Origin of the sequence: Bradyrhizobium sp. AUGA SZCCT0177 (assembly GCF_018130125.1) — a bacterium.
GTDB lineage: Bacteria > Pseudomonadota > Alphaproteobacteria > Rhizobiales > Xanthobacteraceae > Bradyrhizobium.
Map to the genome: position 1 here is coordinate 56138 of NZ_JAFCMA010000028.1, position 56778 is coordinate 112915.

The following is a 56778-nucleotide window of genomic DNA, read 5'->3' on the forward strand; positions in this document are numbered from 1 at the left end:
CTGGCGTTGGCCGCCGGACAATTGCGATGGCTTGCGGCCGAGCAATGGCTCGATCTGCAGCAGCCGCGCGACATTGGCCAGCGCCTTCTCCTGCTCCGCCTTCGGAACGTGGCGGCATTCCATGCCGAAGGTGATGTTCTGGCGCACCGTCATCGACGGATAGAGCGCATAGGACTGGAACACCATCGCGATGTCGCGGTCCTTTGGCGCGATGTCGTTGACGACCCGTCCGCCGATCTCCACGGTCCCCGCGCTCGGGCGATCGAGCCCGGCCACGATGTTGAGCAAGGTGGATTTTCCGCAGCCGGATGGTCCGACCAGCACGGTGAATTCGCCGCTCTCGATGTCGAGGTCGATCCCCTTCAACACTTCCAGATTGGCGTACCGCTTCGACAGGGCACGAATGCTCAACGCTGCCATGACTTCCCCTTCAATGACTTCCCCTTCATTTCACGGCGCCGGCGGTAAGGCCGCGTACGAAGTATTTGCCACCGATCAGGTAGATCAACAGGGTAGGCAGGGCCGCGATCATCACCGCGGCGCTTTGCACGCCATGATGCGGGATGTCGGCGACCGCGGCCGAGAGCGCGATCAGCGCAGCGGTGACCGGCTGCTGTTGGCCGGTCGTGAATGTCACGCCATAGAGGAACTCGTTCCAGATATGCGTGAACTGCCAGATCACGGTGACAACCAGGATGGGCGGCGAGAGTGGGAGAATGATGCGCCAGAAAATACGAAAGAACCCGGCGCCATCGATGCGCGCGGCCCTAATCAACTCCTGCGGGATGGCAACGTAGTAGTTTCGGCAGAACAAGACGGTAAAGGAGAGTCCCTGGATCGTGTGGATCAGCACCAGGCCCGTCAGCGTGTTCATCAGCCCGGTATCGCGCAGCACGATGGTCCACGGCAGCAAGCGCATCTGCTGCGGCAGGAAGATGCCCAGCGTGACGATGCCGTAGATCCAGTTGTCGCCGCGAAAGCGCCAGAGCGAAACGGCGTAACCGGCGACCGCACCAAGCAGGGTGGAAAAGATCGTCGCGGGAATCGTCACGAGCGCGGAGTTCAACATGTAGGGGCGGATGCCGACACAGGTCTGCGCGACGCAGAAGTCGGACCAGGCTGTGAGGTAGTTGCCAAAGGCCCACTGCCGCGGCCAGCCGATCATCGAGGTCTGGACGATTTCCTCGTTGCTGCGCAGCGAATTCAGCACGACGACGATTAGTGGTACGAGCCACGCCGCCGCGACCAGCGAAACGACGAGATAGATCAGCATGCGGCTCGGCGCGAAGGTTCGATCACGCATGGGGGGCCCGACGTCGCTGGAGATATTGCCACGCCGCGTAAGGCAGCAGCACCGAGAGAAGAATCAGCAACATCAGCACGGCCGCCGCCGCCCCCCGGCCGAGCAGGTTGCGTTGGAACATCAGGTCGTAGACGACAAGGGCCGGCAACTGGGTCGCGATTCCAGGGCCGCCGTTGGTCAGCGCGCGGACGAGGTCGAAGGTCGAAATGGCGAACTGCAGCTGGATCACGATGACAGTTATGGTGATCGGCCAGAGCGTCGGCAGGATGACGCGCCGGTACATCCGGACCGGTCCGGCGCCGTCGATCTGCGCCGCTTTGATCAGGTCGGCATCGACGGACCTGAGGCCGGCGAGGAAGAGCGCCATGGCGAAGCCCGAGGATTGCCAGATCGCAGCGATGACGATCGTCCAGATCGCCATGTCGCGGTCGATCAGCCAATCGAACCGGAAGGAAGTCCAGCCGAAATCGTGGACGAGCTTCTGGATCCCGATGCCGGGATTGAGCAGCCAGCTCCAGACCGTGCCGGTGACCACGAACGACACCGCCAGGGGGTAGAGGAAGATGGACCGCAGCACGTTCTCGCCGCGAATGCGCTGATCGAGCAGGATCGCGAGTATGAGACCTGTCACCAGGCTGAGCAGCACGAACGCACTGCCGAACAGCAGCAGATTGTCGAAGGCGATTTGCCAGTTCCGCGACGCCAAAACCGAGGTGTAGTTGCGCAAACCGACCCAGCCCGACACCGGGACCAGCGTGGACGGCGTGAACGAGATCCAGATGGTCCACAGCGAAAACGAAACGAGGTGCGCGGCCGACAACAGCAGCGGTACCCAGATCGTCAGATACTCGGGCAGCCGGCGCACCATTTCAGGTGTCGTCGGCCGCCCTGCTCGCGGTGCCGCGGCGTCTGTCAACGCGCGCTCTCGACGGCCTCGGCGAGGCGGGTGACTGCCTGCTCGGGCTTGATCGTCTTGTTCTTCACATACTCCGTGATCACGTCGATCAACGCAGCGGTCAGGCCGTTTTCCTGTGCCATGTTGTGCGCGACGCTGAGGACCGCCTGATTACTGGCGATCGCGTCTTTCAGAGCTGCTGCGGTTCGGCGTTGACCGTCCGACCAGCCTTCGCCGGAAAGATCAACATCGGTGCGCACGGGTATCGATCCCGTGATCTGCGAATACATGGTCTGGATGGCGGGATCCATGACGAGCTGGGCCATCAGCGCCTGGCCGGCTTGCAGGTCGGGCTCCTTGCGCTGCCAGAATATGAACGCGTCGGCATTCAACAGAAACACCGGCTTGCCGTTGTCGCTGGGGCCGGGAGCAATCATGAAGTCCTCGAACTTGAAACCGGCATTGCGCAACACGCCCTGCGCCCACCCGCCCATGATCATCATGCCCATGTCGCCGTCGACGAAGCGCTTCAGGTTGGTCGAAAAGTGCTGGGCGCCGACGTTGGGGTCCATCCAGTCGGCGATCTTGCGTACCTGCACGAACGCGGCTTTGACCTCGGGGCCCTCGAGGGCCTTCTTGTCGAGGTTCATGATGGCTGCGCGGTATGCGGCGGGACTGATGCCTGCCAGGGAGGCCTCGAACTTCTGCCCGTCATCGGGGCGGGTGCCGCCGTTGGCGATGGGATAGGCGACCCCGCCCGCTTTCATCTTTTCGGCCAGGTCGTTGAAGTCTGCCCATGTGACGGGGATCTTGTCGGCCTTGGCCTTGTCCATCGCGCGCTTGGACAGAAACAGCATGTTGGTGCTGTAGATCTGCAACGGCAGCGCAATCCACTTGCCGCCGGGCTTGTGCAGTTTCGCAAGGTCCGGGGCAACGACCTTTTCGTAGCCGGCGGCAGCGACTAGCTCATCGAGGCTCACGGTCGGGGCGATCTTCGACCAGGCCGCAATCTCGGGTCCCTTGAGCTGCGAACAGGCCGGCGGATCGCCGGCCATGATCTGGGCGCGCAGCTTGTTCATCATTTCGGTGGTGAACCCGGGAACCGGCGAATGTTGCCAGACGCCGCCCCTCTCCTCGAATTTCTTACCGAGCGCCGTGATGGCCGCGCCATCGCTTCCCGCGGACCATTGCGAGATCGCGGTCAGGCGCGGCTTGGCGCCTTGGGCGCGGGCAAACGCCGGCAGCGCGAGCGCGGCAGCGGATCCAGCGAGCAGACGACGCCTTGTGATCATTGGCATGGTACGTTCCTCCCGGTTTCAAACCTTGACGCGTTGGCCGCGTCGTTCATTGCTTGTCAAGCGGCCTCCGCCGATGAGACCGGCATGCCACCCCGGCAAGCCAGACAGCAGGCTGCAAAGGCCAGCGCGGCATTCGGATCATTGCCGCTCGAGGGCGGCACGAAAGCGAGTGATACCTGGGCGAACTTCCGCCCGCCCATCACGCAGGCATCGATCCCGTCGATCAACGCCTTTCGATCTGCTTCCGCGAGAACAGACGGCCAGCCGCTGATGGCCACGCCGGCACAAGGCTTGACGTTCAGCGTATTGCCGATCGCAAGGCCAAGCCGGAACAGTCGGCGCCTCAGTTCCTGTCGCACGCGGGCGGAGATCGAAATTGCATTCACCCACTCATCGCCGAGCTGCAGCAATTCCGGCTCGCCAACACCGAGAAGCCCGGCCAATGCCGGAAGCGACGTATAAGCCTCGACACAGCCATGGTGGCCGCAGCGGCAGGGCGGACCGCCATCGCCGAACACCATGTGGCCGAGTTCGACCGGCTGCAACGCATCGGCCTCGATCGGGTCGTCCATCCAGGCGCCTGCGACGCCCTGGCCGACAAAGACGAACAGGTGCGGGCCGGCAAACGGATAATCTTCCGTGTGGCAGCGATGAAACGTGGCATGCGCCACGACCGAATTGGTGATCGCGACCGGCACGTCCGCAAACATCTCGCCAAGCATGCCGCGAACGCGCTTGACGTCACACGGAATGATCGGATTGACGAGCTCGCTCAACCGGCCAAGCCCCGGGACCGAAACGCCGATCTGCGAGAGCTGAACCCGATGCTGCCGCGTCCAGTCCTGCAGCGATTGCAGCGTCTGGTGAAACAGCCGGCTGACGGATTTGACGGTCGGCGATTTCGGCAGAGGCAGACGTTCGGTATAATGCAGCTCGCCGGAAAGCCCGCCGACCCCAACGGTCAGCCGCTCGCCGGTCAGCTCGATGGCGGCCAGCCTTACCGAGCTGTCGAGAGATACCAAAGCGGTCGGGCCACCGAAGTAAGGCGCCGGCCGCCTCACTTCCTCGATCAGGCCCTCCGCCTTCAGATCAAACAGGATGCGCGACAGGCTCGCCTCGGAGAGGCGCACGGCCCTGGCCAAAGGCGGTCGAAACATGCCGCCCGACTGAAGCAGATGCCCCAGAATGGCCGCACGCGTCTGCCGCCGACTTCTCGGCTGCTCCGGCATTTCCGTCCCTGTCGTCATTCTTACTTAGTGTAAGAATGTGCGCGCGAAACATTTCAACTGTCAAGGCGCTTGCCGGCTCAAGGCATGTGTTGTGTGCGCGGCAGCAAAATCGAGGGCGCAGACGTTTGGTCCGAAGCTGGCGGCTCATTGATCTGCATCATGTGCGCCCTTCGCAAACCCGCATTGCCGCACAACTGATATGCCGCCGCTGCGAGCTGCGCCGAGATGACGAACGCGAATAGTTGTGGTCTATCTGTCGCCGTACAGCGGGCCTTGAAATCAAAATAAAATCCGGCATCGACGCCGCGTCCAATAACGGTGGATCACTTGATGGCTGCAATCTATCCAGATCTCGAGGGCAAGTCTGTCCTGGTCACGGGCGGTGGGTCGGGGATAGGCGCGTCGATCGTGCGTGCCTTCGCGCGGCAGAAGGCCAAAGTCGGTTTTCTGGACATCGCCAGAGATCCTTCAACGCGGTTGGTCGATGAACTCGCTGCACAGGGATTTGCAGTCCGATATGAATATTGCGATGTGACCAATATCGATCATTTACGCGCCGCGATCGGCCGGATCAGGGCCGGCATTGGGCCGATTCGCGTGCTGATCAACAACGCGGCGCATGATGACCGGCATTCGGTCGAGAGCGTCACGCCGGAATATTGGGATGACAGAATTGCCGTCAACCTGAAGCACCAGTTCTTTGCCGCTCAAGCCGTCCTGCCGGACATGCAAGCCGGGAAAGACGGCGCTATCGTTAACTTCGGATCGATCTCCTGGATGACCGCGCAGGGCGGGATGCCGGTGTACACCGCTTCGAAGTCGGCCGTGCTTGGATTGACGCGCGGGCTCGCGCGCGACTACGGCGCCTGGAATATCCGCGTCAACGCCGTCGTTCCCGGCTGGATCATGACAGAGCGTCAGATCGAAAAATGGGTGACGCCGCAAGGCGAGGCCGATCTGATGAAGGCGCAGTGCCTCAAGCGCAAACTCTACCCGGACGACATCTCCCGGGTCGTGGTGTTCCTGGCCTCGGAAGAAGCGAGCGCGTGCACCAGTCAGCACTATGTCGTCGACGGCGGGAGAGTGTGAAGGACGATTTTGAGCCAGGCGTATCTGCCTAGGCGCCAGCCAGTACGTCGCGCACGTCGAGGCGTTCCCCGTCCGGCTTGCTGACGTAAAGATGGTCAGCCAGTACCGATTGCATGTTCTCAAACATCGAATAGAGGTCGTCACAATAGACTGACGGATTGTCGTAGCCGTTCTTTTTGGAGAAGCGATGCGGAAGGTAGCCGCCGCCGCAGGCGTTCATGAATTTGCACTGCTGGCATTTCGCGGCAAGTTGGATGGAAGCATCGCGCGCGGCTTTCCAGCGCGGCTCGTTCCTGACGTCGTCGATGGCATGCTCGAAAATATTGAACTTGGTCTGCGTGAGGCCGTCGCCGGCAATCCGCAGCACATCGTGCGCCTCGACGGAACCGTCGGTCATGACCGTGCAGAGTTCGATAGGTTTGTAGCCGACGCCCTCGGTCGGCGAATTGTTGCCGAGCATGGCGGTGATCATGTCGCTGATGATCCGGATGTTGGCCGTGGGCTTGATCCGGTTGGCCTCCAGCCACAGGTCGAACAGGCCGTTGTAGAACGAACCAACGGATGCGGGGGTCTCGTCCACCGTCGCGTCGGGGATCATGATGTCGTAGCTGGAAATTCCGCATTCTGCGAAAAACTCGACATATTGTTCTGGCGGGTAGGCGGGATTGCAGACGGCGAGGGCGGTCATGCCGATGTCGCGCGATGCAAGCATGCGTGCGGCCCGTTCCGCCGCGGCGTGGGTGCCGGTGCCCTGAAACGTCTTGCGGTGAATGTCGTGAATGTGTTCGGGCCCATCCAGGCTGATCGCGACGGAAATGTTGCGCGCCTCGAAACAGTCCAGCCATTCATCGTCGATCAGCACGCCATTGGTGGTTACCGCGATCGGTATGTCGCAACCGGTCCGTGACGAAATGCCTTCGCAGGCCTCGGCAAAACGGTGGAAATTTTCAACTCCCCACAGCAGGGGTTCGCCGCCGTGCAGAATGATCGGGAAATCGATCAGGGAATACCTGGCGACGTGCTCTTCGATGCGCAGCAACAATTGCTGCAGCACGTCGTCACTCATCAGCTTCGGCTTGTCATAAACAGCCGCGTCGCGAAACCAGTAGCAATAGGAGCAGTCGATGTTGCATCGCGAGGCAACCTTGACAAGCAACTGCGAGATCGGCTGCTCCTGGAAGCCGACCGCATCTGCCAAAGCATCTGTTGCGTCAGCCGACATGCCGATACCGGATGGCCCCAAGGAAACCACGAAGCAAAGCTAGTACTGGAAAAGCCTAGTACCGGATAAATCCGCCCCGGCGGAATCCGCCACCGCCGTAGTATCCGCCGCCTCTACGAAAACCACCGTAGCCTCCGCCGCCGCGAACAAAACCGCGTCTGAAGTAAACCTCGGTCGGTGTGACACCATTTTGCCCACGCAGATCACTCAGCAACGCCTCGATGCCCTGATGATCGCTCTGGATCGTTGCGCCCGGCCCATGCAGTTGCAGGACAGTCGATAGAACCTTCAGCGTGGTAATCGGCATGCTGTGCTCCGTTTTCTTGCGACGCAGTAAAAGGGTCGAACGAAGGCTGGTGTATCAATCAGCTGAGCAGCAGGAGATTATACCAATTCCATTGTCGCGGCAATGTGGCGAACTATTCGTTCAAAGAAGGTTTGGGGTACTTCATCTTGAAGTTGATCGATGGGGTACGAGAGCGGCCGGCGGCCGTGCCGCTATCCTGTTGCTTTCCCTATCCTCTTCTTAAGTCCGAAAATGCTGCAGATGCGCAGATGCCTGGTCTGGGGGCGCAAACTTTAAACTGGGCCAACATCCGGCATGCCTTGGAGAGGGATTCTCCCGCGGGATCAAGCTGGGTCTGCTTCCAGCGGTATATGTGGGTGGATCAATGGCTGGTGAAACCGACCACGGGGATCGGGACCGTCAGCCGATGATCAGTCCGCCGTCCGCATTGAGCAGTTCGAGTCGTCGAGAATTCGCTCCCGCTTGAATTCGACCAGCTTGTCGCGGCTTGCCGATGATCGGCTGGGGAAAGCATCAGCGTGCCCTGCAGGAGGTGAGTTGATTTTGAGCGCCGACCCCGTCTTGAGTCTGCCCGACGGGCAAATCAGTTCGGTTTTACGGAAATCATGTCAAGCCCCGAAATAAAAAATATTTCTGTTTACCAGAACGCAAATCAGGGGCATATATTCGCCCATCCCGTCCCACTCAGAAGGGCGTCGGCCGTCGTCACGGACGTTGGACGGGTTGCGGTGGACGCTGGTTTACGCCTCGACGACGGCGTGGATGGGCGTACGGCAAAACCGTGTGGTCCTGGCGCCCGTTGCAGGCGTCAAGCTGTCGGGTAGGCGAGAGCTGAACGGCAGCGACGGAGTCAACCAAGAACTCGTCTCCGGGGAGAGCACGGCATAAGCCGTAAAGCCATTGCGCAGGGAAGGCCGGGTGTTCTCCGCTGCCCTGTATGCTCGTGTGCACTTTGTTTTGTGCAAACCGCACGCGAGACCGCGGGTGCAGCGCGCACCCGGTCTTCCCTGCGCCCTCTGTTTTCAGATGGCGAAAGGTCTCTTGCAAAACTTCGCGCGTAGCAGCGGCGAGATCGCGAAGTCATGTCTGCTCTTTGAAGACTGAATCGAAATGCGCATCAAGTTCCGGTGGTGGAACTCTGATCGCCGCACTCGCGGGCAAAGGCATTCGATGAAACTGAAATGCAATTGGATGTCGAGATGTTCACATGCCCTTCACTACGATCGATCTTAGATATCGCGCGTGGGGCCTGCCGCACGCGATCTTAAGCCGTCCTACTCCAATAGTACAGCCTGCCGGTACTGCGGACATCAGGTGTTTGAGCGCCACACCGGCGCGGTCAGCAGACAAAAGGCAACGCAATCGGGCCCAAACGAAAGCAGGCCCTAACGTCGCGCGGTTTCGCGCGTAAGGACAGATCAGGCACCGCAAATGATGGGTCCCACGCGCGGCAAAAATCGCCTTTTGCGGCTTGTAGCGCCCTTCGTGGCGGTTGTGATTTTTCAGGGGCTTCTGGCCGGCCTTAGTCTGGAGCTGCTCTCGTCGGTTCGCGCCTTTGTCGGCGGCGAGGGCATGTGGTCGAAGAGCCAAAAAGACGCCATCCACTTTCTCTCGGTTTATTCCCAGACCGCTGACGAAGAGTCCTTCGACCGGTTCAGGAAGGCGATCGCCGTTCCGCTCAGCGACCGGGTCGCGCGACGTGCGCTGGAGCAGCCGACCCCCGATCTGGATGCCGCCCGGGACGGCCTCCTGGGAGGCGGAAATCATCCCGCCGATATTCCAGGAATGATCCGGCTCTTCCGCTATTTCCAGCGCGGCCCATATGTCAAAACGGCGATCCGGCACTGGAGAGGGACAGATCCATTTCTGGATCAGCTGGTGTCGCTTGGCGACCTCCTGCATGAGGAGTTGTCCAGCGGTCCCGCGGTCGGCGGGCGTGCAGCCTTCCACAAGGAGCAAATCGATTTCATCGATCGGCGGCTCGCGCCCCATGCAAGCGCCTTCTCGGAGAATCTTGGAGAAGGCTCGCGGTTTCTCAAGTCCGTGCTGACGGTGGCAAACCTGCTGACGGCAATGTCGCTGGTTTCGCTGATTGTCTGGCATACGCGCAAAATGCTGAAGCAACGAATGCGCTTCGAGGCTGCCGAACAGGAGTTCCTCGCAAAGCTGTCCTGGGAGGCATCGCATGACGCCTTGACGGGCCTGGTCAATCGTCGCGAATTTGAAACCCGCCTTGGAGCGGCGCTCGACCGGCTGTCCGATCAGCCCAGCGAGCATTCCCTGATGTTCCTCGACCTCGACCAGTTCAAGGTCGTCAACGACACCTGTGGTCATGCCGCCGGGGATCAATTGCTAAAACATACGTCGGCTTTGCTGCAGGAGAATCTTCGCGGCGCCGGCCTGCTGGCGCGATTGGGCGGCGACGAGTTTGGCGTTCTGTTGCAGGACTGCGACGCCGGTTCGGCGGTCGCGATTGCGGAACGCCTCCGGCTTGCCGTGCAGGAGTTGAGGTTCGTCTGGAATGCATGCTCCTTCAATATCAGCGTCAGCGTCGGTCTCGTGCATGTCGCCGAGGCCAATGCCATGGAGGCAACGCTGCGGGCGGCCGATATGGCCTGCTACATGGCAAAGGAGAAGGGACGCAATCGCATTCAGGTCTACCATCCCAGCGATGCTGAACTGGTCGAACGCGTCGGTGAAATGGCCTGGGTGCAGAGGATCAGGAACGGGCTTGACGAACAACGGTTCTGTCTGTTCGCGCAGGAAATTCGCTCGCTCAACAAGGCTGAGCAGGATCGTTCCCATGTCGAGTTGCTGCTCAGGTTGCGCGACGAAGACGGAAAATTGGTCCAGCCCGGCAGCTTTATGCCGGCGGCGGAGCGCTACGGCCTGATGCCGCTGATCGATCGCTGGGTCATCCGAAACGCATTTGCCTTGATCGCCGAACGGTTGAGTTGCTCCGAACCGACTCAACTATCGAGCTGCGCCATCAATCTCTCCGGCGCGACGTTCGGCGACGATGATTTCGTTGAATATGTACGCCGGCAATTCGATATTTACCGGGTGCCGCCCGGAATGATCTGTTTCGAGATCACCGAAACCAGCGCGATCGCCGATATGCACAGCGCCAAACGGTTTATCGAGGCGTTGAAGAAATTGGGCTGCCGCTTCTCACTTGACGATTTCGGCACCGGTATGTCGTCCTTCTCGTACTTGAAGCACCTCCCGGTCGACTACATCAAGATCGATGGCAGCTTCGTCAGGGAAATGCTGAACAGCAAGATGGACCGGGCGATGGTCGAAATGATCGTTCACGTCGCCAAGGTGATGGGAAAGAGCACGGTTGCCGAATTCGTCGAGAACGACGAGATACTCCCAGCCCTGCGCGAAGTCGGTGTCGACTATGCGCAGGGGTATGCGATCGGGAAGCCGTCGCCGTTCAAGGACATGTATCCGCTGCCTGCGGATGCTCCTCATCGAGAAGTAGCCTGAAGGACCGAAGCCGCCGATCCCTGCCGGCAAATTACCGCGGCGCGCGCTTGGCCAGAATGCGCTGCAGGGTACGGCGGTGCATGTTCAGGCGCCGCGCGGTCTCCGAGACGTTGCGGTTGCACATTTCATAGATCCGCTGGATGTGTTCCCAGCGCACGCGGTCCGCCGACATCGGGTTCGCCGGCAGTTCGGATTTCTCGGTGCCGCTGGCGAGCAACGCGGCGACCACGTCATCGGCGTCGGCGGGCTTCGAGAGATAGTCGACCGCGCCCATCTTCACCGCCGTGACGGCGGTGGCGATGTTGCCGTAACCGGTCAGCACGATCGCACGCGCCTCGGGGCGCTTGCGCTTCAGCGCCGATACCACGTCGAGCCCGTTACCGTCGCCGAGCCGCAGATCCACCACGGCGAAAGCCGGCGCGGAACGGCCGATCTGGGCGAGACCGTCGGACACGGTATCGCACGACGTCACGGCGAAGCCGCGGCTTTCCATCGCGCGCGACAGGCGCTCCAGAAACGGCTTGTCGTCCTCGACGATCAAGAGCGAGCGGTCGGTGAGGTCGTTCAGTTCGGTGATGGCGTTCAAGGTCGGGTATCCCCCGGTTGCAGCAATACTATAGCGTTCTCAAGCGAAGTGGTTACCGGTTCGCATAGCAATCAAGTTTACGCAGATTGCGTAGACTTACCTGCGGCAGAAAACGCGTCAAACAGACAACTAGATATGGCGTGACGCGAAGGCGCTGCCAAGGCCCTCTAAAGTCGATCAGGCCGTCATTCCGTATCCCCGGAACCGTTCCAGGAGGCATTATCGGCCGCCGTGTCGTCCGCTTCGAAGCGTTCGCGCGGCCAGACGATTTGTACCACAGCGCCGTGATCGGGAAAGGTCCGGTTGGTAAACGAGACCTTGGCGCCGGTGCGCTCCAGCAGGGTACGGGCGATGAAGATGCCGAGCCCAAGGCCGGCCCGCGCGCTTTGGTCCTCATCGGTGCTGCGCCGCCGCGATAAATAGGGCTCGCCGATGCGTTTCAGCATGGCGGGGGCGATGCCCGGGCCGTCGTCGGAAATGATCATCTCGACCGTATCGGCGTTCCACCAGGCGTTGACCTCGACCGTGGTCCGGGCGAAATCGACCGCATTTTCCAGAATGTTGCCAACGCCATAGAGGACGGCGGGGTTACGGGCGCCGACCGGCTCACGCGTCGCTGCGACCGCTAGCCGCACCTTGATGGCGACGCCGAAATCGCGGTGCGGTGCAACCGTTTCCTCGATCAGCGTCGACAGCGGCATCCGATCGAACGGTGCGCCGGAGGAGGAGAGCTGGGTGATCTTGGCCAGAATTTCGCGGCAGCGTTGCGCCTGCTCGCGCAGGGTTTTGAGGTCGCCGGCGAGCTGTTCGTTGCCGTCAACCGTCTTTTCGAGTTCGCGCGAAATCAGGAAGATCGTCGACAGCGGCGTGCCGAGTTCGTGCGCGGCAGCGGCGGCAAGGCCGTCGATCTGGGTAAGGTGCTGCTCGCGGGTCAGCACCAGTTCGGTGGCGGCCAGTGCGTCAGACAGTTTCCGGGACTCCTCGGTGACCTGGAACGCATAGAGCGAGGTGACGCCGATCGCGACCAGGATCGAGAGCCAGACGCCGAACAGGTAGATCGGCGGCAGCACCAGCGGATCGTCGCTGTCCCACGGCAGCGGCAGATGGAAAAACACCAGTGCGGAGGCGCAGGCAACCGCGAGCACACCAAGTGCAATGGTCAGCCGGATCGGCAGCGCCGTCGCCGAGATCAGGACGGGGGCCAGGAACAGGAACGAGAACGGATTTTGCAGCCCGCCGGTGAGGAACAGCAGGGCCGCAAGTTCGACGATGTTGAGCGCAAGCAATGCGGCCGCATAGACCGGTTCCAGCCGCTGCATCGGATTGAACGCGATCTGCAGTGCGAGATTGACCAGCGCCGAGAGGCCGACAATGGCGACGCAAGGAATAATGGCAACGTCGAATTCCAGCCCGTGCGCCACGATGAAGATCGCGCTGAGCTGGCCGAGCGCCGCCAGCCAGCGCAGCCGCAATATCGTATCGAGACGGACGTGGCGGAGTGGATGGCGAAAATCGGAGCTGGAAATTTCAGTCATTCCGCAACTTTAGCCGCGTGGCGCCGCGATCACAAATTCGCGCCCGATTCCGTCGGTATTTCTCCGTCATGGCCGGGCGTAGCGGTCTGAAGGACGGCGTCGCTTTCGCTCGCCTATCCCCGGCCATCCGCGTCTTGGCTGCAAGAAAGAAAGTGGTGGATGCCCGGGACATAGGCGAGCGGAAGCGACGCCGTCCTTCGGACGGCTGTGTCCGGGCATGACGACCTTCTTGCACTAGCCGCTGCAATAGCCCAATGAACAGGGCCAAATGGTCAATAATGACGCCGCGCCAATGCCGCTGCCCGCAGTCGATCCGGCAGGATCCGCGATCGAGGTCGCGCATCTGATCAAACTCTACAAGACCACCCGCGCGGTGGATAATGTCTCGTTTCGCATCGCGCGTGGCAGTATCACCGGCCTGCTCGGCGGCAACGGCGCCGGCAAGACCACGACGATTGCGATGATCATGGGGCTGGTGCTGCCGACGTCGGGCCGCATCCAGGTGCTGGGACATCCGATGCCCGAGCAAAGCGCCGAGGTGCTGGGCCGGATGAATTTCGAAAGCCCCTATGTCGACATGCCGATGCGGCTCACGGTGCGGCAGAATCTCACCATCTTCGGCCGGCTCTATGCGGTGGAGAACCTGCGCGAGCGCATCGCTCAGCTTGCCGCCGATCTTGATCTCGAGGAATTCCTCGACCGCGCCAGCGGCAAACTTTCCGCTGGCCAGAAGACCCGCGTTGCGCTGGCCAAAGCGCTGATCAATCAGCCTCAACTGTTGCTGCTCGACGAGCCGACGGCCTCGCTCGATCCGGATACGGCCGATTGGGTGCGCCAGCATCTGCAGGATTATCGCAAGGCACATGACGCGACGATATTGCTGGCATCGCACAACATGCTGGAAGTGGAGCGGCTGTGCGACCGCGTCATCATCATGAAACGCGGCCGGATCGAGGATGACGACAGTCCCGATCAGATCATGGCGCGCTACAACCGTGCGACATTGGAAGAAGTCTTCCTCGACGTCGCACGCGGGCGGGTGAGGGAAGGCGCGCCATGAGCGGGGTTGCCGTTCATCACGGAATTTCGGTGCACCGCATCAACGCGATGGTGCTGCGCTATTGGTATTTGCTGATGTCGTCCTGGCCGCGGCTTCTGGAGCTGATCTACTGGCCGGTGCTGCAGATCATCACCTGGGGTTTCCTGCAGAACTACATTTCACAGACGTCGAGTTTTTTCGCTCAGGCCGGCGGCTCGCTGATCGGCGCCGTCATCCTGTGGGACATCCTGTTCCGCGGCCAGCTCGGCTTTTCGATCTCGTTCCTCGAGGAGATGTGGGCGCGCAACATCGGCAATCTGATGATGAGCCCGCTGAAGCCGATCGAGTTCCTGATCTCGCTGATGGTGATGAGCCTGATCCGGCTTGCGATCGGCGTGATCCCGATGACGCTGCTGGCGCTGTTCTGGTTCGACTTCAATTTTTTCGCCATCGGCCTGCCGCTGATCGCGTTCTTCTGCAATTTGATCTTCACCAGCTGGTCGATCGGGATCTTCGTGTCGGGTCTGGTGCTGCGCAATGGCCTCGGCGCCGAGAGCATCGTGTGGACCCTGATGTTCGGCCTGATGCCGCTCGCCTGCATCTATTACCCGGTGTCGGTGCTGCCGGTCTGGCTGCAATATCTCGCCTGGACGCTGCCGCCGACTTACGTGTTCGAGGGCATGCGCGCGCTGTTGATCGACCACGTGTTCCGGACCGACCTGATGGTGTGGTCGCTCGCGATCAACGCGGTGCTGTTTATCGCGTCATTTGCGATCTTTCTTGCCCTTTTGCGCAGCGCCAAACACCACGGTTCTTTGCTCGGGGGTGGCGAATAAGTCACAAATTCCCGTGTATTTCTGAGGTTTTTGGCCATTTCTCTACGTATATATACGGAGGTGTGCATTGACGCATTATTGCGCATTCGGCACTGTGTTGCGGCGCAAAAGAGGGATCAGAATTCAATGCCGATTGGTGAGTTTGGCGGAGCACCGCCACTGGTGGCCGAAGGCAGTCCGGCACTTACGACGCCGATGTACTGGATGTACGAAATGGGCCACGCGTCGCTCAATCCGGCCCGCGCCGTGACTGATGCCACGAAGATCCTGTTTCAGAACCCGCTTAACCCGTGGTCGCACACCGAATTCGGCAAATCGATCGCCGCGGCCTGCGAATTGTTCGAGCGCGCCACGCGCCGTTACGGCAAGCCCGACTGGGGCCTCGACACGACCGAAGTGAACGGCGTTCGCACCCCGGTCGAGGTTCGCTCGATCTGGGAAAAGCCGTTCTGCCGTTTGCTGTATTTCGATCGCAAGCTGACGCGGCCGCTGCGCAGTCCGCAGCCGCGGGTGCTGATCGTGGCGCCGATGTCCGGTCACTACGCAACGCTGCTGCGCGGTACCGTCGAAGCCTTCCTGCCGACGCATGAAGTCTACATCACCGACTGGTCCGACGCGCGAATGGTGCCGCTGGCGGAAGGCCGCTTCGATCTCGACGACTATGTCGACTACGTGATCGAGATGCTGCACGTGCTCGGCGGCAACATGCATGTCATCGCGGTGTGCCAGCCCTCGGTGCCGGTGTTGGCAGCCGTTTCCGTGATGGAAGGCGCCAACGATCCCTTCGTGCCGCTGTCGATGACGCTGATGGGCGGCCCGATCGACACCCGCCGTAATCCGACCTCCGTGAACAATCTCGCCGCCGAGCGCGGTATCGAATGGTTCCGCAACCACGTCATCACCAAGGTGCCGTTCCCGCACCCCGGCGTGATGCGCGACGTCTATCCTGGCTTCCTGCAGCTTTCGGGCTTCATCACGATGAATCTCGATCGTCACACCGACGCCCACAAGGCGCTGTTCAGCAATCTGGTGAAGGGCGACGGCGATCTGGTCGACAAGCACCGCGAATTCTATGACGAATATCTCGCGGTGATGGATTTGACCGCAGAATATTACCTGCAGACCGTCGACGTCGTGTTCGTCAAGCATGCGCTGCCCAAGGGCGAGATGATCCATCGCGGCAAGCTGGTCGATCCGTCCAAGATTCGTCGCGTCGCGTTGATGACGGTCGAAGGCGAGAACGACGACATCTCCGGTCTTGGACAAACCGAAGCGACGCACTCGCTGTGCACGTCGATTCCCGATCATCGCCGCGTGCATTACGTGCAAAAGGGCGTCGGGCACTACGGTGTGTTCAACGGTTCGCGGTTCCGCTCCGAAATCGTGCCGCGCATTTCCGATTTCATGCTGTCTTCGGCCAATACCAAGCCGAAATTGGTCGCTGCATCAGATAAATTGGTTGGGGCTGCTGAATAGTGTCGATTCCAGCATCGATTTTGCGGCTCAACTAAGTTGCTGAATCGATTAAAAGAATCTGGATTCGCGCAGTGCTGAAGGAATGAGTAACATTTCATTTTTTCAACGAGGAGTGAGGCTGGATTCAGCCGGAAATTTTTGGTTCCAGCCCCTGCCGGTAGGGGCGGAATAGAGTCCAGCCCCTGTATATTGGGCAAATGATTTGTTTTTGCGCCGAACGGTTTCAGTGGCGGCTTGAGTGGCAGCGGTTATGGCAGAATCCGGGCGAACTCTTGCCCCCCGGACTGTCAGACATGGCTACTCGCGCCCTCCTCTATCGGCGGCCCGCCGAACCCGCGACTCTTTTGGTCAAACACGGCTCGCAATTCTTTGCGATTCGGCTGCGTCGGCACCGCCGCGCGCGCCGTTACACGTTACGCATTCATCCGACCGATCGCGAGGCGATCCTGACCATGCCGCCGCGCGGCACGCTGGCGGAAGCAAAGGATTTTGCGCAGCTTCATGGCGGTTGGATCGCCGCACGTCTCGGTCGCCTGCCGAAGGCCGCACCGTTTCAAGCTGGCACAGTGGTACCGCTCCGCGGTGTTCCGCACCGCATCGTGCATCGTGCCGGCGAGCGCGGCACGGTGTGGACCGAAACCCGCGACAGCGGCGAGAAAGTTCTCTGCGTCGCCGGCGGCGCCGACCACATGGACCGCCGCGTCCATGATTATCTCAAGCGTGAAGCGCGCAAGGATCTGCACAAGGCATCATTGGCCTATGCGGAAGAACTCGGCGTCAGGGTCAAGCGGGTGTCGATCCGCGATCAATCGAGCCGCTGGGGTTCCTGCACTTCGGCCGGATCATTGTCGTTTTCCTGGCGGCTGATCCTCGCACCGCCCTATGTGCTGGACTACCTCGCCGCCCATGAGGTCGCGCATCTGGTCGAGATGAACCACTCGGCGCGGTTCTGGCGTGTCGTCGCGAAAGTCTGCGGCCATGTCGAGCGCGCGAAGTCCTGGCTCGACACCCACGGCAACGACCTGCACCGTTACGGGGTCGAGGACTAAGTCGGAGAACCGGGCCCCATTCTACTTTGCATGGGGTTGTTTTCGCGATTTTGTGTCTGCCGCCTGCGGTCTAGCGATTTCCGCCGAACACCCGGTCCATCAGCCATCCATCCAGTCCCGCGGCCGCCTCCGGGCGTGCCGATGGATTGGGCGGTGGCGCCGACGTGCGCGTCGGTGGCTGGCGATAGCCGCCGCCTGAGGGGATCGGTGCAAGCGGCACCGGCGCTTGCGCGGATGGCTGATACGATGGCTGTGGCGGCGCGTTGACTTGCGAGGCGGGGAACAGATTTGAGAGCAGGCCACCGCCGCCGGCCTGTGATTTCGGCAGGTTCGCAACCGGCACGCCCTGGTGGGCCGATCGCATGAAGCGGGTCCAGACCTCGACCGGCAAGCCGCCACCGGTGGCCTTCTTGGTCGGCGAGTTGTCGTCATTGCCAAGCCAGACGCCGGTAACGAGATTTGCGGTGTAGCCGATGAACCAGGCGTCGCGGAAATCCTGACTGGTGCCGGTCTTGCCGGCGGCCATCCAGCCCGGAAGCTCCGCCTTGCGCGCGGTGCCCGACAGCAGCGTCTCCTGCATCATGGTGTTCATCATCGCGACGTGCCGCGGCTCGATCACCTGGCTCAGCTGATCCGGCTGCCGCGCATACAGCACCTTGCCTTCATTGGTGCGGATTTTGGTCACGACATGCGGGGAAACCCCGAGCCCGCCGTTGGCGAACGGCGCAAAGGCGCCGACCAGCTCGATGACCGAGACTTCCGAGGTGCCGAGCGCAATCGAGGCGTTGGCGTCCAGCTTCGAGGAAATGCCGAGCCGGTGCGCGGTCCGCACCACGCTCTTGGCACCGACTTCGATGCCGAGCCGCACCGCCACCGTGTTGAGCGACATCGAAAGCGCCTGGGTCAGCGTCACCGATCCGAAATATTCATGGGTGTAGTTCTCAGGCCGCCAGCCCTTGATATCAACAGGCGAATCCTGCCGGATCGTTTCAGGCGTTAATCCCGCTTCGATCGCGGTGAGATAGACGAACGGCTTGAAGGCCGAGCCGGGTTGGCGCTTGGCGGTGACCGCGCGGTTGTACTGGCTCTCGGCATAGTTCCTCCCCCCGACCATGGCGCGCACCGCACCGTCCGGCGTCATCGCCACCAGCGCGCCCTGGGTGACGTTGAACTTCACGCTCTTGGCGGCGAGTTCGTCGATGATGGAGGCTTCCGCCACGCTCTGAAGTTTGGGATCGATCGTGGTCTCGACCACGATGCTCTGTTCGATCTGGCCGATCAGATCATCGAGCACTTCGCCGATCCAGTCGGCGACGTAATTGACGGTGCCGGCGCCGACCGGTTTCACATTGTAGGAGGGATGGCCGATCGAGGCTTGGGCCTGCGCGTCGGTGATGAATTTGGCATCGGCCATCGCCGCGAGCACGATCTGGGCGCGCGCTTCCGCACCTTCCGGGTTGCGGTTCGGCGCCAGCCGCGACGGCGACTTGACGAGGCCCGCCAGCATCGCCGCTTCCGCGATCGTGACGTTCTTGGCGGACTTGCCGAAATAGCGTTGCGCCGCGGCCTCGACGCCATAGGCGCCGGAGCCGAAATAGACGCGGTTGAGATAGAGCTCGAGGATTTCCGATTTGGAATGCTTGCGCTCCAGCCAGATCGCGAGTTCCACTTCCTGCAGCTTGCGCGCGATGGTGCGTTCCTGGGTCAGGAACAGGTTCTTCGCGAGCTGCTGCGTCAGTGTCGAGCCGCCCTGCGAGACGCCGCGATGCATGACGTTGGTGACCGCCGCCCGCGCGATGCCGATCGGATCGACGCCGTAATGCGAATAGAAGCGGCGGTCCTCGATCGCGATGAACGCTTTCGGCAGATAGGGCGGCAAATCCCTCAGCGAGACATTGGCGCCGGCCATTTCGCCGCGCGAGGCCAGCACGCTGCCGTCGAGGCCGACGATCTGGATGGTCGGCGGTCGTTTTGGAATTGCCAGCGACTGGATCGCCGGCAGGTGCGCGCCGACCCAGATGATGACGCCGACGATCGCGATCGCAGCCCACAGGCCGAGCACCGCGCCCCAATAGAACAGCCGGCCGATGCGGAATCCACCGCGTGATTTCGACCGGCGCTTGGCGCCGCTGCGGCCAGCGCGCGGCTTGCGCTCGCGCGGCGGCTCGTCGTCATCGTTTTCAGGTTTACGCTTGGCGGATGATTTTTTCGGCTTGTCGTCGCCGGACGGGACGCGGTCCTGCGGCGACAGCCGCAATTCGCTCAGCGCGGCGGCGAGCCCGAATTGCGGTTCCTTGCGGCCGCCGCTCTTTTTCCGTCCCCACGCCATACGCAAACGCTGCTCACATCCCGCCCGCCGCAAGCTAACGTTCGCAGTTTAAGGGGCGGTTACGGAGAGGTTAACGCGGGATTAGGAGGTGCGGCGGCGCGTGCTAAAGGAACAGCATATGTCAGCAAGGGAAGCCGTCATGGGCCACATCGATCCGACCAAGGAAGTGTTCGCGCAATTTCGGGCCAACGACCGGCCGGGCCCGATCCACATGCTCAATCTGGTCCGTCTGCGGGAACAAGCTGCCTATCCCGACGGCCGCAAGGCGTCAGGGGCTGAAGCCTATGCGGCGTATGGACGGGAAAGCGGGCCGGTGTTCGAGCGGCTCGGCGGGCGGATCGTCTGGCAGGGACGGTTCGAACTGATGCTGATCGGGCCGGCGGAAGAGCGCTGGGATCATTGCTTCATCGCCGAATATCCCAGTGTCGCCGCCTTCGCGGAAATGATCCGCGACCCTGTGTATCGCGAGGCGGTGAAGCACCGCCAGGCGGCGGTGGAGGATTCGCGGCTGGTCCGGCACGCGGTGCTGCCGGTCGGAAAGACGTTTGGGGAAATCCCGAAATAACAACGCACAAAAAATCGGCGGCCCCGAGGGACCGCCGATCATTCGTATCGATGGAAGTTGAGGCTAGCCCGCCGGGCCGGCGTCCTCGAGGATCGGGCCGAACAGTTCCCAACGCTCGCCGTTGAACTTCATCATCTGCAACTGCTTGTTGACGCGGTAGTCGTCGGGCCCGGTGTTGATCTTCATGCCCGGCAGGCCGAGGTCGAGTACGACGTCCTTCAACGAGGCCGCCTGCTTCATGACGTTTTCACGGGTCAGGTCATCGCCGCATTGTTTGAGTACCTGCACGAGCAGCTGAGCGGTCGAATAGCCGTAGGTATTCACCGTGTTCATCTTGTCGCCTTCCGGGAAGTATTTCGCCATGAAGTCGAGATACTTCTGCAGGCCCGGATCGCCCTTCCAGGTCGGATCGGCCGGATCCTTGCCATAGTTGACGCTGATCACGCCCTTCGACGCTTCGAGGCCTGCCGGCTGCAGCGTGGCGCTGACCGGGCTGGCGTTGATGTCGAGGATGTGGATCGGCTTCCAGGCGAGTTCGTGGATCTTCCGGATTGCCTGCGCCGCCTGCTTCGGCGTCGAGGCGCTGTAGAACAGGGTCGCGCCGGCGTCCTTGATCTTCAACACCTGCGAATCGATGGTCGGGTCGGAGACTTCGTAGGAAGACTCGGCCACGATCATCTTAGCCGCCTTGTCGCCCAGGCCCGCCTTCAGCCCGTTGACATAGTCCTTACCCAGATCGTCGTTCTGGTAGAGGATGCCGATCTTGGCATCCGGATGTTCTTTCAGAATGTACTTGCCGTAGATGCGACCCTCGACGAAGTAGTTCGGGTTGTAGCCCATGGTCCAGGGGAAGTTCTTGGGATCGGTGAACTTCGAGGCGCCGGTGGCGGCGAACAGCTGCGGCACCTTCTTGCCGTTGAGATATTTCTGCACGGCGGCGTTTGCCGCGGTTCCGATGACCTGGAAAGTGAGGAGGACTTCATCGCTCTCCACGAGCTTGCGGATCTGCTCGACCGTCTTCGGCGGGCTGTAAGCGTCGTCATACTGGATCAAATTGATCTTGCGGCCGTTGATGCCGCCCTGGTCGTTGATCATCTTCATGTAGGCGGCCTGCGTCTTGCCGATATTGGCATAGACGGAATAGGCGCCCGAGAACGGCACGGTCTGGCCGATCTTGATTTCGGTATCGGTCGCGCCGGTGTCGTATTTCTTCTGCGCGTAGGCCGACGAAGCCGACAGGGCGATCGCGAGCGCCGTGCCGGTGATCAAATGGAAAATACCATTCCTCATATTGCTCGTTTCCTCATGTGTTGATTGAGCCGATGATCTTGTCTTGGGACCTAATATGACCCGGTGGACGCCATCGCTGGTTGCAATAGTGGCGGAACGGATGCTGCAATGCAAGGCGATGCAAGCTGAAACGGTCCGGGATTTCTGGCTGGCGTGGGCAAGGTTAATTCGAGGGCAGCAATTGCTGTCTGCCCAAAAAGAATCCAATCGACATGTGCACGTTCCGAATGACACCACATTGGGCATTGGAGCCCGCACGGGATACCGAAAACGGACAACGATGCCGTGCGGAACACGGCATCGCCAGTTCCTCTCTGAACGAAGCGGCCCAGCCAGAACGGCCAGGCGTTTACGCCAACCAGAGCAGGATCAATGCGAGCGCCGCGGGCGCCGCCTGCACATACAAGATCCGACGGCTGACGGTCGCGGCGCCGTAGCTGCCTGCCACGATCACACAGAGCAGAAAGAATGCCTTGATCTGGAACGCGAAGCCCGGGTTTGGATGGACCAGGCCCCAGACCAGGCCGGCGGCGAGGAAGCCGTTATAGAGCCCTTGATTGGCGGCCAGCACCGCCGATTCCGTTGCCTTCTCGATCGTGTTGCGGAAGGTCTTCAGCCCCAGCGGCTTGGTCCAGAGAAACATCTCCAGCACCAGAAAATAGACATGCAGCGCGGCGACCACCGCGACCAGACAATTGGCGAAAAGCGTCATGTGGCGGCCCCCCAAAACCGACAGCGGAATTCGGGTGGACGCTAGCACGGTCAGCGTGAAAAGTGCGGCGGCGTGCCGATATTTTGCAGAGAATGATGAGGTCCGAAAACCGCGAGACAGGCGGGACGCGATATCAGATGCTTCGATCGAGCGACAGCGCGAGGAATCAATGGGAATGCGTACCGACAGAACATACGGCACCGTCAGCGTCATCAGGCGCAAGGAAATGAGCGGCCTGGAATTTGTCCAGGGGCTCGCGGATGGCACGCTGCCCCTCAACACGATCGCGCGCACACTGGGCTACGATGTCACCGAAGCCGCGAGCGGGCGCGTGGTCATCACCGCCGAACCGAGTGACGACCATCTCAATCCAGCCGGCACCGTGCACGGCGGCTTCTCGGCCACGCTGCTCGACAGCTGCATGGGGCTGGCCATTCAGTCGACCCTGGAGAAAGGTCTGGGATCGACGACGCTGGAGTTCAAGATTTCGCTGGTGCGACCGATTACGCCCGAGACCGGCACGATCAGGGCCGAGGGCATTGTGCTCAGCAGCGGCCGGCGGGTCGGCACCGCGGAAGGACGCATCACGGATAGCAAGGGACGTTTGCTTGCCCAGGGCACCACGACTTGCCTGATTTTCGAGAACTGAGCCGCGCATCCGCGCGCAAAGCGCGGGACATGCCCTGCACGATGGTGGATGATTTCCTGATGGATATGGACCGTACCGCTTGCTACCGCGCGATTTCGACCCGGGATATCAGGTTCGACGGGCGGCTTTTTGTCGGTGTCAAAACCACCGGCATCTATTGCCGGCCGATCTGTCCGGCGCGCACCCCGAAATTCGAGAACGTGTCGTTCTATGCTTCGGCGGCCGCAGCCCAGGAGGCCGGCTTCCGTCCCTGCCTGCGCTGCCGGCCGGAAGTGTCGCCTGACCTCGCGTTCTGGCGCGGCAGCTCCAATACGGTTTCGCGCGCGCTGGCATTGATCGAATCCGGCGGGCTCGATGGTGACGATGTAGAAGGTCTGGCTAATTGGCTCGGCGTCGGCGGGCGGCAATTGCGGCGGCTGTTCCGTCAACACGTCGGCGCTTCGCCGATTGCGGTGGCCCAAACCCGACGGGTGCTGCTTGCCAAGCAGTTGATCCACGAAACGCCGCTGCCGATGGCCGAGGTCGCCCTGGCGTCCGGCTTCAACAGCGTGCGCCGCTTCAACGAAACCTTTTTGGAACTGTTCGGACGTCCGCCGGCCGCGTTGCGGCGTTCCCGCGACAAGACCAGGCGTGAAGCCGGTGCGCTGTCGGTTCGTCTTCCGTATCGGCCGCCCTATGATTGGGACGCGATGCTGTCGTTCCTCAGCGCCCGCGCCATTCCCGGTGTCGAGATCGTTGCCGGCGATAGCTATCGCCGCACGATTGCGATCGGCGGCAAGTGCGGCGTGATCAGCGTCGTGCCCGCGCCGAAGAACCGGATCGACGTCCGCGTTCGCTTCCCCGAGATGGCGGCCTTGCCGCAGATCATCGCGCGGGTCCGCCGGGTGTTCGATCTCGCCGCCGATCCCGATACGATCGGCGCGCATCTCGCGCTCGACCCGAGCCTGGCGCCGCTGGTCGCGGCGCGGCCGGGCTTGCGAGTCCCCGGGGCATGGGACGGTTTCGAACTCGCGGTGCGCGCGATCTTCGGCCAGCAGATCACGGTTCCTGCCGCGACCAAACTGCTCGGCAAACTGGTGCAGGCCTTTGGCGATCCGCTGCCGCCTGCGATGACAGACAGCGAGGGTCTCAGCCATCTGTTTCCCTTTGCGGCGCGGATTGCTAGCTCCAATCTGGCAACGCTCGGGATGCCCGGTGCGCGGGCGATGGCGGTGACCTCGCTGGCGCAGGCGATCTCGGCCGATCCCGCGATATTCAGCCGCGGCGCCAGCCTTGAGGATGCGATCGTGAAATTGAGGGCGCTGCCGGGAATCGGCGAATGGACCGCGCAGTACATCGCCATGCGCGAGCTCCGCGAACCCGATGCGTTCCCCGCCGCCGACATTGGATTGCTCCGCGCGATGACCGACGGCGAAGGTCGGCGGCCGTCGCCTGCGGAATTGCTGACGCGCAGCGAGCGCTGGCGGCCGTGGCGCGCCTATGCGGCGTTGCATCTGTGGGCCGCGGGTGTACCGCATCCCGCCTTGTCCGGGAAAATCGATGAGCGCGAAGCCGCCTGAAACCTTCAATCTCGACCGGCTGCAAACGCCGATCGGAACCGCGTTGCTGGTGACCGATTCCGGCGGCGTGCTGCGTGCGCTGGATTGGGAAGAGCACGGGCCGCGCATGAAGGAGTTGCTGCGGCTGCAATATGGTCTGGTTGACCTGAAAGAGGTGCGGTCACCGAAAGAGTTGAGGGTGGCGCTGACAGGGTACTTCAAAGGCGATCTCGATCGCCTCAACGCGATCAAGTGGCGCGTTGCGGGTACGCCGTTCCAGCAAAAGGTCTGGACTGCATTGCCGAAGATACCTGCCGGCACAACGATGAGCTACGGCGCGCTGGCAGCCAAGCTGAACGCGCCAAAAGCCATGCGTGCGGTCGGTCATGCCAACGGCTCCAATCCGATCAGCGTCGTCGTGCCCTGTCATCGCCTGATCGGCGCCAACGGTGCGCTGGTCAAGTATGGCGGCGGGCTGGAGCGGAAGCGGTGGTTGCTGGAGCATGAGGGTGTAGTGATCGGCGCGTAATGGGCGTGCAATCTCTCAACGCGTCATTCCGGGATGCGCCTCTTGGCGCAGGCCCGGAATCCATACTCCCGATCTGGGTTATGGATTCCGGGCTCGCGCTACGCGCGCCCCGGAATGACGGAGACATGTCAGGTCCGTAAACCGCCAGACAGTCTGCCGCCACGCCCCTAGCGTCTCCCCACATTCCAACAAGGAGACGACCAATGACGGACGCAGAAATTCAGGAATTTGTGACGCGATTTGCCGCCGCCTGGGCGGCGCGGGACGGAAAGGCATTTCTCGATCTCTGGCACCCCGAAGGCTCGCTGCATACGCCGCTGGTGGGCCGGCGCGTGGCGGGCAACGAACTCGACCGGCTGATGGAAGTGCAGACCGCGGCGGCACCGGATTTCGTCTGGCAGTTGCTGGACTGGACCTCGCGCGGCGACGTCGTGATCATCGAATGGCAGACCACGCGCAACGTAGGCGGCGTCAGATTCGACTGGCGTGGCGTCGACAAGTTCCGCATCAAAAATGGCAAGATCATCGAGGAGCGGGTCTATACCGACACGGCGCCGCTGCGCGCGTTCCGCAAGGGCGAGAAGCTGGAGCCGATTACCCAGTTCTGAGAGAAGAGTGACGGATCACGCCGCCGGCTGGGCGGCGTTGTCCTCGCTCGCGAGCAGGTGCAGCAGCGCGCTCTTGATCGCGGCCTGCCGCGTCGGCGCAGTGATCTGCGCACCGAGCAGATCGGTGACGTAGAACACGTCGCGGGCGCGCTCGCCGAAGGTCGCGACATGGGCGGAGGCGATGTTGAGGTTGAGCTTCGAGATCGCCGTCGTCAGCTGGTACAGCAGACCCGGGCGGTCGAGGCCGGAGACCTCGATCACGGTGTAGCGGTCCGACCATTGATTGTTGATGGTGACTTCAGGCTCGACGACGAAGGGCCGCACCTTGCCGCGCGCGGCCGCCTTGCGCGCCACCACTTCGGGCAGGCGCAATTTGCCCTCCAGCACCTGCTCGATCATCTCGCCGATTCGCGTGGCGCGGCGGCCCTCGTCCTCGTCGCGGTCGTATTCGCGGGAGATGGCGATGGTGTCGAGCGCGCGCCCGTCGGTGGTGGTGTAGATCTGCGCGTCGACGATGTTGGCGCCCGCCGACGCGCAGGCGCCGGCGATGATCGACAGCAGCCAGGGATGGTCGGTCGCCAGGATCGTCAGTTCGGTGACGCCGCGCGCTTCGTCGAAGCCGACATTGATCGCAAGCTTGTGGCCGGCCTGTTCGCTGGCCCGCAGGAAACGCGCGTGGCGGATTTTTCGCGGTAGCTCTACCTTGAGCCAATAGGCCGGGTAATGCCGCGCGATATAGGCGTTGAGTTCCTGCTCCGGCCATTCGGTGAAGGCGGCGCGGAATTCGGACTGCGCCACCGCGATGCGCTGGGCGCGGTTCACTTCCGAGAACCCACCGGTCAGCACCGGCTCGGTTTCGTAATACAGCGTGCGCAGCAATTGCGCCTTCCAGCCGTTCCACACGCCCGGGCCGACGCCGCGGATGTCGGCGGTGGTGAGAATCGTCAGCAGCTTCATCTGCTCGACCGACTGCACCACGGCGGCGAAATTCTCAATCGTCTTGCGGTCCGACAGGTCGCGCGACTGCGCCACCGTCGACATGGTCAGATGCTCTTCAATCAGCCACGCCACCAGTTCGGTGTCGGCGGTGTTGAAGCCGAGCCGCGGGCACAGCCGCCGCGCCACCTTGGCGCCGGCGATCGAGTGGTCCTCGGGCCGGCCCTTGGCGATGTCGTGCAGCAGCGTGGTGATGTAGATCACCGCGCGATGCTCGGGCTGGATCTTGCGGAACAGATCGCTGGCGACTGTGAACTCGTCGTTGCCGCCGCGCTCGATGTCCTGCAGGAAGCCGACGCAGCGGATCAGATGCTCGTCCACCGTATAATGGTGGTACATGTTGAACTGCATCATCGACACGATCTTGCCGAAGGCGCGGATGAAGTGACCAAGCACGCCGGTCTCGTTCATGCGCCGCAGCACGGTCTCGGCGTTGTCGGACGTCAGGATCTCCATGAACAGAAGATTGGCTTCCGGATTTTCCCTTAAGCCGGTGTTGATCAGCTTCAGCGAGCGCGTCACCGTGCGCATCGCATCCGGATGAAAGGCGAGATTGTTCTTCTGTGCGAGGCGGAATATCCGGATCAGATTGACCGGATCGTGCTTGAAGACGTCGGGCGCCGCGAGATTGATGCGGTTGTTGTCGATGATGAAATCGTCGCTGTCGGGCACCCGCCGCCGCTTGATGCCGGGCCGGAACCGAGCCACGACGCGGCTCAAGACCGGCGCCGGCTTGGCCTGCTCGTCTTCCAGCTTGGCGCACAGGATCGCGGTGAGGTCGCCGACGTCCTTGGCGACCAGGAAGTAGTGCTTCATGAAGCGTTCGACATCCTGCATGCCGGGATGCGAGGTATAGCCGAGGCGGACCGCGATCTCGCGCTGCATGTCGAACGACAGTCGTTCTTCGGCGCGGCCGGAGACGAAGTGCAAATTGCAGCGCACCGACCACAGGAAGTCGGCGCAGCGGCGGAAGGTGCGGTATTCCTGCGCGTCGAACACGCCGCGCTCGACCAGTTCATCGGTCTCGCGCACGCGATAGACGTATTTCGCGATCCAAAAAAGTGTATGGAGGTCGCGGAGGCCACCCTTGCCGTCCTTGACATTGGGTTCGACCAGATAGCGCGACTGCCCGCCGCGGCGATGGCGTTCTTCGCGCTCGGCGAGCTTGGCGGTGACGAATTCAGCCGCGGTGCCCTGCACCACGTTCTTGTCGAAGCGCGCGACCAGTTCGTCGTAGAGCGGCTGGTCGCCGGTCAGGAACCGGGTTTCGAGGATGGCGGTGCGGATCGTCATGTCGCCGCGCGCCTGCCGGACCGATTCATCGACCGAACGCGTGGCGTGGCCGACCTTCAGTCCCATGTCCCACAGGCAATAGAGAATGGCTTCGGCGACCTGCTCGCCCCAGGCGGTCTGCTTGTAGGGCAGGATGAACAGCAGATCGATATCGGATTCCGGCGCCATCAGGCCGCGGCCATAACCGCCGGTGGCGACGACAGACATGCGCTCTTCGCCCGATCGGACATGCGAGCGATAGAGGTGCCGCGTGGCGGCGGAATAGAGAATGCGGATGATTTCATCCTGCACGAAACACAATCGCTCCGCGCAGCGGCGGCCGTGGCGGTCCTTCAGCAGCACGGCTTGCGCGGTTTTTCGCGCCGCGATCAACTCGGCCTTGAGCAATTGTGCCATCGCCGAGCGAAACACGTCCTCGCGGCCGGCATTTTTTTCGGCGAGCGCATCGATCGCGGCGGTGATCCGCGCGGTATCAAAACGATCATCCGCCACAGGGCGGTCCTCGGTCACAACGCTGTCCATGATCTATCCCGATATCGGACGGCGCAGACGCTGTCACGGATGATTGTGAGGCAACAGTGGTTCTATGCTGGATTCGCGCTGCTTTGGGTAAACCCGTTCTCAAGGCGCAGCTTTGGCGGCAGCTATTTTCTCGTTGACCTTGCGGTTTAACTCATTGAAATAAAAGACAGTTTTTTTGGGATATGAGGAGACGAGGGAATGTCCAGGATTTCACGGCGCGCGTTTGCTGCTGTTATCGCAGCCTCGACCTTGCTGCCCGGTGCGGCCTTCGCCGCCGACCCGCTCAAGGAAATTCGCATCGACTGGGCGACCTACAACCCGGTGTCGATGATCCTCAAGCAGAAGGGCCTGCTGGAAAAGGAGTTCGCCAAGGACGGCATCAACGTCGTCTGGGTGCAGTCGGCCGGTTCCAACAAGGCGCTCGAATTCCTCAACGCCGGATCGATCGACTTCGGATCGAGCGCGGGCTCGGCCGCTTTGGTCGCCAAGATCAACGGTAATCCGATCAAGTCGATCTATGTCTATTCGCGCCCCGAATGGACCGCGCTGGTGACATCAAAGGATTCCAAGATCGCCAGCATTGCCGACCTCAAGGGCAAGCGCGTCGCGGTGACGCGCGGCACCGATCCGCACATCTTCCTGGTGCGTGCGCTGCTCGGCGCGGGCCTCTCCGAAAAAGACATCACCCCGGTGCTGCTGCAGCACGCCGACGGCAAGACCGCACTGATCCGCGGCGACGTCGACGCCTGGGCGGGGCTCGATCCGATGATGGCGCAGGCCGAAGTCGAGGAGGGCGCCAAACTGTTCTTCCGCAAGCCCGACGCCAACACTTGGGGCATCCTCAATGTGCGCGAGCAGTTCCTGAAGGACTATCCGGACGCGGTTCGCCGCGTGCTCGCGGTATACGAAGAGGCGCGCAAATACTCGCTGGCCAATTACGACGACCTGAAGAAAACTTTCATCGGCATCACCAAGCTGCCGGACGCGGTCGTCGACAAGCAGCTCAAGGAGCGCACCGAACTGACCCACAGCCGCATCGGCGCACCGCAGCGCGAATCCATCCTCGCCGCCGGCCTCGCTTTGCAGCAGGCCGGCGTCGTTGCCGCCACGGTCGACGTCAAGGCGACGCTGGATGCGCTGATCGACGATCAGGTCCCGCTGCCGACGAATTGAGGTTTTCACCCTCCCCTGGAGGGGTCCGAGACGAGCGAAGCTCGCTCGTGGGTCGACGCTCATGAAATGAGCGGCGGGGTGGGGTGACGGTCTTTCCACTCGAACGGTCTCCGAGTTGAGAGACCGTCACCCCACCCCGTCTCGCATTTCGCTTCGCTCCATGCGAGCCGACCCTCCCCCTCCAGGGGAGGGTAAGCCGCCACCTTGCAATCCCTCGAAAGACGCGTTCTTGCTATGGCCATGACCGTTGAACTGCCAGCGCTGGAACGGACCGATGCGATGACGCCAAAAGCGTCGTCGGCGCGCCTGCGGCGTTATGCGGGGCCGGCGCTGGGGCTGCTGCTGCCGGTGGGACTCGCGCTGGCCTGGGAAATCGCGGTCTGGGCAGGCTTTTCCAACGGCCGGCTGGTGCCGCCGCCGACCAAAATCTTCGCCACCATGGTGGAACTCGCCAGGAGCGGCGAGCTGTCGCGCCATATCATCGCGACGCTGAGCCGGGTCGCCTCGGGTTTTGTCATCGGTGTCGTCGCCGGCACGTTGTTCGGCGCGATCTCCGGCTATTGGGGACTGGCGCGGCGGCTGCTCGATCCGACGGTGCAGGCGTTGCGCGCTATACCGTCGATCGCCTGGGTGCCGCTGTTCATCCTGTGGCTCGGTATTTTCGAAACCTCGAAGGTTGCGCTGATCGCGGTCGGGGTGTTCTTTCCGGTCTATCTCGGCGTGATGGGCGCGATCCTCTCGGTCGACCGCAAGATCGTCGAGGTCGGCCGCACGTTCCGGCTCAGTGGCCCGGCGATGATCCGCCGCATCCTGTTGCCCGCGGTGCTGCCGGCCTATGTCGTGGCGCTGCGCGTCGGCCTTGGCCTCGGCTGGATGTTCGTCGTCGCCGCCGAATTCATGGGCGCCTCCGAAGGGCTCGGCTATCTCCTGATCGACGGCCAGCAGCTCGGCAAGCCGGCGCAGATCGTCGCCGCGATCGTGATCTTCGCGATTCTGGGCAAGACCACCGACTGGCTGATCGAGATCGCCACCGCGCCGCTGCTGCGCTGGCAGGATGCGTTCGGCGGCAAGAGCGGAGCGGCCTGATGCTCGCACTCGATCGCGTTGGCAAAACCTATCCGAACGGCGTCCATGCACTGGAGCGGTTCTCCGCCGACATCAAGCTCGGCGAGATCGTCGCCATCATCGGCGGCTCCGGCTGTGGCAAGTCGACCTTGCTGCGCGCCATCGCCGGCCTCGACCGCGCCACCACGGGCACGGTGACGCTGGACGACATTGCAATTACTGCCCCGCACGCAAAAATCGGCATCATCTTCCAGGAGCCGCGGCTGCTGCCGTGGCTCAGCGTCGCCGACAATATCGGTTTCGGCCTTTCTGAGTTGTCCGCCGCCGCGCGACGCGAAAAGGTCGCGCGTGCATTGGATCGGGTTGGCCTCGCGGATAAGGCCAGCGCCTGGCCGCGCGAATTGTCCGGCGGGCAGGCGCAGCGGGTCGCGATCGCCCGCGCGCTGGTGCCGCAGCCGGAAGTGCTGCTGCTGGACGAGCCGTTTTCGGCGCTCGATGCCTTCACGCGACGGGACCTGCAGGACCATCTGCTCGATCTCTGGAACGATACAAGGCCAACGCTCATGCTGGTGACGCATGACGTCGATGAGGCCGTGGTGCTGGCGGATCGCGTGCTTGTGATGCGGCCGCGGCCGGGACGGCTGTTCGAGGAGATCAAGATCAATCTGGCGCGGCCGCGCGACCGTAATTCGCCGCACTTCGACAATTTCAAGCGCCGCGTGCTGACCGCGCTGGATCGCTCGCTCGACCGCAATGTGCCCGACGCCGATGCCAAATCGACCACCGGCGAGGCGATGTGGTGGTGACATCGGCTCCATAAGGCTTTAAATCCGGACGTACAAAAACAGCCGGGAGAAAAAAATGGACGCCGCCGAACTCCGTGCGATGCAGGCCCCGATCAAGGAGCGCTACAAGTCCGATCCCTCAGCCGCCGTCATCACGCTCAAAGCCAAGGGCTCGATCGACAATGAAGGCCTTACCTGCAAGGTCGAAACCGGCCGTGCGCTGGCCGTTGCAGGCCTGCATCCCGCCACCGGCGGTTCCGGGCTTGAGCTGTGTTCCGGCGACATGCTGCTGGAAGCGCTCGTCGCCTGCGCCGGCGTGACGCTGAAGTCGGTGGCGACCGCGGTCGAAATTCCGCTCAAGAGCGGCCACGTCATCGCCGAGGGCGATCTCGATTTCCGCGGCACGCTCGGCGTCGACAAGGAAGCCCCGGTCGGTTTCGCCGAAATCCGTCTGCGCTTCGACGTCGAGACCGACGCACCGCAGGACAAGCTCGATCTCTTGCTAAAGCTCACCGAGCGTTATTGCGTGGTCTATCAGACCATCCGGAACGGCCCGAAGGTCGCGGTGTCGATGAAGCGGGTGTAGCCCCGCGTGTTCTTACCCTCCCCTGGAGGGGGAGGGTCGACGCTCATGAAATGAGCGGCGGGGTGGGGTGACAGTCTCTCCACGCGAGCGGTCGCCAAGTTGAGAGACCGTCACCCCACCCCGTCTCACACTTCGCTACGCTCCATGTGAGCCGACCCTCTCCCTCCAGGGGAGGGTAAGAAGCGGCCCGGCTTTAAATGTCTCCCGAATCCATCTTCCTCCTGACGCTCGTCCTGCGCATGGTGATAACAGCGGCGTTCGTGGTGACGGCGTCCATCATCACCGAGAAGTCAGGCCCGGTGATCGGCGCGCTGATCGCGACATTGCCGATTTCGGCGGGGCCGTCCTATGTGTTTCTCGCGCTCGATCATGACGCGGCCTTCATCGCCGAAGGTGCGCTGGCGAGCCTGCCGATCAACGCCGCGACGATCTTTATGGGGCTGACCTATGTCGTGCTGGCGCAGCGCCGGAGCGCGGTCGTCAGTTGCCTTTCCGCGGTCGCGGTGTGGATCGCACTTGCCTCGATCATTCGCTCGGTGCCCTGGACGCTGGCCAGTGGCCTGGTCGTCAATGCCATCGCCTTTGCGATCTGCGTGCCGCTGCTGGCGCGCTACCGTCACGTCAAGATGCCGCCGGTCACGCGGCGCTGGTACGACATCCCCCTGCGTGCCTCGCTGGTTGCGACCCTGGTTGCGACCGTGGTCACGACGTCAGGCTGGGTCGGTCCGAAAATCAGCGGCATCATCGCGCTGTTTCCGATCGTGTTCACCTCGATGATGCTGATCCTGCACCCGCGCATCGGCGGCCCACCGACCGCAGCCGTGCTCGCCAACAGCGCCTGGGGCTTGATCGGTTTGGGCCTTGCGATTGCGGTGTTGCATGTTGCCGCATTGCAGTTCGGGTCGGTGATCGGGCTGAGCCTCGGGCTCGCGACCTGCGTCTCTTGGAATCTGGCGCTGTGGTGGAAGGGACGGCGGAAGGCTGTGCGATGACGATCCCTGCTGTAATCCGAGTTGCAACATGGATTTACTGCGGCCAAATTGGTGAGTGCGTCCACCTTTGCCGAGAGCGGAACCGATGAGCCAATCCGAGGAGCTTTCGGCATATATGACCTTCGGACGAAGCGAGTGGGCAGCGTTACGCTTCAACACACCGCTGACGCTCTCCGAAGCGGACCTCACGGCACTTCGCGGCCTGAACGAGCCGATCACGTCAGACGAAGTCGCCGACATATACTTGCCGCTAGCTCGGCTGCTGAACCTTCATTTCACTGCGGCGCGTAGCCTTGCACATGTCAAGAGTGCGTTCCTGGGCCGCGCACCGCACAGCGCGCCTTATATCGTCGCGTTGGCGGGCAGTGTTGCGGTTGGCAAGAGCACGTTTGCCCGCGTGCTTTGCGCGCTTTTGGCGCGGTGGCCGGACCATCGCCGGGTCGAACTCGTTACCACTGACGGGTTCCTGCATGCCAACCGGGTTCTGGAGGAACGAGGGCTGATGCGACGGAAGGGCTTTCCTGAGAGTTACGACCTGCCGAGAATGCTGCGGTTCCTGTCGGCGGTGAAAGCGGGCAGGGGCGATCTTGAACTGCCAGGGTACTCGCATCTGATCGGGGATATCGTGCCTTCGGAGCATCAGGTCGTTCGGCATCCGGACATCTTGATGTTTGAGGGCCTCAACGTGCTGCATGCGCGCGGCACGGCGCCCATGGTCGTTTCTGACTTCTTCGACTTTTCGATCTACCTGGATGCTGACGAGGTCGACATCCAGTCGTGGTACGTCGAGCGCTTTCTCAGTTTGCAGCGGACCGCCTTCCAGCAGCCCGCCTCATACTTCCACCACTACAGGGATTTGCCACCAAGCGATGCGCGGGAGGTCGCGAACAGGCTGTGGCGTGAGCATCATCGCGCAAATCTCCGTGAGAACATTCTGCCTACCCGCACACGTGCCGATGTCGTGCTCCGCAAGCGTTCCGATCACTCGGTTGGTGAGGTCTGGTTGCGAGAGACATAGGCGGCGGTATCAGGCATTTCGTCGCCGGTTCGGAAGATTGCTAGTTACCGCCGCCGCGCGACCCGCTAGGTTGGCGGCAGAGCAGAACTGGGGCGTGCGGTGGAGGGATTGTACAAGGTCGAGTACGACATCAATGAGGGCTCCGGCCGCAGCGTGCTCTACGCCCAGGCCGGAACGATGCTTGGCGGCAATACGGCATTCGCCCATTTCGGCAGCTACCAGATCGTGGACGGTGAAATCGTCGCCAGGCTCAGGACCCGGCGCCACAGCGCATCGCCCCGCCCTAGATCGCTGGTCAGTTCCGACCAGGTCACGCTCAGTATACGCGGCAGGGCAGAGGGCCAGGCCTATCGCTTCGCGGGTGAAGTGGTGGAGGACGCCGGCTCGGTGTTTCGCGCGCTCATGACGCCGCTCGGCAATGACGACATTCCGCCGCCCGGTATAGTCGGCGACGGCGGCATCGTCAGCGGACTCTACTCGATCGACATCCGGATGCTGGACGGCCTTGCCGGCGGGCATACCGGGGTGATGCTGCTGCATGACGGCCGGATTCTCGGCGGCGACGCGTTTTTCTATTATCTCGGGGCCTATAGTTCGGCGAACGGCAGCTGGAAGGGCGAGTTCGTCAATCAGGAACACACCCCGGCGAAGGCCGAGCATCCGCTGTTCGGCGGTTATGAAGTCGGCATCGGTTTCTCAGGGCGCTGCGACGCCAACGGTGCTGAAATGGAGGCAACCGCGTTGGCCGGCAAGCGCAGCATCCGCCTCGCCGCCACGCTGAAGTTGATCCAGCCGTTCGCCGACGTGGGCCGCTAGCCCGCTGCGCCCCAAGGCAGTCTCCATTGAATGACGCCAAACAGCCGCAAATACAGCAGCGTTGTCGCCGCCAGCGAGACCAATGCCACCGCCAACGGCACGCTCGGCGGCGGCGTCCGCCAGTCGCGTGAATCCTGCAACAGGATCAGCGGCAGCAGCGGCAGTGCGATCAATCCGAGAAACACGAAGATCCGCCAGCCGCCTTCAAACAGGGCCGAGATCAACAGCAGCACGGGCGGCGCGCCGTACACCAGCGCGATCCACGCGAACGCTTTCGCGGCGCGCCTCAAGCCTTGCGTTCTTTCGCCAGCGTCGTGAGCCGATACAGCGCATCCAGCGCTTCGCGCGGCGACATCTCATCCGGATGCAGCGCCTTCACGGCGGCGAGCAACTGCTCCGCCTCGCTCGGCGGTGCGGGTTCGGCAGCCGCGCGCGAGGGCACCGCGAACAGCGGGAGATCATCGGCCAAGGCGCGCGCGGTTTGGCCACGATCCTGGGCCTCGAGCTTTGCCAGCACCGATTTGGCGCGCGCGATCACGGCTGGCGGCAGGCCGGCGAGTTTGGCGACCTGGATGCCGTAGGAGCGATCGGCCGAACCGGGCAGCACCTCGTGCAGGAACACGACGTCGCCCTGCCATTCCTTGACGCGCACCGTGGCGTTGAACATCCGCGGCAGCTTGGCTGAGAGCGCGGTCAGCTCATGATAATGCGTCGCGAACAGCGCACGGCAGCGGTTGCTTTCGTGCAGGTGCTCGATCGCGGCCCATGCGATCGACAGGCCGTCGAAGGTCGCGGTGCCGCGGCCGATTTCGTCGAGGATCACAAGCGAGCGCTCGCTGGCCTGATTCAAAATCACGGCGGTCTCTACCATTTCCACCATGAAGGTCGAACGCCCGCGTGCGAGGTCGTCGGCGGCGCCGACGCGCGAGAACAACCGGTCGACGACGCCGATCCGCGCGCGCGAGGCCGGCACGTAGCTGCCGATCTGCGCCAGCAGGGCGATCAGTGCGTTCTGGCGCAGGAAGGTCGATTTACCCGCCATGTTCGGGCCGGTAATCAGCCAGATCTGGCCGGATTTTTGGCCCGGCCCGGGCGAAAGATCGCAGGCATTGGCGATGAACGGCTGGCCGTCGCGCTTCAGCGCGGCTTCCACCACGGGATGGCGGCCGCCCTCGACGGCAAAACCGAGCGAGCCATCGACCTCGGGCCGCACGTAATTGTCGTCGACCGCAAGTTTTGCCAGCGCGGTTGCGACATCGAGCAGCGCAAACGCGTGCGCCGCGGCGCGCAGATCGTCGCTGGCGGCAAGCGCGATGACCGATAGCCGCTCGAAGATTTCCAATTCCAGGTTGAGCGCGCGGTCGCCGGCATTGGCGATCTTGGCTTCAATCTCGCCAAGTTCGGCGGTGGTGAAGCGAACCTGGCCCGCCAGCGTCTGGCGATGGATGAAGGTCGCGTTCAAGGGCGCGGTCATCAGCTTGTCACCGTGCTGCGCCGTCACCTCGACGAAATAGCCCAGCACATTGTTGTGACGGATTTTGAGGCCCTTGATGCCGGTGTCGTCGGCATAGCGGGCCTGCATCGCGGCGACCACGAGACGCGATGCATCGCGCAGATTGCGGCTCTCGTCGAGGGCGGGCTCATAGCCTTCGCGGACGAAGCCGCCATCGCGCTTGATCAGCGGCAATTGCTCGGCGAGCGCCCGTTCGAATTCGCGCGCCAGATCGCGCGAGGGACGGCGCAGCGCCTCCATCACGGCTGATATCTCGGCCGGCGGCGCATCCAGTTGCGCCAGTCGCGCCAGCGCCTGGTCCGCGGCGAGGATGCCGTCGCGCAGCCCAGCCAGATCGCGCGGGCCGCCGCGGCCCACCGACAATCGCGCCAGCGCGCGCGACATGTCAGGCGCCGCGCGCAGCGTGGTGCGGATACCCTCGCGCGCAAAGCTGTCGGCGACGAAAGTGGCGATGGCGTCCAGACGCCGCGCGATCGCAGCGCTGTCGGTGAGCGGCGCCGCGAGGCGCTGCGCCAGCAGCCGTGATCCCGCCGCGGTGACGGTGCAGTCGATTGCATCGAGCAGCGAGCCGCGCCGCTCGCCCGCCAGCGTACGCGTCAATTCAAGATTGGCCCGGGTCGCGGGGTCGATCGCCATCGTGGTGCCGGCGGCCTCGCGCGACGGCGGCGACAGCGGTGGGCGCTTTCCAACTTGCGTGCGGTCGATATAGGTCACGGCGGCGGCCGCCGCGGTCGCTTCCAGCCGCGACATCGCGGAAAGGCCGTCCATGGTGGCGACCGCGAAATAATCACACAGCCGTCGTTCCGCGGTAGCGCCGTCGAAGACGTCGCGGGTCAGCGGCGTCACCGCCGGCAGTTCGCGCAGCAGGGCGCCGAGATCAGCATCGCCATAGAGCGCGTCGGTGACGATGACTTCATTCGGATTGATCCGCGCCAAGGTGGCTGCGACCTCGGCGGTCGAGCATTCCGTGACCATGAATTCGGAGGTCGAGATATCGATCCAGGCAAGGCCAATGCGGTCGCCGCCGCTTGATCCCCGCGCCCGCGCGATCGCCAGCAGGTAATTATTGGTCTTGGCGTCGAGCAGGGTGTCTTCGGTCAGCGTGCCCGGTGTGACGAGCCGCACCACGCCGCGGCTCACCACGCTCTTGTTGCCGCGCGCGCGTGCGGCGGCGGGATTCTCGGTCTGCTCGCACACCGCGACGCGATGACCGGCATTGATCAAGCGATGCAGGTAATCCTCGGAGCGCTCCACCGGCACGCCGCACATCGGGATATCCATGCCCTGATGCTTGCCGCGTTTTGTCAGCACGATGCCGAGCGTCCTGGAAGCGATCTCGGCGTCCTCGAAGAACAGCTCATAGAAATCGCCCATCCGGTAGAACAGCAGCAGCCCGGGATGGCCGGCCTTGATCTCAAGGTATTGTTCCATCATCGGCGTGACGCGCGCGGGCGCGTCGGTCGCTGGTGTTGCCTCTGGGGGCGGGGGTGCGGAGATGTTTTGCTGGATCGTCATTGCGGGGCGGAAACTACAAAATTCCGGCGTCTGATCCTATTGCTTTGCCCCGAGAATCCACGTTTTCCCCCGTCGTCCCGGGGAAGCGAAGCGCGACCTCAGATGCGCAATTGCGCATCGGGGGACCCATACGCCGCGGCCTCTCGGCAGGACCCCGGTGGTGGACGCCTTTTTCTGACAATTTCCGCCGCGGAGTATGGGTCCCCGGCGTTCGCCGGGACGACGAGTGTCAATTGACCTCTCGCGGCGCCGCTCCTAAAACTCGCCATCAATTCAGTGGGGTCAACGGCCCAAACGCGGCGTTCAGGGAGAGATTCAATGCGTGATGTGTTCATTTGCGATGCCGTACGGACACCGATCGGCCGTTTTGGCGGTTCGCTCGCCAAGGTGCGCGCCGACGATCTGGCCGCCGCCCCGATCAAGGCGCTGATGGCCAAGCATCCCAATCTCGACTGGAAAGCGGTCGATGAGGTGTTTTTCGGCTGCGCCAATCAGGCCGGCGAGGACAACCGCAATGTGGCGCGCATGGCGCTGCTGCTCGCGGGTATGCCGGACTCGGTTCCCGGCCAGACCCTCAACCGTCTTTGTGCATCGGGCCTCGATGCGGTCGGTGCCGGCGGCCGCGCGATCCGCGCAGGCGAGATCGATCTCGCCATTGCCGGCGGCGTCGAATCGATGACCCGGGCGCCGTTCGTGATGGGCAAGGCGCCGGAAGCGTTTTCACGCTCTGCCGATATTTTCGACACCACCATCGGCTGGCGCTTCATCAATCCCTTGATGAAGGCGCAATACGGCGTCGACGCGATGCCGGAGACCGGCGAGAACGTTGCAGAGGAATTCCAGGTGTCGCGCGCCGATCAGGACGCGATGGCAATCCGCTCGCAGCAGCGTGCGGGCGCTGCGATCGCGGCCGGCTATTTCGCGGAAGAAATCACCCCCGTTTCGGTGCCCGGCGGCAAGGCCGGCCCGATCACCGTCGACAAGGACGAGCATCCGCGCCCTGAAACCACGCTCGAAGGTCTGACAAAACTGAAGCCGATCGTGCGCAATCCCGGCACGGTGACGGCGGGCAATGCGTCCGGCGTCAATGACGGCGCCGCCGCGATGATCCTCGCCTCCGAAGCTGCCGTGAAAAAGCACGGCTTGACGCCGCGGGCGCGCATCCTCGGGCTGGCGTCGGCTGCGGTGCCGCCGCGCATCATGGGCATCGGCCCGGTGCCGGCGACCCGCAAGCTGATGGAGCGGCTCGGCATCAAGATCAGCGATTTCGATCTGATCGAACTCAATGAAGCTTTCGCCTCGCAGGGCATCGCCGTGCTCAGGCAATTGGGCGTCAAGGACGATGCCGATTTCGTCAATCCGCATGGCGGCGCCATCGCGCTCGGCCATCCGCTCGGCATGAGCGGCGCGCGGCTGGCGATGACGGCGGTGCACGGCATGGAGAAGCGCGGCGGCAAGCTTGCCTTGGCAACTATGTGCGTCGGCGTTGGTCAGGGCGTCGCGATGGCGATCGAAAAGATCAATTGATGCAATGGGTTGGGAGGGTGCAAAAACACCCTTCCCCGAATTAGTTATGTCATATAATGATCTGGGCGGCAGGTTCACCGGCTAGGCCAGGGAGGAATTCGTCATGACATTATCCTATCCGCTGCAAAGCTTGACGTCGCATCCGCCGCAGCTGTCACCCGGCTACAAGAGCACGGTGAAGCGCTCGCCCACCAAGCCGCTGATCCCGATGCGGCATACGCTGTCGGAACTGACCGGACCGGTCTACGGCCACGAGACGGTGCGCGAAAACGACAACGACCTCACGCTCCAGGGCAAGGGCGAGCCGCTCGGCGAACGCATCATCGTGCACGGCCATGTGCTGGATGAAGACGGCCGCGGCGTGCCCAATACGCTGGTCGAGCTGTGGCAGGCCAATGCCTGCGGCCGCTATATCCATGTCGTCGATCAGCATCCGGCGCCGCTCGATCCGAATTTCACCGGTGCCGGCCGTACGCAGTCGGATAGCGAAGGCTATTACCGCTTCGTCACCATCAAGCCCGGCGCCTATCCCTGGGGCAACCATCACAACGCCTGGCGCCCGGCCCATATCCATTTCTCGGTATTCGGGCATTCCTTCGTCTCGCGGCTGGTGACGCAGATGTATTTCCCCGGCGATCCGCTATTCCCGTTCGATCCGATCTTCAATTCGGTGACCGACGAGAAGGCGCGTAACCGGATGGTGTCCGATTTCGACCTGGAAAACACCAAGCCGGATTGGGCGCTGTGCTACCGCTTCAACATTGTGCTGCGCGGGCGCAACGCCACGCCGATGGAGACCAAGTAAGTGTCCAAGGCCCAGAACAAGCCGGATGGCGTTACCCCGTCACAGACCGTCGGCCCGTATTTCGCCTATGGCCTGACATCGAACGGCAAGTATGACTGGAACGACGCCTTCTCCAACAATCTGGTGACGGCGGATACGTCGGGCGAGCGCGTCCGCGTCGAGGGCCGGGTGTTCGACGGTGACGGCAAGCCGATGGTGGATTGCATGCTGGAGATCTGGCAGGCCGATGCGCAAGGCCGCTTCTCCGATCCGCAGGACAAGCGGGCGCTGCCCAACTCATCCTTCAAGGGATTCGGCCGCTGCGGCACCGATGCCGACGGCGGCTATGCCTTCGACACCATCAAGCCGGGCACGGTGCCCGATCCCGATGGCAAGCCGCAGGCGCCGCATCTCGTGCTCGCGCTGTTCGCGCGCGGCATGCTGCTGCATCTCTACACGCGGATCTATTTCGACGGCGAGGCCGCCAATGCCGCCGATCCCGTGCTGGCGCTGGTACCGATCGACCGCCGCGCCACGCTGATCGCCCAGCGTGCGAATTGCAATCCCAGCGCAGTCTATCGGTTCGACGTCCATTTGCAGGGCGATGACGAGACCGTGTTCTTCGACGTCTAAGCGCGGCGCCGTCGCGGCCGCAAGGAGCGCGGAATGATCATCGGGCGCGAGCAGGATGTCACGGTTGCAGCGTCTGCCGTGATGGAGCGGACCTCCGATCCGCGGCTGCGCGAGATCATGCTGTCGCTGGTCAAGCATCTGCATGGGTTTGTCCGTGACGTCAGGCTGACCGAAGCCGAATTCCGCGAAGCCACTGCCATTCTGGCTGAACTCGGCAAGCAATCGACCGACACCCACAATGAAGTCGTGCTGATAGCCGGCTCGCTCGGCGTTTCCTCGCTGGTGTGCCTGCTCAACAATGGTGATCAGGGCAACACCGAGACGGCGCAATCGCTGCTCGGGCCGTTCTGGCGGCTGAACTCGCCGCGCGTTGCAAACGGCGGCTCGATCGTCCGGTCCGACACGCCGGGCGCGGCGCTGTTCGTCACCGCCCGCGTCGTCGACCATGCCGGTCATCCGATTGCGGACGCCGAGGTGGATATCTGGCATGCTTCGCCGGTCGGTTTGTACGAGAACCAGGATCCTGAACAGGCCGAGATGAATTTGCGCGGCAAGTTCACGTCAGACGCCGACGGGCGCTTCGCGTTTCGCTCGGTGATGATGGTCGGCTATCCCATTCCGACCGATGGCGTGGTCGGGCGGCTCTTGAAGGCGCAGGACCGGCATCCCTACCGGCCGGCGCATCTGCATGCGCTGATCTTCAAACCGGGATTCAAGGTGCTGATTTCCCAGGTCTATGATCCCGCCGATCCGCATATCGACAGCGACGTGCAGTTCGGCGTGACCAAGGCGCTGATCGGCGAATTCGTGCGGCATGACGAGGCGCATCCGACTGCAACCGATGTCGGCTCGCCCTGGTATTCGCTCGACTATGTCTACCGGATGGAAGCAGGTGAGGCCGTGCTGCCGCGGCCGCCGATCAAGTAACACCCAGCTCGTTCGACTTGCCCGCGATATCCATCGCCGCGCGCCATGCAAACACCATGGCCGGGCCGATCATGGTTCCCGGGCCGGGATAGGTTCCGCGGAAAATCGAGGCGGCGTCGGCGCCGGCGGCATAGAGGCCGGGGATCGGCTGCCCTGCGGATGTCAGTACGCGGCCGTTGGCGTCGGTACGCAGGCCCGCGCTGCTGGCGAGGTCGGAAGGCCAGACTGCGACTGCGAAATACGGACCGGGGCCGATCTTGCGCAGGCAGGGATTTGGCTTGTTCGTGGGATCACCGTTGAAACGGTTGAGGTCGCTGGTGCCGCGGCCGAAATCCTCGTCGACACCGGTCTCGGCAAAGCGATTGTACCGTTCGATGGTGCCGGCCAGCGCGCCGCTATCAACGCCGATGGCCTGCGCCAGTTTCGCGATGCTGTCGCCCTGGAACAGATAGCCCGACTTCAGGAAGCCCGTGAGGTCGCGGGTCCCGGGATGGATCAGGCCAAGGCCGTAATCCCCGACGAAACTCCGGTCGCAGATCAAATAGGACGGGATGCTGGGCACCGTTTGATGCGCCCGCAGCATGCCCTCGACGAAGTCATGATACGAATTGGCCTCGTTGACGAAGCGCACGCCTGATCTGTTGACCGCCATCAACCCGGGCTTGGCGCGATCGAGCATGATGTGGGGAAACACCGAGAGGTGGCCGTCGTCCTGCGGCATCACCGAACTCGGCATCCACAATGCCGGGCTCCTGATGTCCTGCGCGAGAGCGCCGTGCGCGCGTTCGCCGGCGAGAATGCCGTCGCCGGTGTTGCTATCCGGCGACATCGAATAGCGCTGGGTGTCGTCCGGAAACAGCCGGTTGCGCAACTCGCTGCTCCAGCCAATGCCGCCGGCCGCCAGCACGACGCCCCGTCGCGCGCGAATGCTGATGTCGCGATCGTTTGTCGTGAACACCGCGCCGATGATTCTGCCGTCGTCCTCGATCAGCTCGCTGAGCTGCGTCTGGTAACGGATGTCGATGGCCTGTTGCTTTAAACTGTAGAGCAGCCGCGCCACCAGCGCGTTGCCCATGATCAGGCGGGTGCCGCGCGGATGCTTGATCCGGTCCAGCGCCTGCCGCGTCAGCAGGCGCGTCGCGTTCGAAAAATTAGCCCAGGAGCGAAACGGGTGCAGCAAGGACGGAATATCCGTCTTGCCGACCATCATGCCGCCGAGCACCATGAATTCACGGCGCGGTGGCCGCACCCGCGCAAAGTCATCGCCGAGCTTTCGTCCGTCGAACGGCACGACGCCGAGCGCCCGGCCGCCAAGCGCGGCGCCGGGCTGGGCGTGATAGTCGGGATGAACCGGTGGCGGCACGAAAACCACGCTGGATTTCTGCTGGAAATAATCGAGCATCGCGGGCCCGGTCGCGAGAAAGGCGGCGAGCCGCGCATCGTTGGCGTCATCGCCCAATATCGCGGTGAGATAGGTTTTGGCTGATGCGACGCTGTCGGGCACGCCGGCCGCCCCGCTTTGCCGGCTGCCGGGTATCCAGACCGTTCCGGCCGAGGTCGCGGTGGTGCCGCCGACCATGCCGGACTTTTCGCAAAGAATGACCTGGAGGCCTTCGAGCGCACCGACCAGAGCTGCGGTCATGCCCGCGGCACCGGCGCCGATCACCAATAGATCGATCTCGGCATCCCACCGGCGATTATCTGTTTGGCGGCCGGTCACAACAACTCGACCGAACGGCTCATTTCAGCGTCCCGATCGACAGCGCGTGCGCCACGCAGCTGTTGATATGATCGGTCAGGATCAATTTCGCGCCCTCGACGTCGCGCTTCAGCGCGCAATCGAGCAGCGCCTGGTGCTGCGCGATGGTGGCGCTGCCGCGGTATTGCAGGGCGTAGCGGAAGTACTTGTCGAACACGACCGAGTGAGTCTGCATCAACTCCCGCGAGCCGCAGCTTGAGATCAGGGCCTGGTGGAATTCACCGTCATAGCGCTTGCGCAGTTCGGGATCGTCGCCCGCGGTGAGGATCGCGCGCTCGGTCGCCGCCAGCTTGTGATGCGCTGACACCACGCGGCCTTCCCACTCCATGTCACCGGCCCGGAACGATTCGGTCATCGCATGATGTTCGAGCAGGATTCGCAGCTGCGCCAGTTCGCGCAAATTCTGGATCGAGACGGGAGCTACCTCGAAGCCGCGCTGACCTTCGGCAACGACAAAGCCTTCCGAGGCCAGCCGGTTGAGGATCTCGCGCAGCGTCGAAACGCTGAGGCCGTAATCTTCCTTCATCGAGTCGAGCTTGAGCCGTCCCGACGGGTTGAGCACGCCGAAGATGATGTCGGAGCGAATGCGGTGATAGCCGCTGTCGCCGGCCGACATCGGGGTCTGCTGCTGCTCCATGATCGTCAATGTCTATCCCGCTTTTTGGGCCTGCAAAGGCTGACGCGACTCGCCGGCGAGCATAGCCGCGAATGGCGGCCCCTTGCCGCAAACTACGATCACATGGTGAATTACATAACATCATATATTTCCATGACTATCATTTGACAATCATTTCGTTATATGGTTTCCACCGAAAAGGACCGGCCAGACACCAAAAATCGCAGCAACAAGCCGCGGCTGGGCACCGGATCGCTAGGGGAGGATGAGATGAAGCTGTTTGCAGTTCTGTCCGCAGCCGTGTTCGGCGGGGCGCTTTTGGTCGGCACCGCATCCGCGCAGGAGGTCCAGGAGCGGACCATCCGCTGGGGGCACCTCAACAACACCGATCATCCCGTCAGCTTCGGCGTGCAAAAATTCGCGGAAATCCTGCTCGCCAAGAGCGGCGGCAAGTTGAAAGTCCGCGAGTTCGCCTCATCCCAGCTCGGCAACGAGCTGCAGCAGCAATCGGCGCTGCGCGGCGGTACGCAGGAGATGCTGTCGGCGTCCACGACCTCGCTCGCGACCGTCATCCCCGAATTTGGCCTGCTCGACTTCCCGTTCATCGTCAACACCACCGACCAGGCCGATGCGCTGGTCCAGGGCGCATTCGGCAAGGCGATGATCGACGCGCTGCCGCAGCGCGGACTGGTCGGGCTCGGTTATTGGGGGCTCGGCTTCCGCAACGTCACCAACAGCAAGCATCCGATCGCCAAGCTGGAAGATTTCGCCGGCCTCAAGCTGCGCGTGATCCCCAACCCGGTCTATCTGGAGTCCTTCAGCGCCTTCAAGGCCAACCCGATCCCGATGGCGTTCGGTGAGCTCTACTCGGCGCTGGAAACGCGCACGGTCGATGGCCAGGAAAATCCCTACACCGTGATCCTGTCCAACAAGTTCTTTGAGGTCCAGAAATACGTCTCCGCCACTGGCCACACCTTCACCGAGAACATCATCATCGTCAGCAAGATTTTCTGGGACAAGCTGTCGCCGGCCGAACAGAAGATGATGCAGGAAGCCTACAACGAAAGCCGCGCCTACCAGAAGGAACAGACGCGGCTGCAGACCGAAAAGGCGCTCTCCGAATTGCAGGCCAAGGGCATGACGTACAACGCGGTGGCGCCGGAAGAGCTGGAGCGCATGCGCAAAGCCGTCCAGCCGGTGGTCGACAAGATTTCTGCGGCCCTCAAGCCTGATACGGTCAAGCTGTTCAATGCGGAGCTTGATCGCGTCCGCAAAGAGGTCAAGTGACGCGCCGCTGATATCGGCGAAGCAGGGCCGGTATCCAGCGGCCCTGCACGAACTCCAGCTCCAGACGGCGCCGATGGGACGGATACTCGACCTCTATTGCGCGTTGCTCAAGGGCGTGATCGCGCTGTGCCTCGCGGTCATGGTGGTGCTGGTGTTCGGCAATGTCGTGCTGCGCTACGGCTTCAATTCCGGCATCACGATTTCGGAGGAACTGTCGCGCTGGATGCTGGTCTGGCTGACGTTTCTGGGCGCCATCGTCGCCGTGCGCGAGCATTCGCATCTGGGCGTCGATACGCTGGTGCGGATGCTGGGCCCCCTGGGAAAACGCATCTGCTTCGTCATCAGCTACTGCCTGATGCTGTATGCCGACTGGCTGCTGCTGGCGGGTAGCTGGCGCCAGACCATCATCAACATCGACGATCGCGCGCCGGCGACCGGTCTGTCGCTCGGCATCTTCTATTTCGTCGGCGTGATCTTCGGCGTCTCGGTCGGGATCATGCTGCTCTATGATTTGTTCCGCGTCGTCTCCGGCCAGGCCAGCGAATCCGAGTTGGTCGCCGTCAAGGAGGAGGACATCTGATGGCATCGCGGGGGCGCCGCACATGACCATCGCGGTCTTCACCTTCTCGTTGCTCGGCGCCATGGCGCTCGGCATGCCGATCGCCTTTGCGCTACTCATCTGCGGGGTCGCGCTGATGAGCACGATCAATATGTTCGATTCCCAGATCGTGGCGCAGAACATCATCAATGGCGCCGACAGTTTCCCGCTGATGGCCATTCCCTTCTTCATGCTCGCCGGCGAGATCATGAACAAGGGAGGGCTGGCCAGGCGCATCGTCAATGTCGCCCTCGTTGCGGTCGGACACTTCCGCGGCGGCCTTGGCTATGTGACGATCCTCGCGGCCTGTATCCTCTCATCGCTATCGGGATCGGCCGCGGCCGATGCCGCCGCGCTCGCAGCCGTGCTGGTGCCGATGATGGTGGCGGCCGGACACAAGAAGATCTACGCGGCAGGACTTGTGGCTGCGAGCGGCGTGATCGGTCCCGTCATTCCTCCCAGCATCGGCTTCGTCATCTTCGGCGTCGCCGCCGGCGTGTCGATCTCCAAACTGTTTCTCGCCGGTATCTTTCCCGGGCTGATGATTGGTGCCGGCTTGTGCGTCGCCTGGTGGTGGGTGGTCCACAAGGAAAACCTGACGCCGCCGCCGCGGGCATCGTTCAAGGAAGTTGCCCACGCCGTGATCGACGGCTTCTGGGCGCTGATGTTGCCGGCGATCATCATCGTCGGCTTGCGTTTCGGCATCTTTACGCCGACCGAGGCCGGCGTTGTTGTCGCGGTTTATTCGCTGTTCGTGACCACCTGCATTTATCGCGAACTGAAATTCTCGCAGCTGTACGGCGTCTTCGTCTCCGCCGCCCTGACCACCAGTATCGTGATGTTCCTGGTGGCGGCGGCGCTGGTCTCTTCCTGGCTGATCACGGTATCGGAGATTTCAGCCCAGGTGGTCGACCTCCTGAAGCCCTTCATGGCCAACAAGACGCTTTTGATGTTCGCGATCATGGTTATCGTGGTCATCGTCGGCACGGCGCTCGATATGACGCCGACGATCCTGATCCTGACGCCGATCCTGATGCCGATCATCAAGGCGGCCGGCATCGACCCGGTCTATTTCGGCGTGATGTTCATCATCAACAATTCCATCGGCCTCATTACGCCGCCGGTCGGTATCGTGCTGAACGTCGTTTGCGGCGTCTCCAGGATCAGCATGGAAGATATCATCAAGGGCGTCTGGCCGTTTATGATCGCCCAGCTTATCGTGCTGTTTCTGTTGGTGCTGTTCCCGGCATTGGTGACGGTCCCGGCCAAGTGGCTTGCCGGCTAGAAGCGGCATATCAAGCGAAAAGAGGGAGCCTCGATGGCCATCAAGATCATGATCCTGAACGGACCCAATCTGAATTTCCTCGGAATTCGGGAGCCTCACATCTACGGCCCGACCACGCTCAAGGAGATCCAGGCAAGCTGTGAGGAAGTAGCAAAGTATCTCGGGGTCACGGTCTCGTTTCACCAGTCCAATCTCGAAGGCGAACTGGTCAACTGGATCCAGTCGGCGCACGGCAATTATGATGCGATCATCATGAACCCGGCGGCCTATTCGTTCACCTCGATCGCGCTGATCGATGCGCTCAAGATATTCGAAGGCCCGAAGATCGAGGTCCACATCTCCAATATTCATGCGCGGGACGAATTGCACCGGCATTCGATCACGTCGAGCGCGTCCACCGCCGTGATCTGTGGTCTCGGTCCTTACGGATACATCGCGGCGATGCTGGCTGCCGTTCAAAAGCTGGGCAAGCTGCCGGATGCCGTTCCCGCCTCGTTGCATGGCCTCAAGGGGAGATAGCGCATGCGCGGCGCAGGCTTTCTGGCGATCTGGAGCGACGTCGAGCCCGATCATCTCACCGATTACCGGCACTGGTTGACGCGCGAGCACACCACCGAGCGTGTGACGACCAAGGGATTTTTGGGCGTTCGCGTGTTCCGCGCCGCGCGAACTGACATCGCCAGGTTCTTCATTCTCTACGAACTTGAAGCCCCCGAGGTGCTCGACGGCCCGGCTTATCTGGCGCGGCTCAACGCCCCGACGCCGTGGTCGCAACGCACCATGCCCCGGCTCGGCAATTTCATTCGCGGCGGCGGCGTCATGACCGCCCGCGCGGGTCGCGGCGAGGGATCGACCATCGCCGCACTGCGCATCGAACGTCTGCCGGAGAATCCCCGGCAACTCGCCGACGCGCTCGTCGCGCTCGACGGCATTGCCGCGGTGCAGATCGGCACGACCGATCTGGCCCGCACCTCGGTGCCGACGGTCGAGAAGGGCATGCGGAAGGATGAGGGCATCTTTGCCGGCCTCCTGATCATCGAGGCGCTTGACGAGACGGCGCTTGGTGGCGCATTGCGTCGAGCAATTGAAATGGCGCCGGACTTGTTCAGCGGCGGTGAGCCGGAGGTCTATCAGGGCATGTTCGCACTCGACGCCCGTATCGCAGACTTTGAATAATGCCGTCGTTCTCGCTCGCCGCGCTGACCGTCCTCGACCTGGCGCCTCCCGCGCTGATCGAAATTGCCGCTAGCTGCGGCTATGACGCCGTCGGGATTCGCCTGCTGCCCGCGATGCCCGGCGGCATCGCCTATCCGCTGGATGACAAAGCGAGCCTGAACGAAACGCTGGCCCGGCTGGATGCGACCGGCATCAAGGTAGCCGACCTCGAAGTGGTCGCGCTCAGGCCCGAAACCGGGATTGCCGGCTTCTCCGCCTTCTTCGAGACCGGTGCGCGGCTCGGCGCCAAGCACATCCTGGTCGCGGGTTACGATCCTGATCTCGCCCGGTTCAGGGATAGCTTTGCGAGGTTTTGCGAGGCCGCCGCCCCATATGGGCTGACGGCCGATCTCGAATTCATGCCCTGGACCTATGTCCCGGATCTGGCGACGGCCAACAGCATCGTCGCGCCGATGGGGCAGGCCAATGCCGGCATCCTGGTCGATGCGCTGCATTTCGACCGGTCGAGGAGTTCAACCGCCGAACTTGCGCGCGTGCCCGTCCACCGGCTGCATTACTGGCAGTTATGCGACGGCCCGGCCGAGCGGCCCACCACGAACGACGAACTGATCCATGCCGCCCGCCATGAGCGGATGTTTCCCGGGGAGGGCGGCATCGACCTCGTCTCGCTGGCGCGCGCCATGCCGGCGGATATCACCATCAGCCTCGAAGTCCCGACCGCCGAGCTTGCCAAGACCATGGGAGCAAAGGATCGCGCCCAGCGCGCGCTGGATGCTGCCAAGGCCGTGATCGCAGCGGCCAAACTCTGAGAACGACCCTGAGAAGGCGTTGATAAGGTCATTTGCGCCGATCGAACATGGGAGTATCTCTCAGGTTCACCTTCGAAAGTTGCTGCACATGATGACGCTGCGCCAGGTCGAGGTTATCAGGGCCGTGATGATCACCGGCACGATCGGCGGGGCGGCAAAACTGCTCAACGTGTCGGCACCGGGCATCAGCCGGCTGGTGAAATATACCGAGCGCTCGCTCGGCATCCGATTCTTCCAGCGCCAGAACGGGCGCTACTTCCCGACCTCCGAAGCGCATAATATTTTCGAGCAGATCAACGGCGTCTACAAGAAGGTCGACGACCTCACCGAAATCATCTCAAAGATCGGGCGCGGCACGCTGTCGGAACTGCGCATCGGCTCGGTGCCGAGTATTTCCCAGATCATGGTGCCGCGCGCGATCGAGCGCATCCGTCGGCGCTACCCCGATCTGCACATCGACATCAACATCCTCAAGATCGAGGAGGCGATCGACTATCTGTTGCTCGGCAAGGGCGATTGCGTCGCCATGAGCTATCGGCTCGACCACCCCGGCCTCGATTTCATGCCGCTGGCGTCAGGTGAATTGTTCTGCATCGTGCCGCAGGGACACGAACTGGCGGGTCGAAAACAGGTCACCGCCGCGGAGATCATCCGCTATCCCCTGATCGGCATCGACCCCAACGACCCCTACGGGCGCATCATGGCCGAGATCTTCGCGCGCAATAAATTGTCCTACGACATCACGATCCGGGCGCGGTTCGGCACCACCGTCTGCGCGCTGGTCAAGGCGGGGCTTGGAATTGCCGTCATCGATCAGTTTACCGTCGCGCATGGCGGTTATCCCGGCGTGGAAATGCTTCGGATCGTGGAGCCCACGAGGTTCGACACGTATATCGCGGTGAAAAGAGGCGCCTCGCTTTCGCTGCATGTCGAGCATTTCATCGAATGCCTGCGGTCGGAAATGCGGGCGCTGGAGCCCAGCCGGAAAAGTCCGGCGACGGCGGCATCGCGCGGCCGCAAAAAATAACATCAAGTTATGTTTGTGGAATAAAAGGGTAATTGTGTTATCTGGCGAAGGCGGTATCGTTTGCGCGGTTTGGTGCTCTAAGCCGCGCGATCCCATGTTGATACTGCGAGACCATAGCGACGTGTCCAAACGCCCAGCTTCGATCGGTCAAAAGTTTCTCACCGGCCTGATCGGAGCCCCGATTGCGCATTCGGCGTCGCCGGCGATGCACGAGGAGGCGGCCGCTGCCCTGGGTATCCGGTGTCATTATCAACTGATCGAGGTCGCGGGCCAGGGCTCGGCTGAATTGCGCACGTTGCTCGACAGCATCAAACGCATTGGTTTTGCCGGGGTCAACGTGACGTTTCCCTACAAGGAAGCCGTGATTCCGCTGCTCGATGATTTGTCGCCGGCCGCGCGCGCGATCGGCGCGGTCAATACGGTTGTCGTCAGTGGCAGCCGGCTGGTCGGATACAATACCGACGCCACGGGGTTCGAGCGTGCGGTCGCCAATCTTGTGAAGGCATCGGGTCATGGCCCCGTTGCCCTGATCGGCGCCGGCGGCGTCGGCAAGGCGATTGCGCATGCGCTCGCGGCGCTCGGTGTCGCCGAACTCAACATCTTCGATACCGACCGCGCCAAGGCCGAACAGATTGCGGCGCAGTTGCGCGGCCGCCAACCGGTGCGGATTGCGCAAACCGTGGAAGACGCGCTGCGCGGTGCCGTCGGCGTGGTCAACGGAACGCCGATCGGCATGCTGCCGGATCGCGGCACGCCGGTGCCGGAAGCGCTGTTGCGCCGCGACATCTGGGTGGCCGACGCGGTCTATTCGCCGCTCTGGACGCCGCTGCTGACCGCGGCCAAAGCCAAGGGCGCTGAAATCATGACCGGGCGCGATCTCGCGATCCACCAGGCCGCGGACGCCTTCGAGTTATTTACGGGAATGAAGCCGTCCATCGTCGAAATGGGAAATGCATTCGACGGCGTGATGGCAAGGCGCTACTCTGCGACATCGGACGCGTAGCCGGTCACAAGGCTCGCGTCGACAAGATCAAAAGATCAAGACAATAGGGGATGGAAATGAAATCAGGAATTTTGGCAGGTATCCTGCTCGCGACCATGACGGCTGCGGCGGCGTTGGCGCAGTCCGGTGCTCCCATCAAGCTCGCCAATGTGGCCGAACTGTCCGGCGGCGGCGCCACGGTCGGCACCAACTGGAAGAACGGCATCGATCTTGCGATCGAGGAAGTCAACGCCAAGGGCGGCGTGCTCGGCCGCAAGCTGGAAGTCACCCACGCCGATTCGCAATCCAACCCCGGCGTGGCGCGCGCCCAGGTCCAGAAGGCGCTCGACGGCGAGCCCTACGTCCTGCTCGGCCCCGGCTATTCCGGATCGGTCAAGGTCACGGCGCCGCTCGCGGCCGAAGCCGGCATCGCCCAGATCATGGGCGGCGAAGCCGCCGAACTGACGCAGGGCGGCAACAAATTCCTGTTCCGCACCTCGTTCGGCCAGCAGTCCTCGATGCCGAAGGTCGCCAAATACATCAACGACGAGGTGAAGGCGAAATCGGTTGCGATCGTTTGGGTGAATAATGATTTCGGCCGCGGCGGACGTGACGTCATCACCAAGGAATTCGCCAAGCTCGGCGTCAAGGTCGCCGCCGATCTTTCCACCGAAGCAGGTCAGGCCGATTTCGCCGCCGACGTCAGCAAGATCAAGGCCGCCGCGCCCGACGCGGTCTTCATCTATCTGAACGAAGAGGAAAGCGCCCGCATCCTGAAAGAGCTGAAGCGTCAGGGCGTCACCGTGCCCCTGATCGGCGAAACCACGCTGGTCGGCCAGAAGGTGGTCGAACTGGCGGGCGATGCGGCGAACGGTGCCCGCGGCCATGTCGGCCTCACCACCGATGCCCCGGTCGACCTGATCAAGGCGTTCAAGGAAAAGTTCGTCAAGAAGTACAATTACGTCCCTGACCATAATGGCCTCAAGGGCTATCTGGCGATCTACATGATCAAGGCCACCACCGAGAAGATGGGCAAGGTCGATTCCAAGGCGTTCGCCGATAACCTCCATGGCCTCACCATCAAGGCGGCCAGCGAGCCCGGCATCCTGATGGATGCGACCTTCGACAAGAACGGCGACATCGATCGCCAGGGTTTCCTGGTCGAGATCGTCGATGGCAAGCAGGTCATCAAGCAGGTGCTGCCGAAGCTCAACTAAGGTACGGGCCTCATCCTGAGGCGCTTGCCACCGGGTCCGCGGGAAGCGCGGCCCGATGATAAACTCCGCAAGCGTCTCGAAGGGTGGATAGCAAGGTGGTATCGCGGCCATCCTTAGAGGCGCGCGCAGGAGCGCGCTCCTCAGGATGAGCAAAGGTCAGGGTAAAGGCATGTCCAATCTGCTAGATCTTCTGATAGCGGGACTGGCGACGGGCGCGATCTATGCCATCGTCGCGGTCGGCTTCACGCTGCTGTGGCAGACGTCACAGACCATCAACTTCGCGCAGGGCGAATTCGTCATGCTGCCGGCGTTCCTGATGCTGGCGGCGATGCACGTCGGCGCGCCGTTCTGGCTCGCGATCGTCATCGGCATGCTGCTGTCGATGCTGCTGCTCGGCCTCGGCTTCAAGATGCTGCTGGTCGACCCGATGCTACGCCACGGCGTGTTGCCGCTGGCAATCGCGACCATGGCGCTGGCGATCGGCATCAAGGAAGCCGTGAAACAGTTCTTCAGCGCCGAAGCCTCGCCGTTTCCCTCCATCGTGCCGGCTGGTGATATCTCGATCCTCGGCCGCCAGGTCGCGTTGCAAAGCGTCGGTGTGCTCGCGCTCGCCATCGCCGCGGTGGTCGGATTGACCATGCTGTTGAACCGCACGTCCATTGGCCATCAGATGCAGGCCACCGCACAAAACCCGACCGTCGCCCGCATCATCGGCATTCCCGTCGAGCGGATGATCCTGCTGACGTTCCTGATCAACGCTTTTCTGGTAGCGCTGGCCTCGCTGCTGATCACACCGATCTATCTCGCCAAATTTTCCAGCGGCGAAGTGCTGGGGCAGGCGGCGTTCATCGCAGCAATCGTCGGCGGGTTCAACCAGGTGCGCGGCGCGATCGCCGGCGGCTTGCTGATCGGCGTCGTCGACAATCTCGCGGCGGCCTATGTTTCGACCCAGTATCGCGCGGCCGTGCCGATGGTGCTCTTGATCCTGATCATCCTGCTTCGTCCGCAGGGACTGCTGGGCCGCGCCGAGGAGCGTACGGTATGAGCCTGCTCAATCGATATTGGCGTGTCGCGCTCGGTCTGGTCGTGATCGCGGCCCTGATCATCGCGCCGATGTACCTCAATCGCTACGGCCTGTTCATCCTGAGCCAATGGGCTGTCATGACCATCGCCGCGATGGGGCTCAATCTGACGCTGGGCTATGCCGGCCAGGTCTCGCTGGCGCAGGGCGCCTTCGTCGGCATCGGCGCCTATTCCGCGGCGATCATGACCGCGAACGGAATGCCGCTGATCGCGGGGCTCGGCGTTGCCATCGTCCTCTGTTTCGCGATCGGCTGGATCCTCGGCTATCCGGCGCTGCGGGTGCAGCATCATTATCTTGCCTTCGTGACGCTGGCGTTTTCCACGCTCGCCTTCCTGGTGTTCCGCAACGAGAGCTGGCTCACCAACGGCATCTACGGCATCAGCAACATTCCGCGCCCGACGATTCTGGGATATCCGACCAACCGGCCGTTGCCATTCTATTATGTCTGCCTTGGCTCGCTCGCCCTGGTGTCGTTCGCGACCTGGTGGCTGATCCGTTCACCCTGGGGACGCGCCTTCGTGGCCTTGCGCGAAAACCCGGTGCGGGCGCTCTCGCTCGGCATCGATACAAGGCGCTACACCTTGATGGCGTTTGCGATCGGCTCGGCGCTCGGCGGCGTCGCCGGCACGCTGTACGCGCCGCTGACGCAGTACATTGATCCCGTTCCTTTCAATCTGTCGCTTTCGCTCGATCTCTTGATGATGGTGATCGTCGGCGGTTCGGGCTTCTTCTTCGGCCCGTTCCTGGGCGCGATGATCGCGGTGCTGCTGCCGGAATGGCTGCGCTTCACCCAGGGTTATTATCTGATGCTCTACGCGGTCGCCGTGATCCTGCTGCTGATCTATTCGCCGACCGGCATTCTCGGCATTCTCGATCGCTATCTGACCGAGCGCCGCACCAAGGCCGCCTCCGCACTGCGCGCGGTTGCGAAATCAGGACTGGAGCCGGCGCCATGACCGCGGTTCTCGAGATCAGCAACATCAAGAAGAACTTCGGAGGCATCAATGCGGTCGATGGCGTCAGCTTCGACGTGCAGGAAGGCGAAATCCTCGGCCTGATCGGTCCGAACGGTTGTGGCAAGTCGACCTTGTTCAATTGCATTCTCGGCCAGTTGCAGCCGAGCGCCGGCGAGGTGAAGGTCGATGGCAAGGTCGTCACCGGGTTTCGGCCGTCGGATTTGAACCGGCTCGGCGTCAGCCGCACGTTCCAATTGCTTCAGGTGTTTCCAAAACTGTCGGTGCGGGAAAATCTCATCCTCGCCGGCCAGGAGCATCAGGGCAACATGCTGTCGCGGCTGCTGGGTCCATCGGATGCAGGCCTCAGCCAGGCGGCCGATCAGATGATCGAGTTTTTCAAGCTCGGCCATCTCGCCGGTGAACTGGCCGGCGGATTATCCTACGGCCAGCAGAAACTGCTCGATGCCGCCATGGCCTTCATGGGTGGCCCCCGCCTGGTGCTGCTCGACGAGCCGGCCGGCGGCGTCAATCTGACGATGCTCGGCGATTTGAAAGCGCGGCTGGCCGAGATCAACCGCGAGAAGCGCGCCACCTTCGTCGTGATCGAGCACAACATGGAATTCGTGATGTCGCTGTGCTCGCGCGTGGTGGTGATGGCGGAAGGCAAGGTGCTGGCGATCGGTACGCCCGCGGAGATCCGTGCCAACAGCGCGGTCATCGACGCGTATCTCGGTCACTGAACCGGTAGGGAACAGACCGATGAGCGAACCCATCCTCGACGTTAAAGGCCTGGTCGGCGGCTACGGCAAGATGACCATCCTCAACGGCACCAGTTTTTCGGTGCCGGCGGGCACCATCACCACGGTGATCGGGCCGAACGGCGCCGGAAAATCCACCGTGTTCAAGGCGATCTTCGGCCTGCTGAAACTGCGCGAAGGCAAGATCGTGTTCAAGGGCCGCGACGTCACCGGCCTCAGCCAGCGCGAACTGCTGACATCAGGCATCTGCTACGTGCCGCAGGGCCGCAACATCTTCCCGGAATTGTCGGTGCGCCACAATATCGAGCTCGGCGCGGTGGTCGCGGGGCGCGATATTCCGGACTTGCCGGCGCGCATTGAAGCGGCGCTCGATCAATTCCCCGTGCTGCGCCGGAAGGCGACGCAACAGGCGTCGACGCTGTCGGGCGGCGAACAGAAGCAGCTCGAAATCGCGCGCGGGCTATTGCTCAATCCGCAGCTGATGCTGGTCGACGAGCCGTCGATCGGGCTCTCGCCGCTGTTGATCCGGCAGACTTTCGGCATTTTGCAGGAATTGCGCGATCGCGGCGTTTCCATCCTGCTGATCGAACAGAACGCGCGCTCGGCGCTCGAGATCTCCGATTACGGCATCGTGCTCGAGCTTGGCCAGACCCGTCTCGTCGACAGGGCCGACAAGGTGCTCAGCAATCCTCGCGTCGGCCAGCTCTTTCTCGGCGGCGCGATCGATCAGCCATCCGCATAAAGCGATAACGACACAAATTCACGGGGAGCGAAAACGATGTCGATCACACCGGGCAAGCGCGTTTGGGCGGTCCTGTTGCTGGCGGCCTGCGGCCAGATAACGCCGGCCTTGGCGCAGCAACTTCCATGCGACGATGGCATCAAGACGGCCTTCAAGCCCGACGCCGACACCACGGTCGTGGCGGTTCGCCAAGTGAAGAAGGGCGAGGAACTAAAGGCGCCCGATGCGCCGCAGCCGGTGACGGCGGCGGCGGATCTCTGCCTGGTGAAACTGCTGGTGGGCCCCGGCGCCACCGCGGAAAAGGACAAGACCGCGCGCTCGTACTCCGAGGGCATCGGCATCGAGGTCTGGCTACCGGCGCCTGCCAACTGGAACGAGCGCATCCGCAATTATGGCGGCGGCGGATGGGTCGGCGGCGGACATCGCTATGCCGATCAGATCGGCAGCAAGGTTCCGGCCATCGTCAACGCCAATATCGGCTATGCGTCGGGCACCACCGATGCCGGGCAGCCCTGGTACCAGGACGGCTCGTTCACATTCCTCTCCGACGGCAAGCTCAATACCGAGTCGCTGCGCGACTTCTCGGTGCGCGCGATGGTGGAGCAGGCCAACAAGACCAAGGCGCTGGCCAGCCTCTATTACGGCAAGGCGCCCAAATACACTTATTACGACGGCCATTCCCAGGGCGGCCGGCAGGGCATGAAGGTCTTCCAGGAATACCCTGAACTCTACGATGGCTATTTGATCGCCCAGCCCGCGCC

General features: G+C 62.6%; 53 protein-coding genes (2 of these 53 only partly in view). 36 read left to right on the top strand and 17 right to left on the bottom strand.

Annotated features, from left to right (window positions below):
• The 5 genes in view from JQ597_RS28120 to JQ597_RS28140 are tightly spaced (at most 56 nt apart) and all read right to left on the bottom strand, a layout consistent with a single transcriptional unit that may run on beyond the window.
• Positions 1–420, bottom strand: partial view of an ABC transporter ATP-binding protein gene (locus JQ597_RS28120; RefSeq protein WP_212268736.1) — the 5' portion only. Its footprint begins 696 nt before the window's first position; 420 of the gene's 1116 nt are visible here — the first part of the coding sequence; it begins with the start codon at positions 418–420; the stop codon falls past the left edge of the window.
• A gap of 25 nt (positions 421–445) precedes the next feature.
• Positions 446–1303: a carbohydrate ABC transporter permease gene (locus JQ597_RS28125; RefSeq protein WP_212268737.1), complete on the bottom strand. Its 858-nt coding sequence runs from the start codon at positions 1301–1303 to the stop codon at positions 446–448.
• Positions 1296–2171: a carbohydrate ABC transporter permease gene (locus JQ597_RS28130; protein ID WP_212268792.1), complete on the bottom strand. Its 876-nt coding sequence runs from the start codon at positions 2169–2171 to the stop codon at positions 1296–1298. The genes JQ597_RS28125 and JQ597_RS28130 overlap by 8 nt, the downstream gene beginning before the upstream one ends.
• Positions 2172–2215: 44 nt before the next feature.
• Positions 2216–3496: an ABC transporter substrate-binding protein gene (locus JQ597_RS28135; protein WP_212268738.1), complete on the bottom strand. Its 1281-nt coding sequence runs from the start codon at positions 3494–3496 to the stop codon at positions 2216–2218.
• 56 nt (positions 3497–3552) lie between these two features.
• Positions 3553–4725, bottom strand: a complete 1173-nt coding sequence (locus JQ597_RS28140) for an ROK family transcriptional regulator (RefSeq protein ID WP_212268793.1) — start codon at positions 4723–4725, stop codon at positions 3553–3555.
• A 330-nt stretch (positions 4726–5055) separates the two neighbouring features.
• Between JQ597_RS28140 and JQ597_RS28145 the strand changes: the two genes are divergently transcribed.
• Complete coding sequence (locus JQ597_RS28145; protein WP_283813458.1) at positions 5056–5814, top strand: SDR family NAD(P)-dependent oxidoreductase; 759 nt, start codon at positions 5056–5058, stop codon at positions 5812–5814.
• Positions 5815–5842: 28 nt separating this feature from the next.
• On the opposite strand, the gene JQ597_RS28150 is transcribed toward JQ597_RS28145, so the two are convergent.
• Positions 5843–7036, bottom strand: a complete 1194-nt coding sequence (locus JQ597_RS28150; RefSeq protein WP_212268739.1) for a radical SAM protein — start codon at positions 7034–7036, stop codon at positions 5843–5845.
• A gap of 55 nt (positions 7037–7091) precedes the next feature.
• Entirely contained in the window at positions 7092–7343 is a 252-nt protein-coding gene (locus tag JQ597_RS28155; RefSeq protein WP_212037920.1) for a hypothetical protein, read from the bottom strand.
• Positions 7344–8828: 1485 nt separating this feature from the next.
• On the opposite strand from JQ597_RS28155, the gene JQ597_RS28160 reads away from it, so the two are divergent.
• Complete coding sequence (locus tag JQ597_RS28160) at positions 8829–10835, top strand: putative bifunctional diguanylate cyclase/phosphodiesterase (RefSeq protein ID WP_349628891.1); 2007 nt, start codon at positions 8829–8831, stop codon at positions 10833–10835.
• A gap of 31 nt (positions 10836–10866) precedes the next feature.
• On the opposite strand, the gene JQ597_RS28165 is transcribed toward JQ597_RS28160, so the two are convergent.
• Together JQ597_RS28165 and JQ597_RS28170 are read right to left on the bottom strand one after the other, a co-directional pair.
• The gene (locus JQ597_RS28165) at positions 10867–11421 is read right to left on the bottom strand and encodes an ActR/PrrA/RegA family redox response regulator transcription factor (protein ID WP_192736382.1); all 555 of its coding nucleotides are present in this window, start codon (positions 11419–11421) and stop codon (positions 10867–10869) included.
• A 185-nt stretch (positions 11422–11606) separates the two neighbouring features.
• Positions 11607–12956 (bottom strand): ActS/PrrB/RegB family redox-sensitive histidine kinase, encoded by a 1350-nt coding sequence (locus JQ597_RS28170; protein WP_212268741.1) that lies wholly within the window; start codon positions 12954–12956, stop codon positions 11607–11609.
• 268 nt (positions 12957–13224) lie between these two features.
• Between JQ597_RS28170 and JQ597_RS28175 the strand changes: the two genes are divergently transcribed.
• The 4 genes from JQ597_RS28175 to JQ597_RS28190 all read left to right on the top strand — a co-directional run bounded on the left by JQ597_RS28175 (position 13225) and on the right by JQ597_RS28190 (position 17356).
• On the top strand, positions 13225–14016 hold the full coding sequence (locus JQ597_RS28175) for an ABC transporter ATP-binding protein (RefSeq protein ID WP_212268742.1): 792 nt from the start codon (positions 13225–13227) through the stop codon (positions 14014–14016).
• Positions 14013–14831, top strand: coding sequence for an ABC transporter permease (locus JQ597_RS28180; RefSeq protein ID WP_212268743.1), 819 nt, complete (start codon positions 14013–14015; stop codon positions 14829–14831). Before JQ597_RS28175 ends, JQ597_RS28180 begins: the two co-directional genes overlap by 4 nt.
• 126 nt (positions 14832–14957) lie before the next feature.
• Positions 14958–16307 carry a polyhydroxyalkanoate depolymerase gene (locus JQ597_RS28185; protein WP_212268744.1) on the top strand — a complete coding sequence of 450 codons (1350 nt, stop codon included), beginning with the start codon at positions 14958–14960 and terminating at the stop codon, positions 16305–16307.
• A gap of 197 nt (positions 16308–16504) precedes the next feature.
• Positions 16505–17356 (top strand): M48 family metallopeptidase, encoded by an 852-nt coding sequence (locus JQ597_RS28190; RefSeq protein WP_212268745.1) that lies wholly within the window; start codon positions 16505–16507, stop codon positions 17354–17356.
• Positions 17357–17426: 70 nt separating this feature from the next.
• Here the strand turns inward: JQ597_RS28190 and JQ597_RS28195 are convergent, their stop codons facing one another.
• Entirely contained in the window at positions 17427–19685 is a 2259-nt protein-coding gene (locus tag JQ597_RS28195; protein WP_212268746.1) for a penicillin-binding protein 1A, read from the bottom strand.
• Between the two features lie 139 nt (positions 19686–19824).
• Between JQ597_RS28195 and JQ597_RS28200 the strand changes: the two genes are divergently transcribed.
• On the top strand, positions 19825–20250 hold the full coding sequence (locus JQ597_RS28200; RefSeq protein ID WP_212268794.1) for a DUF1330 domain-containing protein: 426 nt from the start codon (positions 19825–19827) through the stop codon (positions 20248–20250).
• Positions 20251–20313: 63 nt separating this feature from the next.
• On the opposite strand, the gene JQ597_RS28205 is transcribed toward JQ597_RS28200, so the two are convergent.
• Together JQ597_RS28205 and JQ597_RS28210 are read right to left on the bottom strand one after the other, a co-directional pair.
• Positions 20314–21540, bottom strand: a complete 1227-nt coding sequence (locus JQ597_RS28205) for an ABC transporter substrate-binding protein (protein ID WP_212268747.1) — start codon at positions 21538–21540, stop codon at positions 20314–20316.
• A gap of 349 nt (positions 21541–21889) precedes the next feature.
• Positions 21890–22252, bottom strand: a complete 363-nt coding sequence (locus JQ597_RS28210; protein ID WP_212268748.1) for a DUF1304 domain-containing protein — start codon at positions 22250–22252, stop codon at positions 21890–21892.
• Between the two features lie 226 nt (positions 22253–22478).
• Between JQ597_RS28210 and JQ597_RS28215 the strand changes: the two genes are divergently transcribed.
• The 4 genes from JQ597_RS28215 to JQ597_RS28235 all read left to right on the top strand — a co-directional run bounded on the left by JQ597_RS28215 (position 22479) and on the right by JQ597_RS28235 (position 25576).
• Positions 22479–22901: a PaaI family thioesterase gene (locus JQ597_RS28215; protein WP_249146597.1), complete on the top strand. Its 423-nt coding sequence runs from the start codon at positions 22479–22481 to the stop codon at positions 22899–22901.
• Positions 22880–24460 carry a DNA-3-methyladenine glycosylase 2 family protein gene (locus tag JQ597_RS38350; RefSeq protein WP_349628892.1) on the top strand — a complete coding sequence of 527 codons (1581 nt, stop codon included), beginning with the start codon at positions 22880–22882 and terminating at the stop codon, positions 24458–24460. The genes JQ597_RS28215 and JQ597_RS38350 overlap by 22 nt, the downstream gene beginning before the upstream one ends.
• Positions 24441–24968: a methylated-DNA--[protein]-cysteine S-methyltransferase gene (locus JQ597_RS28230; RefSeq protein ID WP_212268750.1), complete on the top strand. Its 528-nt coding sequence runs from the start codon at positions 24441–24443 to the stop codon at positions 24966–24968. Before JQ597_RS38350 ends, JQ597_RS28230 begins: the two co-directional genes overlap by 20 nt.
• Before the next feature lie 203 nt (positions 24969–25171).
• Entirely contained in the window at positions 25172–25576 is a 405-nt protein-coding gene (locus tag JQ597_RS28235) for a nuclear transport factor 2 family protein (RefSeq protein ID WP_212268751.1), read from the top strand.
• A 15-nt stretch (positions 25577–25591) separates the two neighbouring features.
• Here JQ597_RS28235 and JQ597_RS28240 read toward each other — a convergent pair whose 3' ends face one another.
• Complete coding sequence (locus JQ597_RS28240) at positions 25592–28387, bottom strand: [protein-PII] uridylyltransferase (RefSeq protein WP_211995513.1); 2796 nt, start codon at positions 28385–28387, stop codon at positions 25592–25594.
• 198 nt (positions 28388–28585) lie between these two features.
• Between JQ597_RS28240 and JQ597_RS28245 the strand changes: the two genes are divergently transcribed.
• The 7 genes from JQ597_RS28245 (at position 28586) to JQ597_RS28275 (ending at position 34822) form a co-directional block, all read left to right on the top strand.
• Positions 28586–29560, top strand: a complete 975-nt coding sequence (locus tag JQ597_RS28245) for an aliphatic sulfonate ABC transporter substrate-binding protein (RefSeq protein WP_212268752.1) — start codon at positions 28586–28588, stop codon at positions 29558–29560.
• Positions 29561–29794: 234 nt separating this feature from the next.
• Complete coding sequence (locus JQ597_RS28250; protein WP_212268753.1) at positions 29795–30646, top strand: ABC transporter permease; 852 nt, start codon at positions 29795–29797, stop codon at positions 30644–30646.
• On the top strand, positions 30646–31431 hold the full coding sequence (locus tag JQ597_RS28255) for an ABC transporter ATP-binding protein (RefSeq protein ID WP_212268754.1): 786 nt from the start codon (positions 30646–30648) through the stop codon (positions 31429–31431). The genes JQ597_RS28250 and JQ597_RS28255 overlap by 1 nt, the downstream gene beginning before the upstream one ends.
• Before the next feature lie 55 nt (positions 31432–31486).
• Positions 31487–31996 carry an OsmC family protein gene (locus tag JQ597_RS28260; RefSeq protein ID WP_192736401.1) on the top strand — a complete coding sequence of 170 codons (510 nt, stop codon included), beginning with the start codon at positions 31487–31489 and terminating at the stop codon, positions 31994–31996.
• A gap of 197 nt (positions 31997–32193) precedes the next feature.
• On the top strand, positions 32194–32988 hold the full coding sequence (locus JQ597_RS28265) for a hypothetical protein (protein WP_212268755.1): 795 nt from the start codon (positions 32194–32196) through the stop codon (positions 32986–32988).
• A gap of 85 nt (positions 32989–33073) precedes the next feature.
• Positions 33074–34006, top strand: a complete 933-nt coding sequence (coaA, locus tag JQ597_RS28270) for a type I pantothenate kinase (protein WP_212268756.1) — start codon at positions 33074–33076, stop codon at positions 34004–34006.
• 99 nt (positions 34007–34105) lie between these two features.
• Positions 34106–34822 carry a GrlR family regulatory protein gene (locus tag JQ597_RS28275; protein ID WP_212268757.1) on the top strand — a complete coding sequence of 239 codons (717 nt, stop codon included), beginning with the start codon at positions 34106–34108 and terminating at the stop codon, positions 34820–34822.
• Here JQ597_RS28275 and JQ597_RS28280 read toward each other — a convergent pair.
• A complete protein-coding gene (locus JQ597_RS28280) occupies positions 34819–35112 on the bottom strand; it encodes a hypothetical protein (RefSeq protein ID WP_212268758.1) in 294 nt (97 codons plus the stop codon). The two genes, JQ597_RS28275 and JQ597_RS28280, sit on opposite strands and share 4 nt — an antisense overlap.
• Positions 35109–37850 carry a DNA mismatch repair protein MutS gene (gene mutS / locus JQ597_RS28285; RefSeq protein WP_212268759.1) on the bottom strand — a complete coding sequence of 914 codons (2742 nt, stop codon included), beginning with the start codon at positions 37848–37850 and terminating at the stop codon, positions 35109–35111. The genes JQ597_RS28280 and mutS overlap by 4 nt, the downstream gene beginning before the upstream one ends.
• Before the next feature lie 318 nt (positions 37851–38168).
• On the opposite strand from mutS, the gene pcaF reads away from it, so the two are divergent.
• The 4 genes from pcaF to JQ597_RS28305 all read left to right on the top strand — a co-directional run bounded on the left by pcaF (position 38169) and on the right by JQ597_RS28305 (position 41721).
• Entirely contained in the window at positions 38169–39377 is a 1209-nt protein-coding gene (gene pcaF / locus JQ597_RS28290) for a 3-oxoadipyl-CoA thiolase (protein WP_192736406.1), read from the top strand.
• A 103-nt stretch (positions 39378–39480) separates the two neighbouring features.
• Positions 39481–40182 (top strand): protocatechuate 3,4-dioxygenase subunit beta, encoded by a 702-nt coding sequence (pcaH, locus tag JQ597_RS28295; protein WP_212268760.1) that lies wholly within the window; start codon positions 39481–39483, stop codon positions 40180–40182.
• Complete coding sequence (pcaG, locus tag JQ597_RS28300; protein ID WP_212268761.1) at positions 40183–40794, top strand: protocatechuate 3,4-dioxygenase subunit alpha; 612 nt, start codon at positions 40183–40185, stop codon at positions 40792–40794.
• A 33-nt stretch (positions 40795–40827) separates the two neighbouring features.
• Complete coding sequence (locus JQ597_RS28305; RefSeq protein WP_212268762.1) at positions 40828–41721, top strand: dioxygenase family protein; 894 nt, start codon at positions 40828–40830, stop codon at positions 41719–41721.
• Here JQ597_RS28305 and JQ597_RS28310 read toward each other — a convergent pair.
• A complete protein-coding gene (locus JQ597_RS28310; protein ID WP_349628893.1) occupies positions 41714–43441 on the bottom strand; it encodes an FAD-dependent oxidoreductase in 1728 nt (575 codons plus the stop codon). The genes JQ597_RS28305 and JQ597_RS28310 overlap by 8 nt on opposite strands.
• Before the next feature lie 19 nt (positions 43442–43460).
• The gene (locus tag JQ597_RS28315; RefSeq protein ID WP_249133691.1) at positions 43461–44117 is read right to left on the bottom strand and encodes a GntR family transcriptional regulator; all 657 of its coding nucleotides are present in this window, start codon (positions 44115–44117) and stop codon (positions 43461–43463) included.
• A 249-nt stretch (positions 44118–44366) separates the two neighbouring features.
• On the opposite strand from JQ597_RS28315, the gene JQ597_RS28320 reads away from it, so the two are divergent.
• The 14 genes from JQ597_RS28320 to JQ597_RS28385 form a co-directional block, all read left to right on the top strand.
• Entirely contained in the window at positions 44367–45383 is a 1017-nt protein-coding gene (locus JQ597_RS28320; protein ID WP_212268763.1) for a TRAP transporter substrate-binding protein, read from the top strand.
• A 73-nt stretch (positions 45384–45456) separates the two neighbouring features.
• Positions 45457–45963, top strand: coding sequence for a TRAP transporter small permease (locus JQ597_RS28325; protein WP_212035857.1), 507 nt, complete (start codon positions 45457–45459; stop codon positions 45961–45963).
• 22 nt (positions 45964–45985) lie between these two features.
• A complete protein-coding gene (locus JQ597_RS28330; protein WP_212268764.1) occupies positions 45986–47266 on the top strand; it encodes a TRAP transporter large permease subunit in 1281 nt (426 codons plus the stop codon).
• Between the two features lie 33 nt (positions 47267–47299).
• Entirely contained in the window at positions 47300–47785 is a 486-nt protein-coding gene (gene aroQ / locus JQ597_RS28335; RefSeq protein WP_212268765.1) for a type II 3-dehydroquinate dehydratase, read from the top strand.
• Between the two features lie 3 nt (positions 47786–47788).
• A complete protein-coding gene (locus JQ597_RS28340) occupies positions 47789–48442 on the top strand; it encodes a hypothetical protein (protein ID WP_212268766.1) in 654 nt (217 codons plus the stop codon).
• On the top strand, positions 48442–49251 hold the full coding sequence (locus JQ597_RS28345; protein ID WP_212268767.1) for a sugar phosphate isomerase/epimerase family protein: 810 nt from the start codon (positions 48442–48444) through the stop codon (positions 49249–49251). Before JQ597_RS28340 ends, JQ597_RS28345 begins: the two co-directional genes overlap by 1 nt.
• A gap of 88 nt (positions 49252–49339) precedes the next feature.
• A complete protein-coding gene (locus JQ597_RS28350) occupies positions 49340–50278 on the top strand; it encodes a LysR family transcriptional regulator (RefSeq protein ID WP_212268768.1) in 939 nt (312 codons plus the stop codon).
• A 121-nt stretch (positions 50279–50399) separates the two neighbouring features.
• Positions 50400–51281 (top strand): shikimate dehydrogenase, encoded by an 882-nt coding sequence (locus tag JQ597_RS28355; protein WP_312010897.1) that lies wholly within the window; start codon positions 50400–50402, stop codon positions 51279–51281.
• Positions 51282–51337: 56 nt separating this feature from the next.
• Positions 51338–52477, top strand: coding sequence for an ABC transporter substrate-binding protein (locus JQ597_RS28360; RefSeq protein WP_212268770.1), 1140 nt, complete (start codon positions 51338–51340; stop codon positions 52475–52477).
• A gap of 169 nt (positions 52478–52646) precedes the next feature.
• Entirely contained in the window at positions 52647–53522 is an 876-nt protein-coding gene (locus JQ597_RS28365; protein WP_212268771.1) for a branched-chain amino acid ABC transporter permease, read from the top strand.
• Positions 53519–54517 carry a branched-chain amino acid ABC transporter permease gene (locus JQ597_RS28370; RefSeq protein ID WP_212268772.1) on the top strand — a complete coding sequence of 333 codons (999 nt, stop codon included), beginning with the start codon at positions 53519–53521 and terminating at the stop codon, positions 54515–54517. Before JQ597_RS28365 ends, JQ597_RS28370 begins: the two co-directional genes overlap by 4 nt.
• On the top strand, positions 54514–55257 hold the full coding sequence (locus JQ597_RS28375; RefSeq protein WP_212268773.1) for an ABC transporter ATP-binding protein: 744 nt from the start codon (positions 54514–54516) through the stop codon (positions 55255–55257). Before JQ597_RS28370 ends, JQ597_RS28375 begins: the two co-directional genes overlap by 4 nt.
• A 19-nt stretch (positions 55258–55276) precedes the next feature.
• Positions 55277–56017, top strand: coding sequence for an ABC transporter ATP-binding protein (locus JQ597_RS28380; RefSeq protein ID WP_212268774.1), 741 nt, complete (start codon positions 55277–55279; stop codon positions 56015–56017).
• A gap of 36 nt (positions 56018–56053) precedes the next feature.
• Positions 56054–56778, top strand: partial view of a tannase/feruloyl esterase family alpha/beta hydrolase gene (locus JQ597_RS28385; RefSeq protein ID WP_212268775.1) — the beginning only. It continues 1105 nt past the right edge of the window; 725 of the gene's 1830 nt are visible here — the first part of the coding sequence; the start codon lies at positions 56054–56056; its stop codon lies off the right edge, out of view.

What these genes read in the sequence shown, in the direction of transcription:
- JQ597_RS28125 (WP_212268737.1), bottom strand. Translation starts at nt 1,303, where the DNA reads ATGCGTGATCGAACCTTCGCGCCGAGCCGCATGCTGATCTATCTCGTC.
- JQ597_RS28130 (WP_212268792.1), bottom strand. Translation starts at nt 2,171, where the DNA reads ATGGTGCGCCGGCTGCCCGAGTATCTGACGATCTGGGTACCGCTGCTG.
- JQ597_RS28135 (WP_212268738.1), bottom strand. Translation starts at nt 3,496, where the DNA reads ATGCCAATGATCACAAGGCGTCGTCTGCTCGCTGGATCCGCTGCCGCG.
- JQ597_RS28140 (WP_212268793.1), bottom strand. Translation starts at nt 4,725, where the DNA reads ATGCCGGAGCAGCCGAGAAGTCGGCGGCAGACGCGTGCGGCCATTCTG.
- JQ597_RS28145 (WP_283813458.1), top strand. Translation starts at nt 5,056, where the DNA reads ATGGCTGCAATCTATCCAGATCTCGAGGGCAAGTCTGTCCTGGTCACG.
- JQ597_RS28150 (WP_212268739.1), bottom strand. Translation starts at nt 7,036, where the DNA reads ATGTCGGCTGACGCAACAGATGCTTTGGCAGATGCGGTCGGCTTCCAG.
- JQ597_RS28155 (WP_212037920.1), bottom strand. Translation starts at nt 7,343, where the DNA reads ATGCCGATTACCACGCTGAAGGTTCTATCGACTGTCCTGCAACTGCAT.
- JQ597_RS28170 (WP_212268741.1), bottom strand. Translation starts at nt 12,956, where the DNA reads ATGACTGAAATTTCCAGCTCCGATTTTCGCCATCCACTCCGCCACGTC.
- JQ597_RS28175 (WP_212268742.1), top strand. Translation starts at nt 13,225, where the DNA reads ATGGTCAATAATGACGCCGCGCCAATGCCGCTGCCCGCAGTCGATCCG.
- JQ597_RS28180 (WP_212268743.1), top strand. Translation starts at nt 14,013, where the DNA reads ATGAGCGGGGTTGCCGTTCATCACGGAATTTCGGTGCACCGCATCAAC.
- JQ597_RS28185 (WP_212268744.1), top strand. Translation starts at nt 14,958, where the DNA reads ATGCCGATTGGTGAGTTTGGCGGAGCACCGCCACTGGTGGCCGAAGGC.
- JQ597_RS28190 (WP_212268745.1), top strand. Translation starts at nt 16,505, where the DNA reads ATGATTTGTTTTTGCGCCGAACGGTTTCAGTGGCGGCTTGAGTGGCAG.
- JQ597_RS28195 (WP_212268746.1), bottom strand. Translation starts at nt 19,685, where the DNA reads ATGGCGTGGGGACGGAAAAAGAGCGGCGGCCGCAAGGAACCGCAATTC.
- JQ597_RS28200 (WP_212268794.1), top strand. Translation starts at nt 19,825, where the DNA reads ATGGGCCACATCGATCCGACCAAGGAAGTGTTCGCGCAATTTCGGGCC.
- JQ597_RS28205 (WP_212268747.1), bottom strand. Translation starts at nt 21,540, where the DNA reads ATGAGGAATGGTATTTTCCATTTGATCACCGGCACGGCGCTCGCGATC.
- JQ597_RS28210 (WP_212268748.1), bottom strand. Translation starts at nt 22,252, where the DNA reads ATGACGCTTTTCGCCAATTGTCTGGTCGCGGTGGTCGCCGCGCTGCAT.
- JQ597_RS28215 (WP_249146597.1), top strand. Translation starts at nt 22,479, where the DNA reads ATGAGCGGCCTGGAATTTGTCCAGGGGCTCGCGGATGGCACGCTGCCC.
- JQ597_RS28230 (WP_212268750.1), top strand. Translation starts at nt 24,441, where the DNA reads ATGAGCGCGAAGCCGCCTGAAACCTTCAATCTCGACCGGCTGCAAACG.
- JQ597_RS28235 (WP_212268751.1), top strand. Translation starts at nt 25,172, where the DNA reads ATGACGGACGCAGAAATTCAGGAATTTGTGACGCGATTTGCCGCCGCC.
- JQ597_RS28240 (WP_211995513.1), bottom strand. Translation starts at nt 28,387, where the DNA reads ATGGACAGCGTTGTGACCGAGGACCGCCCTGTGGCGGATGATCGTTTT.
- JQ597_RS28245 (WP_212268752.1), top strand. Translation starts at nt 28,586, where the DNA reads ATGTCCAGGATTTCACGGCGCGCGTTTGCTGCTGTTATCGCAGCCTCG.
- JQ597_RS28250 (WP_212268753.1), top strand. Translation starts at nt 29,795, where the DNA reads ATGGCCATGACCGTTGAACTGCCAGCGCTGGAACGGACCGATGCGATG.
- JQ597_RS28255 (WP_212268754.1), top strand. Translation starts at nt 30,646, where the DNA reads ATGCTCGCACTCGATCGCGTTGGCAAAACCTATCCGAACGGCGTCCAT.
- JQ597_RS28260 (WP_192736401.1), top strand. Translation starts at nt 31,487, where the DNA reads ATGGACGCCGCCGAACTCCGTGCGATGCAGGCCCCGATCAAGGAGCGC.
- JQ597_RS28265 (WP_212268755.1), top strand. Translation starts at nt 32,194, where the DNA reads ATGTCTCCCGAATCCATCTTCCTCCTGACGCTCGTCCTGCGCATGGTG.
- coaA (WP_212268756.1), top strand. Translation starts at nt 33,074, where the DNA reads ATGAGCCAATCCGAGGAGCTTTCGGCATATATGACCTTCGGACGAAGC.
- mutS (WP_212268759.1), bottom strand. Translation starts at nt 37,850, where the DNA reads ATGACGATCCAGCAAAACATCTCCGCACCCCCGCCCCCAGAGGCAACA.
- pcaF (WP_192736406.1), top strand. Translation starts at nt 38,169, where the DNA reads ATGCGTGATGTGTTCATTTGCGATGCCGTACGGACACCGATCGGCCGT.
- pcaH (WP_212268760.1), top strand. Translation starts at nt 39,481, where the DNA reads ATGACATTATCCTATCCGCTGCAAAGCTTGACGTCGCATCCGCCGCAG.
- JQ597_RS28305 (WP_212268762.1), top strand. Translation starts at nt 40,828, where the DNA reads ATGATCATCGGGCGCGAGCAGGATGTCACGGTTGCAGCGTCTGCCGTG.
- JQ597_RS28315 (WP_249133691.1), bottom strand. Translation starts at nt 44,117, where the DNA reads ATGGAGCAGCAGCAGACCCCGATGTCGGCCGGCGACAGCGGCTATCAC.
- JQ597_RS28320 (WP_212268763.1), top strand. Translation starts at nt 44,367, where the DNA reads ATGAAGCTGTTTGCAGTTCTGTCCGCAGCCGTGTTCGGCGGGGCGCTT.
- JQ597_RS28325 (WP_212035857.1), top strand. Translation starts at nt 45,457, where the DNA reads ATGGGACGGATACTCGACCTCTATTGCGCGTTGCTCAAGGGCGTGATC.
- JQ597_RS28330 (WP_212268764.1), top strand. Translation starts at nt 45,986, where the DNA reads ATGACCATCGCGGTCTTCACCTTCTCGTTGCTCGGCGCCATGGCGCTC.
- aroQ (WP_212268765.1), top strand. Translation starts at nt 47,300, where the DNA reads ATGGCCATCAAGATCATGATCCTGAACGGACCCAATCTGAATTTCCTC.
- JQ597_RS28340 (WP_212268766.1), top strand. Translation starts at nt 47,789, where the DNA reads ATGCGCGGCGCAGGCTTTCTGGCGATCTGGAGCGACGTCGAGCCCGAT.
- JQ597_RS28345 (WP_212268767.1), top strand. Translation starts at nt 48,442, where the DNA reads ATGCCGTCGTTCTCGCTCGCCGCGCTGACCGTCCTCGACCTGGCGCCT.
- JQ597_RS28350 (WP_212268768.1), top strand. Translation starts at nt 49,340, where the DNA reads ATGATGACGCTGCGCCAGGTCGAGGTTATCAGGGCCGTGATGATCACC.
- JQ597_RS28360 (WP_212268770.1), top strand. Translation starts at nt 51,338, where the DNA reads ATGAAATCAGGAATTTTGGCAGGTATCCTGCTCGCGACCATGACGGCT.
- JQ597_RS28365 (WP_212268771.1), top strand. Translation starts at nt 52,647, where the DNA reads ATGTCCAATCTGCTAGATCTTCTGATAGCGGGACTGGCGACGGGCGCG.
- JQ597_RS28370 (WP_212268772.1), top strand. Translation starts at nt 53,519, where the DNA reads ATGAGCCTGCTCAATCGATATTGGCGTGTCGCGCTCGGTCTGGTCGTG.
- JQ597_RS28375 (WP_212268773.1), top strand. Translation starts at nt 54,514, where the DNA reads ATGACCGCGGTTCTCGAGATCAGCAACATCAAGAAGAACTTCGGAGGC.
- JQ597_RS28380 (WP_212268774.1), top strand. Translation starts at nt 55,277, where the DNA reads ATGAGCGAACCCATCCTCGACGTTAAAGGCCTGGTCGGCGGCTACGGC.